Raw genomic sequence first — 57671 nt, forward strand, 5'->3', positions numbered from 1 at the left:
CATCATCCCACGGAGGTAGGACAACCACAGCAACCATTCAAAAAATGGCATCAAACAAACTTGGCACACTATTGAGTTCTCAAACAACCACACCCACCAACCAACACACCCACACAAGACATGCCAGCCAACAGGAAACAAACGACCCACAACCAAATCATCGTGAATCAAGCCATAAAGGCGCAGAAGATAACACTAAATGATTGGTTCCAATCAAGTCAAATCAGCCCACCGTGACTTCTTTCATAGTCCAATGCAATGGCTATTGAACCATTATCACTGTAAAATGCTTGTGAAGTTCAGTACGATACTGTATTCGATCTGATGTTTTCAGGACCGACATCCGAGCGTAACATGAATGTTTATCGCTTCGTCAAATCGGGGCTGCCTAGAATTTTCCGGGCAGTTTCTCACTATATAGCGTGTTAATATGCATTTCAACATATGTTCACGAGCACTTGGTATCAGCGAGTTAGAGATAGTCCTGACTTGGATCGTTTTATAAATTTTCTAAAAGAACTTCTGTGTCTCAGCGCTTCCCGTCTCCGGTCCGCCCTGGGCACGAGAGATAACTATACACAGATAAATTTCGAATGCAAAATCGGCGGATTCGATGCGGACCTGGAGTTCAGTTCCGCATGAATCAGCCCACTTTTAGACGACTACCGACCCTGTTCCTTCTAAACGAGGTTCTAGTCGAGATGTAGATCTCACACATTATTTGACGTCATGTCCACGAACCCCAAATTCCTGCGGCCACGACGTACCACGAAGTATTTTTGGTGAATCGCATCTTCCGTCGAGAATAGTTGCTCCGGATCCTCGACTTTGGTGTTATTCAGATAAGCTCCCCCGTCTTTGACGGTGCGTCGAGCTGCTGACTTCGATTCTTCAAGTCCTGTGGCTACTAAGAGGTCTACTATGCTCATTTCTTTATTGAGATCTTGAGGTTGTGCGGTTGGCAACTCAGCACCGGCAGCCTTCAGGGTTGCGGGATCAATCTGCTGGAGTTCTCCCCTACCGAATAATGCGGCTGAGGCATCAATGACACGTTGAGTTTGACTTTCTCCGTGAACCAGTGATGTCACTTCCCAAGCAAGACGTCGTTGTGCTTCACGTCGAAAAGGTTCATCCGCCACTTTTTTTGCGTAGTCTTCAAGCTCATCACGAGTGAGGAACGTAAACACCTTCAGACGATCGATAACATCTGCATCTGCGGTATTGATCCAGAACTGGTAGAAGGCATACGGAGAACACATCTCAGGATTTAGCCAGATGGCGTTGCCTTCGGATTTACCAAATTTGGTGCCGTCAGCATTGGTAATCAGCGGGGTACCCATTGCGTGAACGTGTTCACCTTCAACCTTGCGGACCAGTTCGGTACCGGAGGTGAGGTTGCCCCACTGATCAGAGCCACCAGTTTGAAGCGTCACATTGTGGCGACGGTAAAGCTCCATGAAGTCCATACCCTGCAGGACTTGGTATGAAAATTCCGTGTAAGAAATGCCTTCATCGGATTCCAAACGTGAAGCCACAATTTCTTTTCGGATCATTGTGCCTACACGGAAATGTTTGCCAATATCTCGCAAGAAATCGAGGGCAGACAATTCACCTGTCCAGTCAAGGTTATTGACCATGACCGCACCATTGTCGCCTTCAAAGGAAAGATAGTGTTGAATTTGATTGCGCAGCGATCCGACCCAGCCTTCAACGGTTTCACGGGTGTTAAGTGTTCGTTCGGAAGTCTGACGCGGGTCGCCAATCAGCCCGGTCGCCCCTCCAACGAGTGCAACCGGATGATGCCCTGCGAGTTGAAGACGACGCAACAGCAATAATTGGACCAAGTGTCCAAGGTGTAACGATGCCGCGGTGGGATCGAAGCCGCAATAATACCGGATAGGGTCCCCTGCGAGAGCTTCTTCCAATTTGGCTTCATCCGTAGAAACGTGTATAAGTCCACGCCACTTCAGTTCCTGCCAAATGTTTTCAAAAGAAGGATCATTGGCTTGTCGACTCAAAAACTCTTCATTACTCACGGTCATCAAACTACCAGCTTCTGCTAAACGTTCTAAAAATTCTTGGCTTGTATGTCTCGCAGCCCACTAGGCAACTCATTAGCAAGTGCAGTGGTAATCATCGTTAAAGCCTGCGTTGCGCGTGTCATTGCCACGTAGAGGTTGCCGACTGATCCCCCGTTGTGTTGCACCACGTGTTGGGGTTCGACGATTATCACGGCGTCGTATTCTAGTCCTTTGGATTCTTGTGCGGTCACCAGAGCAATATTGCGATCACGTCGCCGTCCGATACCAGTCCACACTTGTCCCGAATAGGTTTTCTCCAGCACGCGATGAATCTTGGCATGGTCATCCCCTACTGCGATGACTCCGATAAGTCCATCCGGGAAGCGTTGAAGCTGTTGATCTACGGAAGTAACCAGTGCTTTATCTAGCTCCTCCACAGTGGTGCGTATTAACTCCGGATCGTGGTTACCTTCGCGTAAGGCGGTGGGCGTCGTGACGCGGCGTCCGGCAGCAGCCGCTACCTTTGCAGCAGTCTGCGTGATGCGTTCCGGGGTCCGGTAATTGACGGTCAGCTCAGCTAACCGCCAGTGGTTTGGTGCAAACGGTTCTAGAATTGAGCCCCAGTCCGTGCTGGGATCGGCACCTGATGCTTGCGCTAAATCGCCGACGATTGTGAACGAACGCAACGGTGATCTGCGGAACAGCATGCGCCATTGCATGTGGCTCAGTTCTTGCGCCTCGTCGACAATGACGTGGGCGTATGTCCAGGTTCTGTCCCGCTGCGCACGATCAGCCACCGAAGTCCACGGAGTTTCCGGTTCCTGAGCAGCCGCCAGCATTTCGGGGGTCACCACCCCGTCGACGCCAATATCTTCGAGGGTATAGTGCATATTTTCCAGGGCAGCTTCGGCGGTATCAAGGTTGCGCTGCTGCGCCTTTTTCGAGCCTTGACCTGCTGCAGATACCAGATCGCCTATTGCCACTGCGGCCTCATCGATCAGTGGCACATCGGCTTCCGTGAACGGTGTACCCGGCGCCCGCAGCAGTGTTTTGATTTCCGTTGCAGACAACATTGGAGCAGCATCGACCAGATACTTGGGCCTGGACAACAACTCATCTACCAGTCCCGTAGGTGTCAACGGCATCCAGCACAGGTTGAGCAATTTTCGAACCTCGCGAGACTGACGAATCTCTTGGCGCAAGTATGATCGGTCGGCTTTATTGACCAGACCGTCTTCGCGTTTGGGACTGACGATATCGCGCATTTGGTCATACAGGGTACGCACCATGTGGTCGACGAACACTTCGCGCGCTTGGTTGTGCGGTTTACCCGACTCCCGAGCATGTCCGATAGCGCGCCGTATTTGAACGGGTCGTACCCGAAGGCGAATACCGTCCACAGTGACCCAAGTGGTTTCTGGAATATTACGTTGCCGTAACATCACCGCATTGGCGATGATTTCTTGCATCACGGCACGGCCTTTAATCTCAACGGCAGCGTGGTCCGTTTCAGGGCGTGCTGCAATTCCTGGGTAGAGGTTCCCAAGCGACCGCATTACCACTCCGGTTTCCCCCAACGAGGGAAGCACCTGATCAATGTAATTCATAAAGGCTTCAGAAGGCCCCACGAGCAGCACACCGGATTTAGCCAACCGGTCACGATAGGTATAGAGCAAATACGCAGCCCGGTGGAGTGCCACCGCCGTCTTGCCGGTACCGGGGCCACCTTGGACGACCAGTACCCCACGCATTTCGTCGCGAATAATTTCATCTTGTTCACGTTGAATGGTCCCAACGATGTCACCCATTGCCCCGGTACGTGACGCACTGACGGCAGACAACAGTGCTTGGGAAGCCTGGCCCGATTCCGTTGAAGTCAAAACATCATCTTCAAATGATTCAACGGTTCGGCCGCTCATCATAATATGACGACGACGTGCTACCCCCTGCCGATTGGCAGCCGTTGCCTGGTAGAAAGGGGCGGCTTCGGGCGCCCGCCAATCCACCAGAATCCGGGTGTGCTGGTCATCGGATAACCCGATGCGACCAATATGACGTGCTACGGCGTCGTCGGTATCAAGACGCCCGAATACGAGTCTGTCGTCTACCGCGTCTAACTGGTTGATGCGATCTTGATACAGGCTGGCAAATGAATCGCGCTCCGATTGGTTTTGATAGGAACCTTGCAGGCCTCGGGCCTGGATGCGAACTAACTGCTGTTTCTTTTTGTCCCGCAACGTATCGAGACGTTCATAGAGTCTCGCCACATAGTTACGCTCTTCATCCAACTGCTGCTGGTACCACGATGTGGTGTCGGTGGACGCATATTGGTCGGTCACCAAGGCTCCTTAACTGCTAGCCCTTGGGCTAGCACTCGGCTCATTCGACCCTCTAGTCTACTGGTTACCTAGCGCAGCCCGGTAGGATTTGTGGCGGCAAACTCACGGATTTCAGCTAGCTGCCGCTTAAACTCAACCAGTTGGTCGGCGACGGCGTTCGGGCCGGTACCGCCCTGAGAGGAACGCGAGTTTAATGAACCTTCGGTTGATAACACGCTCCGTACTGCTGGGGTCAGGTGTTCAGAGATGTTGGCGTATTCTTCGTCGGTGAGATCCCAGAGTTCCACACCGCGGGCTTCGGCCAGCTGAACGGCTTCACCAGCAAGTTCGTGGGCAACACGGAATGGGACGCCTTGACGTACCAACCACTCGGCTATATCGGTTGCTAAAGCGAAGCCTTCAGGCGCTAATTCTGCCATGCGCTCGGTGTTGAATGTCAGCGTTGCGATTTGACCGGCGAATGCGGGCAAGAGCAATTCCAAGGTGTCGGCAGCATCAAAAACCGGTTCTTTATCTTCTTGTAAGTCGCGGTTATAAGCTAGCGGGAGGGCCTTTAATGTCGTCATCAAGCCGGTGAAGTTCCCGAGGAGTCGACCAGACTTTCCGCGCGCCAATTCGGCAATATCTGGGTTCTTCTTTTGGGGCATGATAGATGATCCAGTGGAATACGCATCATGTAAGGTAACGAAGTTCACCTCTTTGGTCGCCCAGAAGATGATTTCTTCAGAGAGGCGCGAGAGGTTAATGCCAATCATTGAGGCGATCCAAGCAAATTCGGCAAAAACATCCCGTGCAGCAGTACCGTCAATCGAGTTCCAGACCGCTGATTCGAACCCGAGGTCATGGGCAACTGCTTCCGGGTCGAGACCAAGCGAGGATCCAGCCAGAGCTCCGGAACCATATGGGCTGACCGCTGCACGACGATCCCAGTCGACAAATCGCTGCAGGTCACGAGACAAGGCCCATGCGTGAGCAAGTAAATGATGTGAAAGCAAAACCGGCTGGGCGTGTTGCAGGTGTGTGCGTCCGGGCATGGGCGCATAAGGATGCGCTTCAGCCTGAGTGATCAGAGCATCGATGACGTCGAGTAATAAGAAAGAAATCTCGCGGACATGATCGCGCAGAAACATCCGTCCCATGGTGGCGATCTGGTCATTTCGTGACCGGCCCGCGCGCAGTTTGCCACCGAGTTCTAATCCAGCCCGTTCTAACAAACCGCGTTCAAGCGATCCGTGCACGTCTTCGTCGGAAGCAGCGGCAACATATGTGCCGTTCGCGACGTCGGTCTCCAATTGGTCCAAAGCGGCCAACATCTTCGGCAGTTCTTCATCGCTAAGAAGCCCTGCATGGTGCAACACGCGAGCGTGGGCACGGGAGCCTGCAATATCGTATTTGGCGAGTCGCCAGTCAAAATGCGTTGATTTGCTCAACGCTGCCAACGCGTCGGCGGGCCCATCTGAAAATCGACCACCCCACAGCGATCCTTCATTTGTACCGTGTGATGCTGTGTCAGCCATCGTGTTGTAACCTCTTTTCGTGCAGGAATCCTCTGGTTCAAAACTACCAATAAATACGCCTGGTGAAAGTCCTACTACTAACGTGCGACCGTGACACTCCATCACCCAGCCATCCCAAGACATTGCATGATGCACCGATGTGTATCCTGCTGATCTGGATGCCTCGTCGTCGTGTACCTTCGATGCTCGGAGGCTCAGGCCGGTGCAAAATTGTCTAAACTACCAATATGACCGATAACCAACCTCAGGACCAGCCAGAATTAACCGACGACCAACTAGAATTTCTGAACACATTATTTGATTATGCGCGAAATGGTCAGGTGCAGGCGCTATCATCGGCAATCGATCAGGGTATCCCGGTCGATTTGCGTAATCACAACGGCGACACGTTCCTCATTTTGGCAGCCTATCGAGAACAGGCAGAGATAGTGAACGCTCTGCTGGCTAGGGATGCTGATGTCAACGCGCTCAATAATCGGGGGCAATCGGCTCTTACGAGTGCAATATTTATGCAGAATACCGATATAGCCAAGGCTTTATTGGATGCCGGGGCAGATCCAGATTTGGGTCCTCAATCAGCTCGTGCCGCGATTAGTGCCATGGGCCTCGATACCATGGGACAGTTTTTGTCCGACTATGAAAAGCAGTCACCAAAAGACTAGAACGAACACCAAAAACTCGGTACCTCGATGCAGCCTGGGCAACAGCAGACGTACCAATATGAGGAGTTATTTTGAATCACACGATGACCAAATCAAAACGCTGGCTGTCAGCGACAGGACTGGGCGTTCTCGCGGCCTGGACCCTTGCTGCATGCGGTGGTGGACCACCTAGCTTGACGGAGATTTCAGAAACCGCAAAGCAGTCCATGAGCGAAGCGAGCTCCTTTACCTACACCAGAACCGATCCCGAGGGTGTTCACGACGAAGACATCTCGCTGATTGAATGGTCCGGTCAAACAGCGCAAGATAACCATCATGTCACGATCGATGCCGAACAAGGATCACTGGAATTTCTGGTAATCGACGAGTCGACTGCATTCTTAAAACTCGATCCGCAAGAAGGCGCAGAAGACGAACTGTTTACCTTGCCCGGTGCTGAGGGGCAATGGATTCAGGCACCAGAGTCCGGTCTACAGGACACATTGGGCCTTGAAGACGAGTTCGCTTCGACAACAGAAACGGCGTTCTCGCTCATCGATGAGCTATCTGACGAAGAACTCGAAACCCTTGACGCCGAAGAAACTGAGTTAGATGGTCAAGAAGTCTATAAATACACGGTGCCGGCGACGACAGGTAATAATTCGGATCTGTATACCGGTTCTGAAACGGTTGCATTTTACTTCTTGAAGGAGACTTCTGACCTGATCCAGGTCGATGCGACCTCCGGCGAGAAGACAGCAACACATGCCTTTACGAATCTCAACGAAGTCGAGCTCTTCGAGGCTCCCCCGGAAGAGGAAATCTCCGATCTGCAGTGGACGTTCTAACGCTGTGAACATACCCTAGAACTGCGTAGTAAGGCTCGGATCCAAAAGGAACCGAGCCTTACGCATTTAATAACCTATAGTTTAGGTTCTTGTTCAGCGTAGCCAATAAATGTTTGAGCAACGTGTTGTCCACCATTCGGGTCGCGGGTGACGACCATGATAGCGTCGTCACCCGCGATGGTTCCCAACACGAAGTTCAAGCGTGCTTGGTCAATAGCTGATGCCAGAAACTGTGCCGCTCCCGGTGGTGTGCGCAGCACCGCAATATTTGCTGATCCATCTGCAGCCAGCAACAATTCTCTGCACAGACTAAATAAGCGTGCGTCGGTGGCTTCTGGGCTCTGGGTAACCGTTCCCGTTTTCGTGTCAGTTGGCACGTGGTAGATCATTTGGCCAGTTTCGTCACGAATTCTGGTTGCCCCAATATCCACCAGATCACGAGATAGCGTACCCTGTGTGACGGTAACTCCGCGTTGGGCTAGCGCATCGGCTAGTTCAGCCTGAGAACGGATTGACTGGGTTTCCAGTACCGTTCGAATCTCATGCTGCCGGGCCGCTTTGGTCATCGGAGTCATCATGGCTAACGTACTTTGGTTCGTGAAGCCACCGCGTGTGGAAGGGATAGCTCAGCTGGCATATCCGCCAGGCCAGATGCATAAAGCAGCCAGGCGATAAGAGCCTTTTGTGCGTGTAAACGGTTTTCAGCTTCGTCAAAAACCCTCGATTGCGGTCCGTCGATCACCTCTTCAGCAACCTCATACCCGCGGTAGGCAGGTAGGCAGTGCAAGAAGATCGCATCATCGGCGGCTTGTGCCATCGCGTCGGGGTCAACGGAATACTCTTTGAACAGTTTCAAGCGTAGTTCGGTTTCATCTTCCTGGCCCATTGAAATCCAGGTGTCAGTCACTACGACGTCAGCGTCCGCCAAGGCTTCTGCGGCGTTGGTCGTGACCAGAATCGAACCACCGGCTGCTTCAGCACGCTGGGTGGCTGCGGCAACGACGGCGTCATCAGGAAGATAGCCTTCGGGACCAGCGATGCGGACATGCATGCCAGCTGTGGCACCGCCAAGCAGATAGGAGTTGGCCATATTATTGGCCGCGTCCCCAAGGTAGGTCATGGTCAGCCCCTGGGTCGAACCCTTGGCTTCACGCACGGTTTGCAGGTCGGCGAGCACCTGACACGGATGGTAATCATCGGTCAGGGCATTGATGACCGGAATAGCAGAGTTTTCGGCGAGTTCTTCTATGCCAGCTTGGGAATAGGTGCGCCAGATGACAACCGAAACCATGCGTTCAAAGACTTTTGCCGAGTCGTAAATGGATTCTTTGTGCCCCATTTGCGATTCGCCCGGGTTGATGATCAGTGGGCTTCCACCAAGCTCGCTCAGGCCTGCGGCAAACGAAATGCGGGTCCGGGTGGAGGTTTTGTCAAACATGACAATCCCGGTTTGAGGTCCAGCTAGTGGTTTGAAGTCAAAGCGTCGTTGCTTCATGATCGCGGCCAGATCGAGGACTTCTGCCTGTTCTGCTGGGCTTAAATCGGTGTCGATAAGAAAGTGTCGTGGGGTTTTGGGCATGATGCCGCTCCTTCAAGCTCGCTCAGCTAGTTGGCTTCCGCAACCGCTTCAGCAACGATATTGGGCAGGTCTTGGATGAGGGGGTCGACCTGTTCGGTCGTGATGATCAGCGGTGGTGCTAGGCGCAGGGTGGTCTCATCGGTGGCGTTGATAATGTACCCGTAGTCCAGAGCTTTGGCAACGACTTTTGGCGCCAGACCGCCGTCTGGCATTTTCTGGGCGGTGATGGCTGCAGTGTCGAGTTCGACGCCTTGCCATAGGCCGTAAGCGCGGACGGTTTTGACTATCGGCAAAGCTTGGAGCTGTTGTTCCAGGTAGGTGCCAACCGTGCGAACATTGTCGAGGAGGTTATTGGATTCGATGGTCTCTAAGACTGCCAGTGCCGTGGCGGTGGCCAGCGGGTTGCCGCCGAAGGTGGTGCCGTGTTGGCCTGCCGTAAAGAGTTCAGAGACGTCTTTGCCGAAGGTCACCAGCGCACCGATTGGCATGCCACCGCCTAGTCCTTTGGCCAGGGTCATGGCATCGGGGAACACCGGGTCTGCCGTGCCGGTGACTTGCGGGTTCTGGAAAGCAAACCAGGTACCGGTTCGGCCGATGCCCGATTGGATCTCGTCAAAAATCAGCAGTGCCCCGTGTTCATTACAGGACTGGCGGACCTGCCGGAGGTAACCGGGCGGGAAATCTCGTACGCCGGCTTCACCCTGCACGGGTTCAACAATCACGGCTGCCACGGTGTCGTCCATCTCAGCTTTCAGCGCTTCGATATCGCCGCCAGGCACGAACACCACGCCCCCGGGTAGCGGCTCAAATGGTTCCCGATACTGTGGTTTCCAGGTCAGGGCAAGGGCGCCCATGGTGCGACCGTGAAACGCGTTTTGCAGTGCAATGATCTTCGGTCGGCTACCACCTTGGGCGTGGCTATGGCGGCGCGCCAGTTTAAAGGCCGCCTCATTGGCTTCGGTACCGGAGTTGGCAAAGAAGGCAGCGCCTTCGGAGATACCAGCCATGGCTAATAGGCGTTCTGCGAGACCGACCTGTGGCGGTGAGGTGAATAAGTTGGAAATATGGCCCAGCGTTTTGGCTTGTTCGGTGAGTGCTTCGACGATCGCTGGGTGCGCGTGACCTAGCGCATTTACTGCGATGCCGGCCAAAAAGTCGGTGTATCGTTTACCGTCGGCATCCCAGACGTATACTCCTTCGCCTTTGACGAGCGCTTGGGCTGGGGTGCCGAATATGTTGGTCATGGAATGTTGATAGCGTTCCAGCAGATTTTCTGTCATGAAGTTCCTATGGTGTGACTTGGGTGCCGACGCCGGCGGTGGTAAAGATTTCCAGCAACATCGAATGCGGTTGTCGGCCATCGACAATGTGCGCCTGTGGCACACCCGATTCGACAGCGCTCAGGCAGGCCCGCATTTTCGGGATCATCCCGGATTCCAAACGATCGAGCATGCTGCGTAGCTCATCTGCGGTGATCGAGGTGATTAACGAAGAAGGATCCGGCCAGTTACCGTAAAGGCCTTCGACATCGGTCAACACCACGAGCTTGGCCGCACCAAGTGCTGCGGCCAATTCGGCGGCGGCGGTATCAGCGTTGACGTTGAGTACTTGTCCAGTGGGCTGATTCGTGTTCGGGTCCACTTCCGGGGCAACCGATGAGACCACTGGGATACGCCCGTTGGCGATCAGGTCGGTAATCGGATCGGTGTTGACCTTAACTACGTCGCCAACCAAACCGAGATCAACGTGTTTGCCGTCGATCACGTGCTGGGTACGGTGAGCGATAAACAGGTCGGCGTCTTCTCCGGACATTCCCACCGCATAAGTACCATGGGCGTTAATGAGGCCGACCAGCTGCCGGCCGACTTTGCCGGTGAGCACCATGCGGACGACTTCCATAGTTTCTTGGGTTGTGACCCGAAGCCCGCCGCGAAATTCCGATTCGATATCGAGCTTGTCAAGCATCTCACTGATCTGTGGACCGCCGCCGTGGACAACCACCGGGTGGATGCCGCAGTGATGGAGAAAAACCATGTCCTGGACGAAAGCTTCGCGCAGTTCATCAGACACCATGGCGTTCCCACCGTATTTGATGACCATGGTGGTACCAGCAAATTTCTGGATCCAGGGCAGCGCCTCGATCAGCACGGCCGCTTTTTCGGCAGCCTTGGACATATCGCGTGGAGTTATTGTCATGAAAGGTGCTCTTCTAGGAGGAGTATTCGGCGTTTTCGCGCACGTAATCATAGGACAGGTCATTGGTCCACACGGTAACCGCGTGATCGCCGGCCTTCAGGTAAATATCGACGGTGACTTCACGGTCGTCGAATTTCACCAAGCTGCGATCTTCGCCAATCCCGGCATTGCGGCACACCATGACGTCGTTCACCGCAACATCCAGGGTGGTCGGGTTGAATTGGGCGTGCGTGGTGCCAACGGCAGAGATGATTCGGCCCCAGTTGGGATCTTGACCGAACATCGCGGTCTTAAACAGATTCGAGCGAGTCACCGCACGGGCAACCTCTTCGCCTTCGGCTTCGGTGGCTGCGCCATGAACCGTCACAGCGATGTCGCGGGTAGACCCTTCGGCATCCCCGATGATCTGGCGGGCCAGTGAACCACACACCGAACGCAGCAGTTCTTGTAACTCGTCGCGATCGGGCGTGACCTCGGAGGCGCCCGAGGCCATGAGCAGAACGGTATCATTAGTTGACATACAACCATCGGAATCTGCCCGATTGAACGTCGTCCGAACGGCTTCTGTCAACAGCTCGTGAGCCAGTGCTGAATCCACAACGGCGTCGGTGGTCACCACGGCAAGCATTGTGGCCATGCCCGGTGCGATCATCCCTGCACCCTTGGTCAGGCCGGACACCGTGTAGCCAGTTCCCTGTGCTTGAGCGGTTTTGTGGACTGTATCGGTGGTCATAATCGCTTTGGCAGCGGTCACGAATCCATCGTCAGTCAGCGACTCAACGGCGGTTGTGATCCCGGTGATCACCTTGTCCATGGGTAAGCGTTCGCCAATCAGCCCGGTGGAACACACCAGCACGTCGTCGGCGGCAATGTCTAACTCTTGAGCGGTGTGGTCAGCCATGGCGGCAGCATCCTGGTCACCTTGGACACCCGTGCAGGCATTCGCACCGCCGGAGTTCAATATTACGGCGCGGGCTTGCCCATTTTGGATCGCGCTCTGGGACCAGCGCACCGGGGCGGCAGAGATACGATTGGTGGTGAATACTCCGGCAGCGTCATAGCGTGGTCCGTTATTGACGATCAGTGCAAGGTCAAGATCGCCGGATGCTTTGATGCCTGCGGCGATGCCGGAAGCGGTAAATCCGGCCGGTTGGGTGATACTCACGGCGCGACTCCTTGAACGGTCAAACCTGTTTCTTCGGGATATCCCAAGGCGATATTCATCGACTGGATTGCTCCCCCGGCGGTACCTTTGGTGAGGTTATCGACGGCGACCACCACAATGACGCGACCGGCGGCTTCATCAACGGCCAGCTGCATTACGACGTGGTTGGAGCCGAGTACAGATTTCGTGGAAGGCCACTGGCCCTCGGGCAGCAGGTGTACGAATTGTTCGTTGCTATAAGCTTTTTCCCATGCGGCACGAATTGCTTCGGCGGAGGTGCCGGGCACATATTTGGCGGTGGCCGTGGTCAAAATCCCGCGTGGCATCGGGGCCAGGGTTGGAGTAAATGATAGCGAGACGTCTTGTCCGGCAGCCTGCGACAGGCCCTGAATGATTTCAGGGGTGTGACGGTGTAGGCCACCTACACCGTAGGGGCTCATACCGCCCATAACTTCGGAACCCAGCAGGTGCGGTTTCAGTGATTTTCCAGCCCCCGAAGTCCCCGATGCCGCAACAATGACGACGTCGTCAGTTTGCAATACCCCACCGGTAAATCCAGGTGCCAATCCCAGAATCGAGCCGGTCGGGTAACATCCAGGCACCGCAATCCGTTGAGCATTGGCAAGCTTTTCCCGGTTACCGGGCAATTCAGGCAGACCATAGGGCCAGGTACCGGCATGTGGTGAACCATAGAATTTCTCCCACATTGCACTATCGGTCAGACGGTGGTCGGCACCAGCGTCAATCACCAGGGTATCTTGAGGCAGTTGAGCCGCGATTTCGGCGGATGCGCCGTGCGGCAGCGCTAAGAAAACGACATCATGGCCGCGCAGTACGTCAACATCGGTTGACTCCAGCACGCGGTCTGCCAGAGCATGCAGATGTGGTTGCAGGCCGCCAAGTTTCTGGCCGGCGTTGGAATGGGCGGTGATTGAGCCAATTTCGACGTGCGGGTGTGAGGTCAACAACCGTAGAACCTCTCCACCGGCATAGCCACTGGCTCCAGATACAGCTACACGAAGAGTCATGCGTCCACCCTAGCATCAAAATATGCAGCATGTGTAATAATTATGCAGCACAGCATTTCTAGCGATGCTCCCCACGGAAATGTAACCTAGCAACTATGACTCAAATTCCCGTAGAACTTCCAGAAAATATGCGTGCAGCTGTGGTCACACAAGCGGGCGGTCCAGAGAATTTTGATTGGCGTGAAGTCCCCGTCCCTACTCCCGATGCAGGCCAAGTGTTGGTCGAAACGGCGGCGGCAGGTTTGAACTTTATTGAAACGTATCAGCGTTCTGGACTGTACGATGTCCCCTACCCGTTTATTCCCGGGTCCGAGGGTTCCGGAACGGTCATCGCTGTTGGCGACGACGTCACGAATATTGCCGTGGGCGATCGTGTGGCCACTGCATCGGCCGAAGCCACTTATGCGGAGTTTTTTGTTGCTCCGGCCGATAAATTATTGCCGGTACCCGACACGATTGACCTCATCGAGGCCGCAGCTATCCCGCTGCAGGGTATGACGGCCCATTATCTATGCCGTTCCACATTTGAAGTCAAACCTGGCCACAACGTGTTTGTGACCGCCGGTGCCGGCGGCGTCGGACAGTTGCTGATTCAGATGTGCAAACACCTGGGCGCTAATGTCTACACGGTGGTCTCCACTGAAGAAAAACGCAAGATTGCTTTGAACGCCGGGGCCGACGAGGTGTTCGATTACGACAATTTTGGTGACAAATTACGTGAAGTCACCAACGGCGTCGGCGTGGATGTGGTCTATGACGGCGTCGGGGCAAATACTTTTGATGCCTCGTTGGCCTCGCTGCGGATCCGCGGGATGATGGTGCTCTTCGGGGCTGCTTCCGGTCCGGTACCACCATTTGATTTGCAACGGCTTAATTCCGGCGGTTCATTATTCGCTACGCGGCCGAGCTTGGCGTTTTACACGCTTACCGGCGATGAGGTGTCGTGGCGGGCTGGCGAGATTTTTGGTTGGCTTGCTGAGGGCGTCCTGAGTCTCAGCGTGGATGAACGATTCGATCTGAAAAATGCTGGTGATGCTCATCGTGCGCTCGAATCGAGATCCACAACCGGTAAGACGGTACTCATTCCGTAAGCACTTTGCGAGGTTAAATCACAAGGGGCAGACGTGGTGTTGGCTTAGCACACCACGCCTGCCCCTTGTTTTGTCTGGGTTTAGAGCAGGGACATGACCGTGGTTCCGATCATGCCGATGACAACGAGTAGTGCTATGAACGAGACACCAAATTGTCGGCGGCGACGTTTGGCGCGCTCGCGATCGGATTCTGGGACGGGATCATGGAGTTCCCAGGGTTGACTCATCGTAGAACTGCTCCGTGTTCGGTTTCTGCTGCTGCGATCGCGGCGAGACGGGCTTGGGATGCTTCATCAGCCGTCAGTGTGCGATCGGTGGCTCGGAAGCGCAGGTTGAAGGCCAGGGACTTTTTACCTTCCGCAATACCAGCGCCGGTGTACACATCAAATAAACCGATGTGTTCTAATAGGTCACCGGCTGCTTGTTGTAGGGTTTGCTGCACGTCTGCAGCGACAACCTGGTGATCCACGACCAGCGCGACGTCTTGATAGGTGGCCGGGAAAGTGACCACCGGTTGCGCTTCTACCACGTTGGGGGCTGCGGAAACCAGCGCATCCAGGTCCAATTCCATCGCGGCGGTGCGAGCGGGCAGATCCCAGTCTTCCAAGAGTTTCGGCAGCAGTTCACCAGCATAACCAATAACTGTACCGTCGACCACAAGTTCCGCGACACGGCCAGGGTGGAAACCGTGGTGTGCACCCTGTCGAATCGTCAGGTCGACGCCGGCGACATCGGCGATATCGAGGGCAGTACCGATTGGATCCTGCCAGTCGTAGACGCGCGGTGTATGACCTGGTCCCGGAGCTGAATCGTGGCCGGTGAAGACCGCGGCAAGCCGATGCGGTTGTGCCGGGATGCCGGCTTCAAGTCCAGCCAGTACCTCATCGGAGGGACGAACTCCCAGCGGCGGGATCTCCGGCGAGCCGATAGTGGCACCCGGCAGGAAGACTTTGCCTGACTCATACACGGCGATGTCACGGAATCCGCGCGAAACGTTACGACGTGCGGTTTCCAGCAGGCCGGGCAAAATGGTGGTGCGCAGCCAGCCGAACTCCGCAGAGATTGGGTTGGCAAGTTTCACCATGCGCTGGGCTGCAGCCGTTTCCTCATTCGGGGAACCAAAGGTTTTATTCTGGGCTTCCGATACAAACGGGTAGGACAGGGTTTCAATCAGTCCAGCTCCTGCCAGAGCATCAGCGATCTGGCGACGCATCCGCTGGGCCTTGGTCAGGCCGCGACCAGGAGGTGGCACGGGCAGCGTGGCAGGAATATGTGAATAACCCACGAGTCGGGCCACTTCTTCGACGAGGTCTTCCGGAATATTCAAATCGGTACGCCAGGATGGCGGCGTGACCACAAAGATCGTGGTGCCATCGGTGTCATCGCGCTGTTGCGAAACGTGGCCGCCCAGATCGACTAGCACCTGGTTGACTTGTTCTTCGGTATAGTCATAGCCCACCAATTGCGATGGGTAATCAGCGCGCAGTCGAACGGTTGGAACCATCGGTGGTTCACCCACGTCTGTGACACCATCGTTTATCGCGCCTCCGGCGAGCTCCACGAGTAATTCGGCGGCACGCTGGGCTGCTTTGTCGGCTACATGCCAGTCCACACCGCGGGTATTGCGTTTGGACGCTTCGGATGGCAGACGATGACGACGCTGGGTGCGCGACACCGAAACGGGATCGAAATTCGCCGATTCAATCAGAATTGAGGTGGTGGTGTCGCTGACTTCGGTCGATAAACCACCCATGACGCCGGCGATACCGATCGGGCCCGAATCGTCGGTGATCAGCAGGTCCTCGACGTGCAGTTTGCGGGTCTTGCCGTCCAGGGTTTCTAAGGTTTCGCCCTCGTGTGCGCGCCGAACAACTATCTGACCACGCAGTTTCTCGGCGTCGTAGAAATGCAACGGCTGCCCCAGCTCGAGCATGACGTAGTTGGAAATATCAACCGGCAGGCTCAGCGGACGAATTCCTGCCAAGCGCAGGCGCGCAGCCATCCATGACGGCGTGGTGGCCTTGGGATCAATGGCATCAACACGCCGGGCAACAAATCGAGTGGCCCCGGGCTGCCCGTGGATCGGTGCGTTGTCATCAATGCGTACCGACCAGCCGGTGTCGTGAGCTGCTGGCACCTGAATCGCGCACGCCGGATCCGTAAATTCGGTTCCAGTAGCATGGGCGTATTCGCGGGCAGCGCCACGAATTGATAGCACGTAGCCGCGATCGGGAGTGACGTTAATTTCGGCTGCTTCATCATTCAGATGCAAAAGTTCCAGCACATCAGTACCGATTTCTGGATCAAGGCCCCACTCTGACAATACAACGATGCCGTCATGCCCCTCCCCCAGACCAAGCTCGGATTCTGAAGCGATCATCCCGGCCGAGATATGACCATAGGTTTTACGTGCAGAAATCTTGAAATTGCCGGGTAACACCGCGCCGGGCAGCGTCACGATCACCTTATCGCCAACTTCAAAGTTGTGGGCACCACACACCACGCCCTGGACACCAGAAGGGTCAATACCTTGACCTTCAAGGGTCTGAGGTTGGCCATCTGGGACCACCTGCACGCGGCACCAGTTGATGGTCTTGCCGTTGGAATGTTCTTCGGGGGTTTTTTCTAAAACCTTGCCAACAACGATCGGACCGGTGAGTTCAAAACCATGAACATCCTCTTCTTCTAAACCGACCTTGACCAGATCTGCCAGAAGGTCTTGTGCTGTAGCGTCTGCTGGAAGCTGCGTGTACTCACGCAACCATGACAATGGGATACGCATTATGTGACTAAATCTCCATTCCGAATTGCGTTGAGAAGCGCACGTCGCCTTCGATCATGTCGTGCATGTCGGTAACCCCGTTGCGGAACATTAAGGTGCGTTCCACACCCATCCCGAACGCGAAACCGGAATACACATCCGGGTCAATACCAGCGGCACGCAGCACCTGCGGGTGAATCATACCGCAACCGCCCCACTCAACCCACTGGGGCCCACCTTTGGCATCCGGGTGCCAAACATCGAGTTCCGCAGACGGCTCGGTAAAGGGGAAAAAGTTTGGGCGCAACCGAATGCGGGCATCCGCCCCGAACATTGATGTTGCAAAGTATTCCAGAGTCCCGCGTAGATCAGCCATCGTCAGACCTTTGTCAACGGCGAGACCTTCGAACTGGTGGAACACCGGCGTGTGGGTGGCATCCAGCTCGTCGGTGCGGAACGTTTTACCAGGCACCAGAATATAGGTCGGTGCTCCGCGTTCCAGCATGGCGCGAATCTGCACCGGGGAGGTATGCGTGCGCAGCACGAGATGACGATCAGTGGGCTCAACAAAGAAAGTGTCTTGCATTTCTCGAGCCGGATGGTCCGGTTCAAAGTTCAATGCGTCGAAATTGTACCATTCGGATTCCAGCTCAGGACCCTCGGCAATTTCCCATCCCATGCCCACGAAAATATCCGAGACCCGCTCTTGCAGTAATTCCAGCGGGTGACGAGCCCCTTGGCGACGGCGACGCACCGCTGTGGTCACGTCAACGGTTTCTTCCACGAGCATCCGGGCCTCGTGCTCAGCTTGCAGCCGGGCTTCGCGGTCTGCGAGCGCCTTGCCCACCTTGCCGCGTGCTTGGCCCATACGTTTGCCGGCCTCAGCTTTTTGGGATTTATCGAGCTTGCCGATCAAGCGGTTGGCCAGTGTTAGCGGAGCATTGTCACCGGTGTGTGCGATACGGGCCGCTTTGAGTTCGTCAAGATTCGTTGCAGCCTCGAATGCTGCGATAGCAGCTTGAATGGCTTGCTCGACGGCCTGCTCATCGGCCGGTGAAACCTCCGGTGGGAGATTCGAAGTATCCGTCATATTGGGGTACACGCCTTTAGTTCTAAAACTCTGTGTTCACAACAGTGGGGTCAAAACCGGGCGGTTTCGACCCCATCTAGTCTAAGACGTGAAGTCAACGTGACCGAACTGTTGCCATTCTGCTACGTATCAGAGGACCAGAAGTCATCGATGGTATCACCTTGGGCTAAAAGGTCGATGGCTACCGAGCGCATCTCAACTTTACGCACTTTTCCCGTTACGGTGGTTGGGAATTCGTCAACTATATGGACATACCGCGGGATCTTATACTTCGCCAGGGAACTCAGGGAGAACTCACGCAGTGCTTCGGCAGTAAGTTTTGGTGCGCCTTTGCGTAGCCGGATCCAGGCCATGAGTTCTTCACCGTAGCGTTCATCCGGTACGCCGATAACTTGAGCATCAATGATGTCTGGGTGAGTATAGAGAAACTCTTCGATCTCGCGCGGATAAATGTTCTCACCGCCGCGAATGACCATGTCTTTAATTCGGCCGGTGACTTGTACATACCCATTTTCGTCCATGCGTGCGACGTCGCCGGTACGCAACCAGCCATCGTCGCCAAGCACCTCAGCGGTCCTTTCTGGTTGATTCCAGTACCCTTTCATCACAAGATAGCCACGCGTGCACAACTCACCGTCAGCGTTTACGGGCAGAGTTTCTCCTGTCTCAGGGTCAATAATCTTGATTTCAGCATGCGGGCTTGGTCGTCCTACCGTCGAGGTACGCAGATGTAGCTCATCATCTGGACGGGTTTGCATCGATACCGGTGAAGTTTCTGTCATGCCGTAGCAAATGGTGACCTCATCCATGTGCATCGTATTGATGACCTGTCGCATGACCTCATCTGGGCAGGGGGAACCGGCCATGATACCGGTGCGCAGGGAGGACAGATCAAAGTCAGTCAGGTTTTCTAGGGCTAATTCTGCGATGAACATGGTTGGAACACCATATAGCGATGTACACCGATATTTTTCTACAGTCGCCAAGGTTTGTTCTGGTTTGAATGAGGATCCGGGGATTACCATCGTCGCCCCGTGCGTTGTGGCCGCAAGATTTCCCATGACCATACCAAAGCAGTGATAGTAAGGCACCGGAATGCAAATACGATCTTGGTCGGTATAGCGGTTGGTCTCCCCTACGAAAAACCCGTTATTGAGAATATTGCGGTGCGATAAGGTGGCACCCTTGGGGAATCCCGTAGTACCAGAAGTGTACTGAATATTGATGGCGTCGGTATTGCTCAAAGTTGCCGCGATCTTGTCAAGGGTTTCATCATCAACAGCAACATCGAATACCTCGTCCCAGGATTCAGAGTTCATAATGACGATGCGCTCAAGTGTCCCAAGCTCTTGCTGAGCCCGTTTGATCATGCGCGGATAATTCGTAGCGGGCACCTCTTCAGAGGAAATCAGTGTGGTAATTTCCGCCTGCTTCAGCACGTAGTTCAGTTCGTGCTGCCGGTAGGCCGGGTTGATATTGACCAAGATGGCGCCCAGTTGTGCGGTGGCATATTGCACGATGACCCATTCCCACCGGTTCAGCGCCCAGATACCAACTCGCTCGCCAGTGGTCACCCCGGCGTGGTGTAACCCGGTGGCTAACTTCCGCACATCGTTAGAGAACTGCTCATAGGTCCACTGGCGGTCCGCTGTGGCATCAATCAGGGCAATGTTTTGAGGAAATCTAGCCGTGGTCTTGGCTAAATTCTGCGGGATCGTTTCCTCGATGAGCGGGACGTCGGTGGGACCGACAGCATAGGAATGGTTGAGTTGCCCTGCCATAACTATCTTCCTGAGAAATCTTAAGGTCGTCTCATAATGTAACAAATCGTGAAGTATCTCACCATACTAAGCCTCTTCGTTGGTCTCTCCCGGTGCAGCGTAGAGGGCTTGCATCGCCATTTCGGGTAGCATGTACCGCAAATATGACAAGAAATTGTCAGTCTGTTTCCGTTTGGCTAAGCTCCGGAATGAATGGCCCGTGGAGTTGATGAGACCAAATACTGCGTGTGCTCGCACTACCAGCTGGTCGGTGGTTTCTTGCGGGTGAATCTGTTGCATCGCGCGGATCCAGATATCAATAAACTCACGCTGCATTCGACGGATATCTCGCTGCATGGCCTCCTCAACCGATGAAAGGTCACGATCTTGGACGCGGATAATATCCGAAGAGCTCAGGGCAAACTCGGTCTGTAAGTCCACCAACAGCCGCAAACGCTCAAAGGTATCACCATTTGCAGCTTCAATCTCGCCACCACGAGTCAGAAGGAAATGGCTGGCTTGGCCAATCAGCACCCCCAGCATGTCCTGCTTTGATTCAAAATGCCGGTATATTGCCTGACCAGTGACTCCTACTTCGGCACCGATTTCATCCAACGAAACTGCCGCAAAACCGCGCGCGGCAAACAGCCGTGCGGCGGCAGTCAGAAGCTGCTCACGACGCCTTTCTTTTTCCATCTGACGTTGGGTCTTGACTGCCCCGTCAGAGGTATTCATCTGAATACTAGACAAATGCAATCTCCATCACTAATCTGAACTTCAGTTAGTCAGCATAAACTGAAATTTTTGCCAGGTCCACATCCGTCAGGAGAAGAATGCAACAGCTGATCACACAGGTTGATGCCAACTCCGAGCAATATCGAACAAACTTTACCTATCACTCTCAACTGCACCAACAGCTGCGCGACCGTATCGCGCAGGTAGCTCAAGGCGGGTCGGAACGATCACGTCAACGCCATCTCGACCGTGGACGCCTACTCCCCCGCGAACGAGTGCGCCGTCTGCTGGACCCAGGCTCGCCTTTCCTTGAAATCGGTTCACTAGCTGCCTTTGAAATGTACGACGGCGATGCACCGGCTGCAGGTCTGATCGCTGGGATCGGGATCGTCGAGGGCCGCTATGTGATGGTTGTGTGCAATGATTCGACGGTCAAAGGTGGAACCTATTACCCCATCACGGTCAAAAAACACTTGCGCGCCCAAGAGATTGCTTTTGAAAACCGCCTCCCATGCTTGTATCTAGTGGATTCCGGTGGCGCATTCTTGCCTCGGCAAGATGAAGTTTTTCCCGATCGAGACCATTTCGGGCGAATCTTCTATAATCAGTCACAATTATCCTCCCGAGGAATTCCGCAAATTTCAGCTGTCCTAGGCTCATCTACCGCTGGTGGCGCCTATGTGCCGGCCATGAGTGACGAATCTGTTATTGTGCGCAATCAGGGAACCATCTTCTTGGGCGGTCCACCGCTGGTTAAGGCAGCAACCGGTGAAATCGTCACCTCTGAAGAGCTGGGTGGGGCGGAAGTACATACAACGACCTCCGGTGTGGCGGATCATATAGCGGAAAATGACGACCACGCCCTGCAGATCGTGCGCAATATCGTGGCCACGCTGCCGCCAACACCGCAACGAATCTGGAAAAAAATTGACGCGCTAGATCCTAGCAATGACCCGGAAGATATTGCGGGCATCTTACCGGTTGACGTACATACGCCCTACGACGTTCGAGAAATTATTTCCCGAATCATCGACGCAGGCAGTTTTCATGAATTCAAAGAAAACTACGGCACAACCCTGGTCACAGGCTTTGCACGCGTTGATGGGCATCCGGTAGGCATCATTGCCAATAACGGCATCCTCTTCTCCGAGTCCTCACTCAAAGGAGCGCACTTCATCGAGCTGGCCGATCAGCGCGGCATCCCGCTATTGTTCTTGCAGAATATTTCTGGGTTTATGGTGGGCAAGGACTACGAGGCCGGGGGCATCGCCAAAAATGGTGCCAAGATGGTCACTGCCGTGTCTACAACCCGTGTCCCGAAAATCACCATCATTATCGGGGGATCTTTCGGTGCGGGCAATTACTCGATGTGTGGACGGGCGTATTCACCGCGCTTTTTATTCATGTGGCCCAACGCCCGAATCTCCGTTATGGGCCCCGATCAGGCGGCCAGCGTGTTAGCTACGGTCAAACGGGACCAGTACGAAGCCACAGGCCAACAATGGTCTGTAGACGAAGAATCCGAGTTCAAACAACCAATCTTGGATCGCTACAATGAGCAGGGCTCCGCGTATTACTCCACAGCTCGGTTGTGGGATGACGGCATTATCGAGCCTCAAGATACGCGTCGAGTCATCGCTATGGCCTTGGATGTGTGTGCCCGTACCCCGCTTCCCGAACCTCGATTTGGTCTTTTCCGGATGTGACTGCTGTGCAACAATTTTCCAAAGTACTGATTGCCAACCGCGGGGAAATTGCCATCCGCATTACCAAGACCTTGCGTCGGTTAGGCATCCGTTCTGTCGCTATCTACTCGGATGCCGATCAGGAAGCAGCCCATGTCCGATCCGCTGATGAAGCGATACGGTTAGGCGCAACCGCAGCCGAGTCGTATCTTAACCCACAGGCCGTTGTGCAAGCGGCACTCGACGTCGGTGCTGAGGCAATCCACCCGGGATATGGTTTTATCTCCGAAAATGTTGACCTAGCGCATGCTTGTCATCAGGCAGGTGTGACTTTCATCGGTCCTCGTGAACATGCTTTGGAAGTCATGGGTGACAAGATCCGCTCGAAGAATCACGTTGCGAAAGCTGGCGTTCCGATGGTCGACGGGGTCGCTGAAGCAGGCCTGAGCAATAAACAACTCATTGCTGCTACCAAAGACATGACCTTTCCAATGCTGATCAAACCCTCCGCCGGTGGTGGCGGCAAGGGCATGCACGTGGTCGCATCCCATGATGAGCTTGCCGCTCAGCTCGAGACTGCTCGCCGTGTTGCAAAAACCGCATTCGGTGACGACACCCTCCTAGTCGAACAACTCATCCGCTCGCCGCGTCACATCGAGGTGCAGATCCTGGCAGATCAACACGGCAATGTCATTCACCTCGGCGAGCGCGAGTGTTCACTGCAGCGTCGTCATCAAAAGATTATTGAAGAAGCCCCTTCGGTGCTGCTCAGTGATGAAACACGAGCGCGCATCGGCCAGGCAGCGGTCGATACCGCCAAATCCGTTGACTATGTGGGCGCAGGAACCGTCGAATTTCTTGTCTCGGACGAAGAGCCAGACAAGTTCTACTTCATGGAGATGAATACTCGCCTGCAGGTGGAACATCCGGTCACCGAACAGATCACCGGCATCGATCTTGTCGAAGAACAGATTCGGATTGCAGCTGGCGAACCACTATCGCTGTCCCAAGATGAAGTCGCATTGACCGGGCACTCAATCGAAGCGCGTGTCTATGCCGAAACTCCCCAGGCAGGCTTTATGCCTTCTACCGGTACAATCCTTCACGTTTCTGAGCCCACTGGCCCCGGCATCCGGGTGGACTCGGGGTTGCGCACAGGTGCTGTCATCGGTACAGAGTTTGACCCCATGATCGCTAAGATCATTGCTACCGGCACCGACCGCGACCAAGCGTTAGCGCGCTTAGATCAAGCGTTGGCTGAAATGGTCGTCCTGGGGATTAACACCAACCTGGAATATCTTCAGCATCTAATCAGGGACGCTGATGTTGCAGCCGGCAACATTGACACCACGCTGGTTGAAGCGCGTTTACCAGACATGGTCTTTGATGCTCCAACCAGACGGCATGCTCAAATTGCAGCGCATTTTGTACACAGCCAGGCTCGTGCTCCGTCAGATGCTTGGCTTCCTGACGGATTCCGACTTGGTGGTGCCGCAGAGGTGAAGTACCGAGTGGACTATCCTGCTGACGACGATCCCAGCAGTTTCGAGATAGCCCTTGATATAAGTGCTCAGCTGTTACCGGCCGTCCGGGTCAATGAGTATGTCTACCAAGATGCCCACGGTGTCGAAACAGTCACGATTGCGGCTGAAGCACCTACGCCTCAGGGAACGTGGGTCTGGATGGCCACCAATACTTTCACTGGCTCTGTCGTTGTTTTGGATCATCAGGCGCAAGTGCTCGACACACTAGCCTCTCTGGATGCCGAGGAACGCGGCGTAGACCCGCAAGTTCGTGCCCCACTGCCGGGCACTGTCACGGTCATCCATCTACCGGATGGTAGCCAAGTATCGGCTGGTGATCTCGTAGTGACCATCGAGGCAATGAAAATGGAACACCAACTCAAAGCACCGCTGGATGGTACGGTCACCATTCATGTCAGTGACGGCCAACAGGTCGCACTGGATCAGCGCATTCTGACAGTTGTCGGATGCGTCTCCAGCGATGACCACTAGTACTTGCTTCGGCAATGAAAGGTACTGAGCAATGTCGATTGACCATTATTTAGACGAAGAACAACTCGCGCTTATTGACGGGGTCCGTGAATTCGCACAACAAGTGATCGCGCCGGTATCGGCCCAACACGACCGAGAGAAAACATTTCCATATGAAATCATCTCGCAAATGGGCGACATGGGCTTGTTTGGGCTGCCCATCCCGGAGGAATACGGAGGCCAAGGCGGCGACTACTTCACTTTGTGCCTGGCACTAGAGGAAATTGCCAAGGTCGATCAATCCGTGGCTATTACCCTTGAAGCAGGGGTATCGCTTGGCATGATGCCATTACTAAAATTTGGCACCGAAGAACAAAAGCACCGTTGGCTCCCTGATTTGGCCGACGCGAAACGTCTAGCTGCCTTTGGCCTCACCGAACCCGGTGCAGGTTCAGATGCTGGCAGCACTCAGACCCGCGCTACGTTAGATAACAACATCTGGACTATCAACGGTAATAAGGAATTTATCACCAACTCAGGCACGGACATTACCTCAATTGTCACCGTCACGGCGGTCACCGGCGATGGGGAAATATCCACAATCATTGTCCCGACGGACACGCCTGGGTTTACGGTGGAACCCGCTTATAACAAAGTTGGGTGGAACGCTTCCGACACCCACCCGTTGACACTACATGATGTCAAAGTTCCCCAAGAGAACCTGTTGGGTGAACGAGGCCGTGGTTTTGCGAACTTTATGGACATTCTCGATGAAGGTCGTGTCGCTATCGCAGCCCTTGCAACTGGGGCAGCACAAGGTTGTGTCGATGCCTCTGTCGAATATGCGAAGACTCGTAAGACGTTTGGTCGCGCCATCGGCGAAAACCAAGGTGTCTCCTTTAAGATTGCTCGGATGCAAGCCCGGGCGTATGCTGCACGGACAGCTTACTATTCGGCAGCCAAGAAGTTGGTTTCTGGAAAGCCGTTCAAGACCGAAGCTTCAATCGCCAAGATGATCGGGTCTGAAGCAGCCATGGATAACGCTCGCGATGCCACACAAATATTCGGTGGATACGGTTTTATGAACGAAAGCTTAGTCGCGCGCCACTACCGTGACTCTAAGATTCTGGAGATCGGGGAAGGCACCACAGAAGTCCAACTCATGCTGATTGCTCGTTCACTAGGCCTGTAGGGGAACATAATGTCTGATGAACCAAAAATTATCAAACAACGCGGTCTGTACTATGACGAAATTGAAGTTGGCAACATCTATCAACACGCTCCAGGTCGCACCGTAACTGAGGCAGATAACGTTATATTCACGACCCTCACGATGAACACGCAATCGCTTCATCTGGATGCACACTGGTCTTCCCAACAAGAATTTGGCCAACCCTTAGTCAATTCGATGTTTACGTTATCGACCATCGTGGGCGCTTCGGTTGCTCAACTTACCCAAGGCACCATTGTCGCCAACCTGGGTTTTGAAAGCGTGAATTTCCCGAAACCGTTGTACCACGGTGACACTTTGTATGCCGAGACTGAGATCTTAGCTAAACGGCTATCCTCGTCACGACCAGGCCAAGGCATCCTCACGCTCCGCCATATGGGAAGAAATCAGCATGGCGATCTGGTTGCCGAATGTACCCGTTCCACGATGCTGTGGGAGTCTGAAGAACATCATCGAAAGGCCACCACGTGACGACCTTCGACCTTGGACCAGCCCTATTGTTTGTGCCTGCTGATCGTCCCGAACGGTATGCCAAAGCATATGATCGATCCGATGCCATCATCATTGACCTAGAAGATGCCGTTGCTCCTGACAACCGGCCAGCAGCACGCGAAGCGTTAGGCAAGCACCTGGCGCAATTGGATTCTAGAGTTGCACAGCGCACCGTGGTGCGGGTCAACCCCGTAGATGCACCAGATTTTAGCCACGACGTTGACGTCATAGCCGGTAGTGGCCTCCCGTATATCATGGTGCCAAAAGCTGAGAGCATTGACGGTATCGCTCAGGTTGCTGATGCTCTTCCAGGGATCGGCCTTATTGCACTCTGTGAAACCGCCGCAGGCGTCACGGCCGCCATCGAGATAGCCCAGCACCCAGCAGTGATGGCGTTGATGTGGGGTGCTGAGGATCTGATGGTGTCGACCGGAGGATCGTCGTCCCGTTTTGCCAACGGAACGTATCGTGATATTCCCCGTTTTGCACGGGCTCAGGTGCTCTTGGCTGCAGCGGCAGCTGGGAAAGCCAGCATCGATACGATTCATACCGACTTATCCCCCACCGATCAGTTCATTGCCGAAGCCGAGGATGCCGTTGCATGCGGTTTCAATGCCAAAGCTTGCATCCATCCCGCTCAGGTAACAGTCGTGCGCAATGCATATCGACCATCAGAACACGATTTGGAGTATGCACAGGCGCTGCTAAAAGAAGTAGACCAACACCGCGGAGTATTTGAATTTCGAGGTTCAATGGTTGACGGCCCGCTCATTGCACATGCACGAACCGTTGTACAGCGCGCTGCGAGGCTGACCAATTAGTCTGCAATAGCCAAAGCGCACCGGCAGAGTTCAACGAGTTGCCTTCGATTCACCCAATTGAGCTAAGATCGCATCTATGATCGGACGGTCCGCTGGGATCCATTCAAGATCATGAACTTCCGAGGCATTGAGTCCGGCCCATTCTAAACGGTCGTGCTCGATGAGTGGTTCTGGTGTTCCTGAACGGATGATGGCTGTGAAAACATGCATATTCATCCCGTTGTCGAGTTGCCAGCCGGCTTCGCTGGGTGCAGCAATATGATCCAGGATTTCAATCTCGACCCCGAGTTCTTCTCGAATTTCCCGAACCAACGCATCAGTCGACGTCTCGCCTGGCTCGACTTTGCCTCCAGGAAATTCCCAATAACCTGCTAAGGATTTTGGTGCCTTGCGTCGCGCGGCGAGCATGCGTGTTGGTCGGATCGCCTCATTAAGAATGGCGGCACCAACAACAACGGGTTTCGAAACGGTGTGTTGCATGACAGCCATCTTAGCTGCAACTATCGCGCAACCCTTTGTCGACGTCTCACAGCGATTCATAGAATCATCTGGCCACTTACTACACCACCGCCATTTATTTCAGATTTGAAATATACTTCCTCAAGCATTAGACTCGACTTAGTTCAGTTTTGAAACATAATGTAGGAGAGGCCAGAAGCCATGCAGTTTGGCGTATTCAGCATTGGGGACGTCACCCCAGATCCTCACACCGGCCAAGCCCCCTCTGAGCAGCAGCGCATTAAAGACACGGTTAAAATCGCGAAACACGCAGAACAGGCGGGCTTCGAAGTTTTTGCTACCGGGCAACATCACAACCCGCCTTTCGTAGCACCGGGCAACCCTCCCGTCTTGCTGGCATATCTAGCTGCCGCCACCGACAAACTGATCTTGTCCACCGCGACAACCCTGATCACTACGATGGATCCGGTTCGTCTTGCGGAGGATTATGCGTATTTGCAACATCTAGCCGACGGGCGCATGGACCTCACGATGGGGCGGGGTAACACCGGGCCGGTCTACCCATGGTTTGGCAAAGATATTCGCCAAGGTATCCCATTGGCTGTAGAAAATTACAACCTGTTGTATCGGCTCTGGCGTGAAACCAAGATGGACTGGGAAGGTCGATTCCGCACACCACTGCAACAGTTCACCGCGACTCCGCGACCACTGGATGACGTTCCGCCGTTTGTATGGCACGGTTCGATTCGTTCACCAGAGATTGCAGAACAGGCAGCTTACTACGGTGATGGCTTCTTCCACAACAACATTTTCTGGAACAAGGAACACATCATCCAGATGGTCCAACTCTACCGTCAACGGTACGAATACTACGGGCATGGCAAAGCTCACCAAGCATATGTCGCACTAGGTGGCCAAGCGTTTATGCGTGAAAAATCCCAGGATGCCTGGAATGAGTTTCGCCCTTACTTCGATAATGCGCCCGTCTACGGGCACGGACCTTCGATGGAAGACTTCACAAAGATGACTCCGCTCACCGTTGGGTCACCAGCACGGGTCATTGACCGAACCTTAGAATTCCGCGATTGGGTCGGAGATTACCAACGCCAAATGTTTCTGATTGATCACGCAGGCTTACCAACCAAGACAGTATTAGAACAAATCGATCTTTTCGGTGAAAAAGTCCTGCCAGCTCTACGCAAGGAGTTTGCCAAGGGTCGTTTAGAAGATGTCCCAGAAGCACCGACTCACGAATTCTTGAAAGCACGCAAGGCTGCAGGCAACGCTCCGATTGCCGGTGGCGGAGAAAGTTCCCAAGCATTCCATGACCGTCAGAAAGCGCAGAACGAAGCGTCGAAAGAATAATCCTTGACCGAGAACGATATTTTACCGGAACGTAAGAAGACCATGAACACAGCATTCGATTCGACAGATCCATTTACGCCACAAACACGGCACATTGCGGTCATCGCAGCCGGACTCAGTGATCCAAGTTCGACCTCGTTGTTGGCAAAACAACTAGGCCAAGCAACAGCTGACGCACTATCAGAGCGCGGCTACCGTCCCGAACTCCATCACTTCGAATTGCGCACTGTTGCAACAGATATTGCCGAAGCCATGGTAACCTCCACACGTTCTGAACAGCTAACGGGAATCATCAATGAAGTTGAACAGGCCGATGGGATTATTGCGGTTTCTCCGGTATTCAAAGCGTCATACTCGGGTCTGTTTAAATCGTTTTGGGACCTCGTAGAGTACGATACATTGACTGGTGTACCGGTCCAATTAGGATCAACTGGCGGCAGTCCGCGGCATTCATTGGTGATCGATATTGCGATGCGTCCCTTGTTTTCCTATCTACGCATGCACGTCATGCCAACCGGCGTATATGCTGCAACTGAGGATTGGGGATCGGCGGAAGGCTTTGAAAATGCACGAAATCATGAATCCTCCGCGGGTTATTTGAGCAAGCGAATCGCTCACGCCGGTAAAGATTTCGCTGAGGTGGTTGCGCGTGTTGATCCACGTCCGCGGCGCGCGCCCTCACATCCTAAAGAATTAGAGGTGATTCCCTTTGACCAGCTCCTTAACAACCCTGACAACACATGAGCTGCAGCAGCCCCTGGGGCCAGCGTTTCGCATGTATTTTGAAACGACCGCTCGACTGTTGGACCGTCTAGAGAAACGACTCAAGCAACAAGTTGGGCTCACCTTAAGTGAATACAACATGCTATTGTTACTCTCCGAGGCACCTGAAGGTCATATGCGCATGGGACAACTGGCGGATGCCATTGTTTTTTCTCCATCACGATTGACCTACCAAGTCAAAGTGCTGTCTGATCGCGGGCTCGTAAAACGAGTCAAGTGTGCTGACGATGGACGTGCGTGGCAAGCAGAACTGACAGCCGAAGGACGCACGATGTTCCGCAAAGCATCGGTCATCCATGCAAAAGGTGTCAAAGCACTGTTTACCGATGTAGTTTCCGAAGACGAACTCGCCACGATTTACCGTACGTTCGCCAAGGTCTGCGCTCAACTGAACGAAATACCTGAGGACTAAGACTTAGTGCGAACTGCCGAGGACAATCTCCACAGTATCGGCACGTTCTGCAAGTATCGGAACATCGGCAATCAACGATTGCAGCGTGGACAGCATCAGTTTACTGCCTACAGTGTCTGAGGGATCTGTTGGGGTCGCAACTAACGCCAGCTCTGGGCCGGCTCCCCCGCCAGCGACCACGTTACCGTTGTCAGTTTGTGTTCCAACACCTCGTCCCGGAGCCATGGCGAGCTGGCTGAGCCCAGGGACAAGATCTGTTAGTTCTGACAAAGCTTGCGCAATCTCAACATCTTCGTAGGAAGGTGTCCAGGCCCGTTGTTGTGCTAGAGCATACACTTCTGGTCGCCGCACAACATACGTCAAGTGTGCTCCAGGATCTATGACAACCAGCTCGTTGCCTTCATCCACAGCACTCAAACATGCCCGTGGCATCCAAACAGCTACCGGACGGGCTTTTTTGTGCCAGGCGGTAAGTTTGGGGATTGAGGTGAAGACTGGGAGCGCACCGCGACCATCAGCGGCCTTCAATGAAATCAGCGCAACATCTGCTTCTTTATCGGATTCCACAGTAAATTCTTTACCATGTTGATCCGCTCGCTTTTCATGAGTGGCCTCCGCCACCGTTGGGACGACTGCAGCGAATACCCGGATATTTTGGAGGACGTTAAAGACGTCCTTTTCGTCCGCGTTTCCGTCTAGAAGGTCTTGGCTGACTTTCGTCCAGGCCTCATCCTCTAGTCCATCATCGGTATCGAATGCATGCAGCGGGTTTGCTGAACCTTCGATTCCCGTCCCAGAGAGATCTCGACCAGTCCAAGTGATTCCGGCCGAGTCTGCTGGACGTCCAAACGCATCACGGTTCTGGCGTGCTAAATTCCGGTCGATTGCAGCTTGAATATGTCCAGGGAGTTGAGGTGTATCTGCCATGAATCCCTTTATACGTCTTGCACTGCTGAGCCGCTAGCGACTTGTAACGCTTGCGGTAGCGTGAATTGGCCGGCATACAGGGCTTTGCCGATGATCGCACCTTCAATTCCTTGGTCAACCATCTGAGCAAGCTGTTCAATATCCTCGAGAACAGAAATGCCGCCTGAAGCAATCACTGGTTTGCCAGTTTTCTGAGCAATCTGGCCCAGCAGCTCAGTATTCGGCCCGGTCAACGTACCATCTTTCGTAATGTCGGTGACCACATACCGAGCGCAGCCTGCTGCCTCAAGCCGGTCAAGGACATCCCACAGGTTGCCACCTTCTTCGACCCAACCACGAGTCGCTAATTGCTCACCCCGAACGTCAAGTCCGACAGCGATTTTGTCACCGAATTGGTCGATGACTTTTGCTGTCCAGTCTGGATTTTCTAGTGCGGCGGTCCCCAAATTTACTCGGGTAGCGCCCATCGCTAAGGCTTCTTCCAATGAAGCATCGTCGCGCAAGCCACCAGAGAGCTCGATTTTGATACCCAGATCGGCGGTAATCCGACGAATGATTTCACGGTTGTTGCCGTGCCCGAAGGCTGCGTCAAGGTCGACCAGGTGGAGCCATTCAGCGCCAGCTTCCTGCCAACCAAGGGCCGCGTCAAACGGGTCACCGTAGTTTGTGGCAGTGCCGTATTCCCCTTGAACAAGGCGCACGGCTTGGCCATTCTGAACATCAACGGCCGGTAGAAGTTGTAGTGGGGTGGTCATAGATTCTCCAAAGTTAGTTAGCCCAAGGGACGGTGAGGAATGCTGCAAGAATGGCTAAAGCGCCAAGGATGATAAACGAAACACGAACCCATATTGGCGCCTTTTGACGATGCAGGGACCAGGCGCCACCGATGAGGATGCCGCCCAGTGCCAGTAATAATGTGGACCACCATGGCATCAGAAACTACCCATCCAATTCTGTAATACGGTCAGGCCAGCGCGACCCGACAACTCTGGATGGAATTGGACACCGACAAGCGGCCCATTTTCCACCGCAGCAATAAAATCGCCGTCATGGTAACCCCACGAAACCTGCGGTGGCACCATGGATTCAATGCTCTGGTCAAATTCCCATTCAAGAACGGCATATGAATGTGAGAAGTAGTATCGTTCTTCACCGAGACCAGCAAATAGGACGGTGTCGGCAGCAGGGTGGACTTCACTCCAGCCAATATGTGGCACTGCCTCCGTTGCCAGCTTTTTAACTGTGCCTGGCCATTCCCCCATGCCGTCATATTTGCCAAATTCTTCGGAAGCGTCGAACAGGTACTGGTGCCCCACACATATGCCAAGCACGGGGCGACCACCAGCCACGCGTTGTCCCACCCAGCGGGGAATGCTGAGTCGTTCCATGGCTTTCTTGGAGGCACCGAAGGCTCCGTTGCCAGGCAGGATCATTCCCTCAGCGGCCAGCAAGGTTTGACCTTCAGAGGTCACAACGACGTCAGCACCTAGATGTTCCAAAGCGTTCACTAAAGATCCCAGATTGCCAATGCCATAGTCTGCCACGGCAATGGTTGGTTTGGTCTGCGACACTACAGAGCACCCTTAGTGGATGGGATGCCCTCAACGCGTGGATCATCCTCTATTGCTTGACGTAAAGCCCGAGCTAATGCTTTGAATTGCACTTCCACGATATGGTGCGGATCTCTACCGCGCAGTAAATCGATGTGGACGTTAATGGCAGCGTGGAATGTAAATGATTCAAAGACATGGCGTGTCATCGCGCCCGTAAAGTGTCCCCCAATCAGGTGATACACCTGGGCCTCTGATTCGCCTTCGTGCACGAAGTAGGGGCGTCCTGAAAGATCCACAGTGGCTCTGGCAAGAGCCTCATCCATCGGGATCGTGGCTTCGCCATAACGGCGGATACCTCGTTTGTCGCCCAGGGCTACTTTGAAAACTTCCCCGAGAGTAATCGCCACATCTTCTACGGTGTGATGGACATCGATATGCGTGTCGCCAGTCGCTTGCACCGTGAGGTCCAGGAGCGAGTGACGGCTAAGCGCATCGAGCATATGATCATAAAACGGTACACCGGTGGAGATATTTGACGTCCCGGTACCATCGAGGTCGAGTTCAACGTAAACATCGGACTCAGATGTTGTGCGTTTCATCGATGCTTTACGACCGGAGATCAGTTCAGCTGCCATTGAGGTCAGGAAACTCCTTATTCGACAATTAATTTGGTGCGATCCCTAAGTGTAGTCGTCACCAGGTCTGACAAACTATCTTAGGCACCAATTACTTCCCGTAGCGCAACAAGAAATGCCGTGGTTTCTTCCTCGGTACCGGCGGTCACTCGAAGATGATGTGGGATGCCCACATCACGAATAAGCACACCGCGATCCAGCAGCCCCTGCCAGACCGCGTGAGCATCTTCGAGCCAGCCGAAGAATACAAAGTTGGAATCTGACACTGCAGGTTTCAGACCCATCTGCCGAAGTTCCTCAACGATTCGGTTTCGTTGAGCCTTAATCTCACCGACAGTCGCTAAGAGAACGTCAACATGTTGGAGGGCAGCATTTGCTGCTGCCTGGGTGATGGCTGACAAGTGATAAGGCAATCTGACAAGCCGAAGAGCGTCAGTGACTTGTGGCGATGTAGCCAAGTAGCCAACTCTGGCGCCGGCCAAAGCAAAGGCTTTAGACATTGTGCGTGAGATAATTAATCGCTCTCGCCCATCAAGGAGAGTCAGAGCTGATTTAGTAGTGTCCAGGGAAAATTCTTCATAAGCTTCATCGACAACCACTATGGCGTTGAACGCTTGACTGGCCTCATAGACCGCTTCTACGACGTCGAGTCCGAGTGCCGTGCCGGTGGGGTTATTGGGCGAGCACAAGAACACAATATCTGGTTGTGAGTCTTTGACCTGTTGAGCAGCAGATTCTGGGCTGAGGGTAAAATCGTCCGCACGAATTCCAGCGATGTATTCAGTGTTCGTACCGGATGCGAGCAGCGGATACATCGAATAGGTCGGCGGAAAGCTCAAAATTTTCCGTTCAGGTCCGCCAAATGCCTGCAGAATTTGCTGCAACACTTCATTGGACCCATTCGCAGCCCAAATATTATCTTCGGTAAGGCCATGGCCAAGATAGCGTGCCAGGCGTTGACGTAGCTCTGTGAATTCACGATCGGGATAACGATTCAGCGAAGACGCAGCGTCAAGCACCGCAGCACCAATGGCATCCACGACAACTTGTGGTACCGGATGCGTATTCTCATTGGTGTTAAGGAGATGCTGGACCTCCAGCTGCGGGGCACCATATGGCGACTGCCCGCGTAAATTATCGCGAAGCGGTAATGCTTCCAATGCAGTAGTGCTGGCCTGTTCTTGCTGATTAGTCACGGCAATAAGCATAGCCTGGGTCGAACTCACAAAACTAAGAGTGACGCCACGGGCTGATCGCTAGTCCTGTTCAACGGGAACAAACAGTCTCTGACCGACTTTCAAGTCAGACGTTTTTAGATCGTTATACGTCATGATTTGTTCCAAAACGGCGGCACGATCATTGTTTTGTGCCAAGCGAGACGAAATTTCCCATAGTGTGTCGCCTGGCTGCACCACGATCATCTGGTAAACATCAGCAGATTGCTGATCAGCGGCAATAGCCGGAGCAATAGGTTGCTGGAACCACACGGTTGCCAGCAGAATTGCCAGCCCGGCCAACACCACGCACACTACGCACAAACGGATGACAAGGACGCCCCGAGATGTCACTCTAAGGTTTTTGGGCAATGACGGGAGGTTGCTCATCGAAACCCACCTTCTGTTGTTTGAATCATCATGGTCATGACTCATTGAAACAACTAGGTAGGACACTGTAAGCAGTTCAGGCCAAACGACGTGCGATGCCACCGGCGACGTGAACTGTCATTAGCCGAGGACCGTGGATGAGATTTAGTTTCCCTTTTGGAGTCCGGCGGAAAGACTCTCGAGGCTTGTGAGGACTTGTTTGAGTGACCCGGTAGACCAAAAATTTGGCATCGAGGCTCGCAGGAATCCACTGTACCCGGCGCTTGCTAGACGCGAGTCGAGAACAGCAACAACTCCACGATCCGACGTTGATCGGATCAGACGCCCAGCACCTTGGGCTAGCCGAACGGCGGCATGGCTAGCCGAAACCGCCATAAATCCGTTACCGCCGCGTTGGCTGATATATCGGGCACGCGCTGCGGCAAGTGGATCATCTGGTCGAGGAAATGGAAGCCGGTCAATAGTTACCAGACGGAGAGTCTCTCCGGGGACGTCAACCCCCTGCCACAAGGTCAGTGTCCCAAAAAGACAGGCTCGTGGGTCTTCGGTGAACTCATCGATGAGTCCCGACAGTGTTGATTCCCCTTGCACCAGAATGTTGAGTTTGTCCCCAAAACGCAGGCGCATCTCATCGGCGGCAGCCTTGGCAGCACTACGCGAAGAAAACAGGCACAAGGCTCCCCCATCTGAGGCAGCTAACAGCTGCTCAAGCCGCTCATGCGATTGGGCAGAAGGTTGCGGACCTGGTTTGGGCAAATCATCGGCGACATACAGGATTCCCTGTCTGGGATAGTCAAAAGGGCTGCCCACATCCAGGGTCTTATATTTGGCACCACCATTAAGGGTGAACCCTAAATCATTGGTTATAGTATCAAACTTGCCACCAACGGTCAGCGTCGCCGACGTCAAGATCGTGGTGGATTCGTTGAGTAATTTATCGCGGAATTTCCCAGCAATCGATAGTGGCGCCGCATAGAGTAACGGTGCTGCATGCGGATCAGCTTCCACCCATCCTTGGCCGGGTTCAAAATGTGAAGGACGAGTCGCCCAAACAACCGTATCCCCCTTGGGCTGTGAGCCCGCGGAGAGGAGTTGTTCGGTGGTCTCTAAAATTTCGGTGAGACGATTTTTGACCAACTGGCGATTCGACTCTTCAGTTTCGGTGCCACCGTTACCTTTGAGATCGCTGAGCATTTGTCGCGTCTCGTCTCGAACGCTTTCTAAAGCTGTTAATTGGTGTTCATTGAGGCCCTGAGCAAACCACCCGGTCGGCGCCGAAGCAAAAGCAGCTTCCATCGAGGCGGCCGCATCAGTCAGATCCGTGGCAACCACTGCTGCTTCTTGCCTTGCTTGTTTCGCGGCACTTCGAATCATAGACGCAGACAGATGCAGCGTCACTGCCGACGTCACGCGGTCCATGAGTTCGTGAGCCTCGTCGATGATAATCGCATCAGCCTCGGGCATGATGTTGAGGTCTTCGAAGGCAGCGATGGCCAGCATCGCATGGTTGGTCACGATGATGTCGGATTCGGCTGCAGCCTGACGGGCCAGTTCCGAAAAGCATTCTTCAGCGAATGGACATTTGCTAGCACCGATACACTCGCGGGCCGATACCGATACTTGACGCCAAGCTTCATCGGTAACCCCGGGTTTCAGATCATCACGATCTCCGGTATCGGTTTCTTCTGCCCACGAACGCAATCGAATGACTTCTTCGCCAAGTTGGGACAGCGGTTGGCCCACGACATCTGTGGTCGTTAGCAAACTGTCATCTTCGGTTTCGATCACGGCGCCGTGCAGTTTGTGTTTGCACACGTAGTTAGCACGGCCTTTCAACAGTGCCACATCGATGCTGCGCGGTAAGGCCGGTTCCAAGGTGTCCAGTAGTCGCGGAATGTCACGACTAATAATCTGGCTTTGCAGCGCAAGGGTCGCGGTAGCGATGACCACGGGTGACTCACTGGCCAGTGTGTAATCGATGGCGGGGACCAAATAGGCCAGGGACTTACCAGTACCAGTGCCAGCCTGCACGACCAGATGGGTCCCGGTCTGCAGGGCGCTGGCAACTTCAGTTGCCATGAGTTGTTGACCTGGACGGGTCTGCCCACCGAGTTCGGCAACGGCATCAGCCAGCCATTCGCTAACTTGCGTTTGGCTGGCTGTGTTGGTTACCGGTTGATTACCGGACATAGCTTAAGTAGTGGTCCTTATCCTCTGGATACACCAGCACGGTCAAGGCGGTGCCTTCCGGCTCATAGGTTTCGGCCAGAATTTCGGTGTCATCCGAGTGTAGTCGGTTCACGACGTCGCCGTCGGTATATGGCACCAGTAGATCCATGTGAACGCTAGGTCGTGGCAATCCCTCGGCGATGGCCGCTTCGAGTTCTGGGAACCCTTCCCCGGTCGCCGCTGAGACGACAAGCGCACTGGGGTATCGGCGTCGTAGTCGCGCTAAAACCATAGGATCTGAAGCATCGGCTTTGTTGAAGACGATGAGCTCTTGGATATCAGCAATATTGGTGTCGAGAAACACCTGATGGACTGCTTCGATCTGAGCTTCAGGTTCAGGATGTGATGCGTCCACGACGTGTAAGATCAGGTCCGCTTCATCGACTTCTTCCAGCGTGGAGCGAAAGGCTTCAACCAATTGTGTTGGCAGCTGGCGTACAAACCCGACAGTGTCTGACAAGGTATATGCAATGCCATCGTCGGTTTGGGCTGCACGGACAGTTGGGTCCAGGGTTGCGAACAAGGCGTTTTCGACCAGGACGCCTGCTTTGGTCAGCCTGTTGAGGATGGATGATTTTCCTGCGTTGGTATACCCAGCAATTGCCACCGATGGGATTTGGTTGCGACGACGACGAGCGCGCTTTGTCCGGCGAGCGCTTTCCATGTGCTTGATGTCGCGACGCAATTTCGCCATCCGGTCACGAATGCGACGTCGGTCGAGTTCGATTTTCGTTTCACCAGGACCGCGCGACCCAATACCGGCACCGCCGGCGGCCTGTCCACCGGCCTGCCTTGACATGGATTCGCCCCAACCACGCAGGCGCGGCAATAGGTATTCCAGCTGGGCTAGTTCAACTTGGGCTTTACCTTCTTTGGATTGTGCGTGTTGCGCAAAAATATCCAGGATCAGCGCCGTGCGGTCGATGACTTTCACACCGACAACATCTTCTAGTCCACGGCGTTGTGATGGGGCCAGTTCGGTATCGACGATGACGGTATCAGCGGCTTGTTCTTGGACGATATCTCGCAGTTGTTGTGCTTTTCCGCGGCCCAGAAACGTTGCGGGGTCAGGTGCGTGCCGACGCTGAATGATGCCGTCGAGCACTGTCGACCCGGCTGTATGGGCTAGGGCAGCCAGCTCTTGGAGTGAGTGCTCTGCTTCAGTTACGGAACCGTCAGTCCATAGGCCTGCCAGGACGACTTTTTCCAAACGAAGTTTACGATATTCTACTTCTGTAATGTCATCGAGTTCAGTTGATAAACCCTCTACACGCCGCAGCGCATGGCGCTTTTCGAGATCAAACTGATCACCATCAAATACAGTATGGTTCGACCCTCCTTCGTCCAGCGCTTGAGCACCCGCAGAACGAGAGTCCTCAACCGCACTTATCTGCGAAGCTTTCGCATCGTCGGCGGACAAGATTCGGTTGATCAGCGCTTTGACTTGCTCGTCAACTTGAGGATCAGAGGGTTCGTATGGTGTGACCATTTTCTCCTTGTTCAGAGGCTTTTCCTTACGTTGTAGTATGTCACATTTACTGTCATTAAGCCCATGATCTCGGGCTTTTCGTGGGGAACGCGTGGTGATTTTTCTATCAAATACATCTGTCTATAACAACAGCGTGCAGAGAGGAAATATTCCAGTTGACACACCGTGCCAACATGGTGCTGTGCCGCAGCGAATGTCCGGAACGTACTACACTACAAAGACCATGAATGAGCATTATTTCTCCTCCAGTCCGTCTGGCCAAGATCGTCGGCGTGTAGTCGATGTCGAGCTTGCCGAACAAGATGTTCAAGTTGAGACCTCTGGCAGCATTTTTTCTCCCGATGGGGTGGATCGCGGGACACGTGTCCTCTTGGAGGTCGTAGCTGATCCCCCTGCCGCGGGAGAATTCCTCGATATTGGGTCCGGATGGGGGCCCATTGCACTGACGATGGGGTTACTTTCGCCGGGTGCGGACATCACGGCCGTAGAGGTCAATGAACGCGCAGCGATGCTGACCCAGACAAACGCTGCACGTCTCGGGATCGACAACATCAGGGTCCAACACCCGGACGATGTTTCTACAGGTGCTACTTTCGATCTGATCTGGTCAAATCCCCCGATTCGAATTGGTAAGACTGCCTTACATGACATCTTGACCCGGTGGCTACCTACGCTGAAACCTGGCGGCCAAGCGTGGCTCGTAGTGGCTAAGAAACTCGGCGCTGATTCATTATTGCCTTGGATCCAATCCATGCTCGATGCGAAGGCACCTGGCGAATTTTCTGTTCGTCGGGCCGCTACAGATAAAGGCTTTCGAGTACTCCTTGTGGAACGCGTCTTATAACCGACCAATAAAAGCCGTTGAGAGCGCTGCGAAGGTAGATATTCGTTGACCCTCGTGAAGTTGCACCACGATGTCACCACATGGTGTTGACACATTCCACAAGCTCAGTTGGGTCAGTCCCGTCCACAGTTGGAAAGCAATTGTCGCAGTTGCTGCCGCCGTGCCCAGGTCAGAGACGCCATGAACTGCGGGGTGGTGCCGCAGTGCTAATTGGCCGATGCCCTCCACCATAAGCGGGTCGTGTGGCACAACGAAATTTACTCCGGTCGGTTCCGAAGCTTCTGGATCAATCGATGGGGCTTGTGCCAAGTCTATGCCCGCTAATTCTCCTAAAGACTCTACTGCTACCGTGACGTGTAGGTTTTGAGCTCGGATACTCAAGCCTGGTCGTGGATCTGTTAGTCCTGCTGCCATGACTAAAGTGTCAGAGCCTGCTGCACTTGCAGTTTCGGGCATCTCGTATGACCATTGGCCAATATCAACACCTACATAGGCAGGGGTGTAAACCGTGGTAATTAGGCCTGACGAAGAGCTGAAGACGTGGTGCGACGTGTCTGCATTTGCTATCTTCTTCAGGGCTACCAATGCATAAGTTGCAACACGGGCTGCTTCTGTCAGGTGCTGCATCGGTGTTCCATCAGCCATCCAGGCTTCTAGACTAAGCGCTGGGCGCCCGTGTAGTGGTGGAGCCTCAGTAATCAGCACCACCCCAACAGCACCGACGCCAGTGGAACGATTGCACAGCCAAATAATATGTTCTGAGGTCAGTTCGAAGCGCTGGGTTGGTTCGTCAATGACAATCCAGTCGCCGGTCGGACCTGTGATTTTTATAAATTGCTCACCGACTAAGTCTTCTCGCATGCCCTGTCGACGAACTTGCGGTGTGGACTGTGAAACGTTCATGTCGTCAGCTTAGCTGGATTCTACGAGACGGATGATATCGGCCAGCGCATGGTCAGCTTGTGGATCGATCCAATGCACACGGGGGTCGGCCTTAAACCAGGTTTCTTGGCGGCGGGCGAACCGACGGGTAGAGACGATGGTCGAGTCGATAGCTTCTCGCAAACTGATTGCGCCACTGAGATGTTCCATCATTTGGCGATAGCCAATGGCGCGGGACGCTGTTGGCGCTAGTCCTAAGCCGTGGGCTTGTAAATTTTCTACTTCCTCGAGCCAACCGCTTTCTATCATGTTGTACACGCGTTGTTCTATGCGTTCGTGTAAGTGGGCACGGTCAATGCTCAGGCCAATTTGTACCACGGGAGGTAGCTCGGGGTGGTATTGGCGTTTGGGCATGAACGAGCTAAATGTTCGTCCAGTGAGTCGGTATACCTCTATGGCGCGAATTATCCGACGGTTGTCCTGAAGACGCTGTGCTGATGCCTGGTCGACTCGCTGAAGCTCATCGAGGAGCGGTCCGATGCCTTCTTTTTCAACTTGTGTAGTGAGGTCTTGCCGCAGAGCGCGGTCAGTCGGTGGAAACTCAAGTGTGTCGAGGGCCGCCCGGACATACAGGCCTGAGCCTCCTGTCAAGATTGGCACCTGAGACCGTGCCCTAATCTCCTCAATGGTTGTTCGTGCCAACGTTTGAAAGGTAGCAACGCTGGCCTCAACCTGAAGGTCATAGATGTCCAACAGGTGGTGAGCAATCCCTTGGCGTTCTTCGACGGTAGCTTTGGCCGTGCCGATGTCCATACCTCGATAAAACTGCATGGCATCAGCATTGATGATCTCACCGCCAAGAACCTTGGCCAAAGCAATCGCTAAGGCAGTCTTTCCTGTGGCGGTAGCCCCAACGAACGCTACAACGGGCTGCTTATCCAATGCGCAAGCTTGGCAGTCCGAGGTTCACACCACCTGCTGGAGTACCGGTACCGGTACCGCAAGAGTCAGCCTGAGCTCGATCCCATGCATCCCCAGCACGTGAGGGTCGTAGATGGTACTGTTTGGCAGCTGTTGGATCAGCGATGAGGTGGTATGGATGTGATTCAGTAATGGGTACTGTTACGAAATCTCCAGGGCGCGGTGTTTGAGCACTTGCTGGGATGCTGAAGTGAACCAGGCGGTTGTCAGGCGCCCGGCCGGTGAGGCGTCCGGTCTGTTCACCTCGACTACCGGCATCGTTTGTTACAAGCAGTTCTTGAGATGTACCAACGAGTTTTGCAGATTCTTCTGCCGCGATGCGGTCTTGCAGTGCCACGAGCCGTTCAAAACGTTCTTGCACAACATCTTTTGGAATTTGATCTTCCATGTCCGCCGCGGGTGTTCCAGCTCGTGGGGAATATTGAAAGGTGTATGCCATCGAGAAACGTGAAGCTTCGACCACTTCGAGGGTTTGCTGAAAATCAGCTTCAGTCTCGCCAGGAAAGCCAACGATAATATCTGTAGTCACCGCAGCGTGTGGGATGCGTTCGCGAACTTTCTCCAGGATCCCAAGGAAGCGCTTGGAACGATAGGATCTGCGCATGGCTTTTAAAATGGTGTCGGATCCCGATTGCAACGGCATATGCAATTGTGGCATCACGTTCGGTGTTTCGGCCATAGCATCGATGACATCATCGGTAAATGAGGCTGGGTGCGGGCTAGTAAACCTGACTCGTTCCAGTCCCTCGATTTCACCGGTAGCGCGCAGGAGCTTAGAAAATGCTTGACGATCTCGAAACTCTACCCCGTATGTGTTGACGTTCTGTCCCAGAAGGGTAACTTCAACAGCGCCGTCGTCAACCAGCGCTTGAACTTCGGCCAGAATGTCTCCCGGTCGACGATCTTTTTCTTTTCCACGTAGCGACGGGACGATACAGAACGTACAAGTGTTGTTGCAGCCTACTGAAATAGACACCCAGCCTGAGTAACTAGACTCGCGCTTTGTAGGCAAAGTCGACGGGAACGTTTCTAGAGCCTCCAGGAGTTCGACCTGGGCCTCATTATTATGGCGTGACCGGTTCAAAAGAACTGGCAACGATCCGATATTATGTGTCCCAAACACGACATCAACCCAAGGTGCACGTTCGACAATCGTATCCTGGTCTTTTTGTGCAAGACACCCTCCAACGGCGATTTGCATGCTGGGGTGTTCGTCCTTTGTGACCTTGAGATTTCCCAGGTGACCGTAAAGCCGGTTTGCGGCATTTTCTCGAACTGCGCACGTGTTAAATACAACGAGATCAGGAGTCGAATCGTCACTTGCAGGAACGTACCCGTTGGTTTCCAACAGTCCAGAAATGCGTTCTGAATCATGCACATTCATTTGGCAACCGAACGTGCGGATTTCATACGAGCGTGGCGTTGCGATGTCGGCTACGGTTTCAGTCACGATATTCATTTCATTCGTCTAGGGGGTCAAGGTCAACGGCATCCAAAGCACTAGTGACTACGTTGAATGCCACGCCTGGCACATACCCTTTTCTGGAGAGCATGCCAACCAGGCGTCGCACTATTCTATCGCGTTGCTGACGCGATTCTGGATCTGTTGAAGCAGGCACCTTTGTCCGAGACAATTTCCGCATAACCAAATCATAAGCAGCTGTCCATTCGTCCTCGTCCGAGACCTGCTCGAGCGCTACGGCAGCCAGATCATCAGCAATGCCACGCTGACGCAATTCCATGCTTAAGGCCCTGCGCGCCAGGCCCTTCGAACGGTGCCGTGAACGGACCCAGCTTTCGGCAAATGCCGCATCATCTATGAGTTCGACTTCTTCGAAACGGTCGAGCACCTCTTCAACCACGTTGTCAGCGATTTCTCGGCTCCGAAGTTTTTCGGCAAGTTGATGCCGAGTTTTCGGTGCAGCTGACAGTTGGCGCAACGCAATATTGCGCGCAGCTTGGTGCTGGTCCGTTTCGAGATCGTCTTGATCATTCATAGAATTTAGGCATCCTCAACGGCTTTCAATGCAACTTCTTCGTCTTCCTCTTCCACATTGGTTCCAATGCCCAGAGCGGCCTTAATGCGATCTTCAATCTCAACTGCTAAATCTGGATTGTCTTTGAGGAATCGGCGAGAATTCTCTTTACCTTGACCGAGCTGATCACCATCGTAGGTGTACCACGCACCGGACTTGCGAACGATGTTGTGTTCCACGCCCATATCCAGCAGACCACCTTCGCGGGAGATTCCTTCACCGTAAAGAATGTCGAATTCAGCCTGCTTAAATGGTGGAGCCATCTTGTTCTTGACGATCTTGGCTCGCGTACGGTTGCCAACAGGCTCGCCGGCTTGTTTCAGTGTCTCAATGCGGCGAATGTCAATACGAACGGAAGCATAGAATTTCAATGCTTTACCGCCAGTGGTAGTTTCCGGCGAACCAAAAAATACACCAATTTTTTCACGTAACTGGTTGATAAAGATGGCAGTAGTCTTGGACTGTGCAAGGCGGCCAGTGATCTTTCGTAGCGCCTGGGACATAAGTCGCGCTTGAAGACCTACGTGACTATCCCCCATTTCCCCTTCGATTTCGGCTCGTGGAACGAGTGCGGCCACCGAGTCGATAACAACGATGTCAAGTGCGCCGGATCCGACGAGCATATCCATAATTTCAAGTGCTTGTTCACCGGTGTCAGGCTGTGAGACAAGCAGCGCGTCAGTGTCGACACCAAGCTTCTTGGCATATTCAGGATCAAGTGCGTGTTCAGCATCGATGAATGCAGCAATACCACCCTGGCGCTGAGCCGCTGCTACAGCGTGCAACGCAATAGTCGTCTTACCCGACGACTCTGGGCCATAGACTTCTACCACACGACCGCGTGGTAAGCCACCAATCCCTAAAGCAACATCGAGGGCAACCGAACCGGTCGGAATGACTTCAATGGGCGTCCGAACTTCGTCCCCCAGACGCATGATTGAACCTTTGCCGTAGCTCTTGTCAATTTGCGCAAGGGCTGCCTCAAGGGCTTTTTCGCGATTTGAATCTGAAGACATTCGTCTACTCCTTGAATTGTTAATGACAAGTCTCACGACCTGCTGTCATGCTCCAAAGTCTATGATGTCGCACGGACACGATAAGCCGCACAAAACACCTTGTGGAAAACTGCGTGAAACAAGAGCATTTAACGGCAACCTGTGGATAAATTTTACCGCCTTTGGGCAAAGCATTCGAGCCCAGCGTGATGTGTGTCGGACTCTCACCAAGCCCCGGCTAAAACGTATCAGTATCTCGAGGGGCTTTATCTTTCCCTAAGCGACGTTCCGTCGGAATGTCGTGTAAGTCGCATACGGCCTGCCAGATAACCCTTGCGTCTATACCTGCTGATAAAGCCTCTTGGGCGGTTGCTTTCAGGCCTGGCAATTCTAATGATGATGCGATGACACCAGCATTGGCTGAACCGAATTCATCTTCTAGCAGGGCCCAGAATTGGGAATGTCGCACGAATGTCCTCAGTTAGGGATAAGGAAAGTAAAAGCCGTAAGCCTCATACAATCGTACGAGGCCTACGGCCTGGTTCAAAGCTTATGAACGCCGACAGGTTAACTAGCGTTTTGCTAAATGGTCGCCACGGTTATATCCGTGACCCTGCTGTTGCTGCTTGGCGTAACGGTGGGCAAGTTCAGCCGGAATAGTATCTGGAATCTGAACCGCCTCCTCTACTGCAATACGATCTGACACTTCACGAAGCATAACCGACAGTGGAATATCCAGTGCTGCGGTGATGGCACTGAGGAGTTCGGAAGAAGCTTCCTTTTGGCCACGTTCAACTTCGGAGAGATAGCCCAATGAAACGCGTGCATCGTGTGAGACCTCGCGAAGGGTTCGACCCTGGCGCTGGCGAACGTCACGAAGGACATACCCAATCTCTTCACGCAGCACGGGCATGGTGGGCTCCTTGGCTTCGTTCTGCTGGTTCATTGTTTCGCCAGCCTTCAGCCAGCGAGTCACGCCATTTACAACAACGGGTTCTCTCATCATCATTAACCACCATCTCTTGTATAAATTCTGAATCCCTACTGAGAAGCGGAACTCAAAGACCTTCCACCATTAGACAACGCTCCTGTTGTCGAATTTGTTCCCGGATGGATCAATTTTTTATAAATTTTTCCCAAAATACCCGTTTTTGTGATATAAAGCACGTTTTTTGTAATAAATTTCGGCGACTTTTCTCACAGACGTTCTTGACGCCACCAGTTTTTAGTTGTTCTGTGCTAACCATTCTCCCACGAGCCGTAAGCTCGCTGCCACTGCAGCTCGTCGTATTTGGTCGCGATTGCCCTCCAAACGCAGTAATCGCGCAGTCAACTGTTCGGCTGTCGATAGTGCGATGAAAACGATACCGACAGCTTTTCCTTCAGACGGTTCAGGTCCGGCCACCCCGGTGGTGGAAATTCCGATATCTGCTCGAAAGCGGCCCCGGGCACCCTTGGCCATCTGTTTTGCCGTTTCGGCGTCCACGGCGCCACGTGCAGCTAAGGTGTCGGCCGACACCCCGAGTAAGCGGTGCTTGATGCCATTGTTATACGCAATAACACCACCTTGCAGTACTGCAGAAGCCCCAGGCACGTCGGCCAATGTTGAACTCAACATCCCGGCGGTTAATGACTCAGCCGTGGCGATAGTCAAATCTCTTTGTTTCAACTGTGCAACAATGTCGTGTGCGCTGACGTTTGAAGGACTAGAAGCGTTCATACAGATGGGTTCTATTCGTCGAGGGTCGGTTCTTCTTTCGGGGCACGGATGGCTTTTATCACATAATCTACACCTGTGACTAGTGTCACCGCCATGGCTGCTAGGACCAGCACCCAGCCCAACCAAAGCCACCAGGTGCCGACAAACGTCGACAATGGCAGCAGTAGTATCAGGATGGCTGCGGTTTGCAGCACGGTTTTGATCTTTCCGCCACGGCTAGCGGGCATGACACGTGTGCGAAGCATGGCGATTCGCATCAAGGTGATGCCCCATTCGCGCAGCAGAATGACGATAGTGATCCACCACCAGATTTCACCAAGCAGGGACATGGTGATCCATGCTGCACCGGTCAGGAACTTATCGGCAATCGGGTCAGCGATCTTGCCGAAGTTGGTGACGATACCTCGTGACCGTGCAATATCGCCGTCGAGTTTGTCGGTGTACATTGCAACAGCGAAGATGGCCACTGCGACCCAACGAGCCGGCATGGAGTCTCCACCGAAGGTACCAGAATCCCACAGCATCCAGATGAAAAATGGAACCAGCAGAATCCGAAGCGTGGTCAACGCATTGGGAAGATTCCAAGAACTTATCTGCCCGTTAGTTGCCATGCGTCCTCTGATTCATTGTCATCCATTGGGTCATAGTAGTCGGCGCCATCGGTTTCGATCGGAGTTTCAAAGGCCTCCGTGGTCCCTTCCGTTGGCGATGCCCCGGTGGGCGTCGGCACGTCTTTGCCCTTAATATTGGCGATGACGGCAGCCAGGTCATCAGGTTTCACAAGGACATCACGTGCTTTAGATCCTTCGGAAGGTCCTACGACTCCACGGGATTCCATCAGGTCCATGAGTCGGCCTGCCCGTGCAAAACCAACCCGCAATTTGCGTTGCAGCATCGACGTGGATCCGAACTGTGACGTAACCACCAGCTCTACCGCCTGCAACAAGTCTTCCAAATCATCGCCGATGTCCTCATCGATGACCTTTGCTTGTTTTTCTGGAATTACATCTTCGCGGTATTGGACCTGCATCTGAGATTTAACGTGATCGACCACGTCCCGGATCTCCGATTCATTGACCCAGGCACCCTGAACACGCATGGGTTTGGATTTGCCCATCGGCAGGAACAACGCATCACCTTGGCCTAGGAGCTTTTCGGCCCCTGGCTGGTCAAGCACGACCCGGGAGTCGGTGACCGAGGAGGTCGCAAAGGCCATGCGCGATGGCACATTGGCTTTGATCAGGCCGGTGACGACGTCCACCGATGGACGTTGCGTTGCCAACACGAGGTGAATACCCGCGGCACGCGCGAGCTGAGTAATGCGCACGACAGCGTCTTCGACGTCGCGTGGAGCAACCATCATCAAGTCAGCTAACTCGTCAATGATGACCAGTAAGTACGGGTACGGCTTAAGTTGGCGTTTGGAGTCCGGTGGTAGGGTCACCTTGCCGGCACGTACCGCCTTGTTAAAGTCGTCAATGTGCTTATATCCAAAGGCTGCCAGGTCGTCGTAGCGCGTGTCCATTTCTTGGACAACCCATTGCAGTGCTTCTGAGGCTTTCTTGGGATCAGTGATGATCGGGGTGACCAGGTGAGGCACACCTTCATAGATGGTGAGTTCCACGCGCTTGGGATCGACCAGAACCATTCGGACATCATCGGGGGTAGCTCGGGTGAGCACCGAGGTGATCATCGAGTTGATAAATGCAGATTTTCCGGCACCGGTGGCACCGGCCACCAGCATGTGCGGCATCTTGGCAAGGTTAGCCATGATGTAGCCGCCCTCAACGTCTTTTCCGACACCCATCACCATTGGATGATCAGTTTTTCGTGCCGCATTGGAGCGCAAGACATCGCCCAGGGAAACGATCTCTTTGTCCGTGTTCGGGATTTCCACACCGATGGCTGATTTGCCCGGAATCGGTGACAAGACCCGGACATCTGTGGAGGCGACTGCGTAGGCAATGTTGCGTTCCAAGTTCGTGACCTTTTCGACCTTGGTGCCCGGAGCCACTTCAACTTCATAGCGAGTAACCGTTGGCCCCCGGGAGAACCCGGTGACTTCGGCATCAACCTTGAACTGTGTAAATACGGTGTCGAGAGCATGAACCACTCGATCATTGGCCTCAGACCGTTGCTTCGGTGGCGGTCCAGCTGGCAGCATTTCCAGGCTTGGCAACGTGTAGGTAACGTCACCGTCCAGTTCAAGTTGTTCGGTACGTGCCGGGATCGGAGGCAGGTCCACTGGTTTAGCAACCTCGGTGGCGGGCACGTGTTTCGTGCTCTCCCCCAGGCCGGCTTTTTCGCGCGCTTCTTGCAGGGCTAGTTCATCGGCGGTTGGACGACGCACGCCCGGTGGAATCACCGGTTCGGTTGCGTCCGGCGCAGCTTCAGCGCTGAGGGCCGCCGCCTCCTGGGTAGCTGCATCTGCCGAGGATTCTTCGTCATCGAATAAGGAACCGAAGTCCATGACCTGGGTGTGCTTCGTCGCTTTTGGCCGAGGGACTGCAGCGGGTGCTTCGTTTTCATCGGTCAGAATTTCAACGGCCGGTTTTTCGTCATCAATAACGGCAGTGGCATATGCTTCATCGCCAACCAGTGGCTGGTCGGTCGCATCCGCATCGTCGGTGCCTTTGCTTCCAAAGAGTCTGGCGAAGAACCCTGGACGCTTTTGAGCTGGCGCAGCTCGACGCTCATGTTCATACAGATACGACTGGTCATGGTCGGCATGGGTGCGTTCTGGTACATCGTATTGCTGTGCTTCGTCCGAGGCTTCAGCTTCCTGTCCGGTCAGCCAGCGATATGTTCCGGCAAGCCGGGAAGGTATCTTGCCGACCGGTGTGGCGGTAATAACTAAGATGGAAAAGAATGCGACAACGACCATCAGAATCCATACCGGGATGGTGGTCACCAGCGCGGCTAATGGATCCACGACCAGATAGCCTAAGACTCCCCCAGAATTGAGCTTGTCTTCCATCGTGGCTCCCATGGATGGGTTATCGAAGACTAACTGGCTGATACCGGAGCCCGAGATCGTGGCAAACAAAAGGCCAAAGAAGATCCGCCCGTTGGCGCTGTGTTGTTGTGGGAAACGGAAGAACCGGACCGCAATGATGAATAACACCATTGGCAGCAGAATCGAGAACCAACCAAATGTGCCTGCCACGATATGGAAAATGATCGAGCCGACAATAGGCTCACTAGCGGGCGCCCACCAGAACGTCGAGGCGACGACCAATGCCAGGACCAGCACGAAGAAGCCAGTGCCGTCGCGGCGCTGCTCAACGGGGATATACACATCTGGCCCCATTTTTCGCACTGCGCCACCAAATGGTGTGGCCAGCCCTGACCAGAAGCGAATAATCGCCCGCACGAGCCAGGGCTGGGTGGTTTCAGTTACGTTATACGGTGTATCTTCCGTTGTCGCAGAAGTCTTCTTCGCTTTCGAAGTTGAGGTCTTCTTCGACGAACGGTCGGGGGAAGTACGTTTCGCCATACCACCTAGGCTACCGCTTTTGAACGGTTATGGTCGCATTCAGGTACCCTCGCCAATAATTCCTAGGATTCAATAATGATTGGAACGATCATAGAACGACGACGCAGTTTCCGTGCAACCCAAGACCCCAGGGTTCGACGCATCATCTGTTGCAATTGGTGTTTGCTGTGTGCTTTATCGGATGCTGCAGCCTCGTTCAAGACTTTGACGAGCTTGGGTTTGATCGCATCAAATACACCAGCATCTTCTGCCACACCACGGGAATGAATTTCTGGTCCGGACAAAATGGTGCGAGTGTCCCGGTCGATAACAGCAATGACCGAGATGAAACCTTCTTCACCGAGAACTTGGCGATCTTTGAGGTCGTCTTCAGTCACATCACCGATTGAGCGACCATCCACATAGACATATTCAGACTGGACTTCGCCGACCTGGCGGGCCACCCCGTCGACAAGATCAATCACCCCGCCGTCATTGGTGATGATGACGTTGTCTTTGGCAACTCCAGTTGCCTCGGCAATCCGCCCATTGGCGATTAAATGGCGCATTTCGCCGTGGATGGGCATCACATTTTTCGGCCGGACGATATTGTAGCAGTACAGCAGTTCACCTTCGGATGCGTGGCCGGAAACGTGAACGTGCGCATTGCCCTTGTGAATGACATGCGCGCCAAGTTTCATCAGGCCGTTGATCACACGAGTGACGGCGTTTTCATTCCCGGGAATAAGTGAGGAAGCCAAGATGACTAGATCATCTTCTTGGATGGTAATTTGCCGGTGTTCATCATTGGCCATACGCGATAAGGCGGCCATCGGCTCACCCTGAGAACCCGTGGACATCAGCACGACCTCGTCGTCGGCATAGTCATTGACGTGTTTGAGGTCAATCAGGGTGTTCTCTGGAATATTTAGGTACCCCAATTGGGCTGCAATGCCCATGTTGTTGACCATTGACCGGCCAACGAAGGCAACTTTGCGGCCGTGTCGCACTGCGGCATCCAGGACTTGTTGGACCCGGTGCACGTGTGAGGCAAACGATGCCACAATGACGCGTCGTTGTGCTTTGCCAATGTAGTTTTCTAGTACCGGACCGATATCTTTTTCGGTCGGCGTGAATCCTGGAACCTCCGCGTTGGTCGAGTCAGTCATGAACAGATCCACGCCTTCTTCGCCGAGGCGAGCAAAAGCACGAAGATCGGTGATGCGTCCATCAAGCGGCAGCTGGTCCATTTTGAAGTCACCGGTGTGCAGAATGGTGCCGGCTTCAGTACGAATGGCAATCGCCAGCGAGTCCGGAATCGAGTGGTTGACGGCAATGAATTCCAGATCGAACGGACCAAGTTGTTCGCGGCCACCGTCCTGGGCTTCTAGCGTGAACGGTTTGATCCGATGCTGCTGCAATTTGGATTCCACCAGCGCCAGGGTGAGCTGGGAACCGATCAACGGGATCTCTGGGTTCAGACGCAGCAAATAGGGCACCGCGCCAATGTGGTCCTCATGACCGTGGGTCAAGACGATTGCGACAACATCGTCGAGCCGGTCTTTGATGTATTCGAAGTCCGGCAGAATCAGGTCCACCCCTGGCTGGACTTCTTCGGGGAATAGGACCCCGGCGTCAACGACGAGTAATTTACCGTTGAGTTCGAAGACCGTCATGTTGCGCCCGACATCCCCCAACCCGCCGAGTGGCACAATGCGGCAGGTGCCGCGATGAAGCTTGGGTGGGTAGGACAAAACGGGTGTTTCTTCGGTCATGGTCGGGTATTTCCTCCGATGAAGTATCAGGTCGTAAAGTGTGAGTGTGAATTAAAAGGTGATGCCGCCTGCGGCAAGGTCCGCCTTGATAGAGGCGGCTTCCTGGTCGGTGACGGCGACCAGTGGCAGTCGGACACGTGGGGACGGAATGATGCCCTGCCAGTGCAGCACTGTTTTTGCTGCTACGGCACCCTGCACGTGGGTCATGATTGCGCGCTGGATGTGATCAAGTTCAAAGTGTTTGGCGCGTGCTGTCGCAAAGTCACCGGCATTGGCGGCGTCGACGAGCTCACGGTAGGTGCGCGGGGCCACGTGTCCGGTGACGGATACTACGCCGACGGCGCCTGCGGCCATCAGAGGTAAGGTCAGACCGTCGTCGCCAGAATATACCAGCAGGTCGGTATTGGCCAGCACAATCGTGGTGGATTGGTAGTCGGCCTTGGCATCTTTGAGGGCGATAATATTGGGGTGCTCGGCCAAGGCAATGATGGTTTCAGGTTCGATGGGCATAACCGAACGGCCCGGAATATCATAAAGCATAACGGGTAGGTCTGTGGATGACGCAATGTGTTCAAAGTGCGCTTTGATCCCGGCCTGGTTCGGTTTGTTGTAATACGGGGTGACCAACAGCAGACCATCGACGCCGGCGGCTGCGGCGCGCTGGGAAAGATGTGCTGAGTGTGCGGTATCGTTCATGCCGGTTCCAGCGATGACCTTGGCACGTCCACCCACGGCTTCTACAACGGCTTCAAAGACCTTGATGTTCTCATCGTCAGTCAGGGTTGAGGTTTCACCGGTCGTACCGGTCACCACGAGACCATCGGCACCATTATCAACTAGATGAGTTGCCAAGGACTGTGCGGCGTCTACATCAAGTTCGCCGTCGTCGGTAAATGGTGTGACCATAGCTGGGATCATGGTGCCAAAGAAGGGTTCGGTCATAGAAGCGTCACCAATCCGTGTCGTTGAGGGTGTCTGACTCATAGCTTCAAGCCTACCTGTGAGAAAGTAAGAAAACACCATAGGTCATACAAAGACACTGTGTGTGGTCCACTGCCTAGCAGAAAGTGCTGTACTGATGTCTCGACTGACGAAACCCGGTACGTCGCGAAAGACGACATCCGGTCGAATCACCGGCTTGGACACGGCCCGTGGGGTCGCCATCTTGGGGATGATCGCCACTCATATTTTTCCACTCATCTATCTTGACGCATCCGAGATGAACGCCTCCCCAACCTGGGCAGGCTGGGCTTTTACCGGGGTGTCGTCGGCACTGTTCGTCGTCCTGGCTGGGGTGGGGTTGAGTATTTTGACAGCTCACACCACATATGTCGGGGCTACCCGGCTGCAATTGACCGTTCGGGCGCTGGTATTGATGTTGATCGGGTTACTGTTGGGCCTGGTGGAGTCCTATGTTGCCATCATTTTGGTCCATTACGGCGTCATGTTCCTGTTGGCGATGTGGTTCATTACGTTATCGCGTAAGGCTTTGACGATCACCGCGGTGACGTGGTTAGTGGTCTCACCCCTCATCCACGGGGTATTTACCCGTTTCATGCAACTCCAAGCGGGTGGAACCGTAACCTATGCCGAACAATGGCGGCTCTGGACCTCGCCGACACCTGTTGATGTGGTTACCCAACCTTTTCTAACGTTATGGGACCTGTTATTCACCGGGTACTATCCGGTGATTTCATTCTTTGGTTACGTCTTAGTGGGTATGGCAATTGGTCGTTATGATCTGGCCAAAAAATTCACGGCATTATTGCTTTTCATTGTAGGCGCCGTCACCTATGTGGTGTGTCGGGGTGTCTCTGCCTGGTTGCTCACCGATGACGCTTACGTTGCTCAGATTGCTCACGCCACGGGGGTGGCTACCGATGAGGTCAGCGTGTATGCGGCAACCGGTTCCGTGATGGATACCTCGTTGCTGATGGGTGCCCCGGAGTGGTTCGGGCTAGCAGTCCCCCACTCTGGAGCCCCGTTGGATATGTATTCCACGGCCGGTGCAGCAGTAGCGGCCATCGGGTTTTTCGTGTTACTCTCGCGCAGCAGGATCATCTCCAAGATCCTATTTCCACTCACGGCAACCGGTACGATCGCGCTGACGGCCTATTCTTTGCACATTATCTTGCGCGGACTGTGGCCTTCGAACTGGGCTGAGCCGCTGGCGGTGGGTGATCCGGCTTGGGCCGATGTGTGGGTGATGCTATTGGTCCACTGGGGTATCGTCATCGCCTTGGGCGTCGTCCTCAAGCTGTTCGGCGTGCGCGGACCGTTAGAAAGTTTGTTGCGCCGGGTATCGAATTCGGTTGGCCGGTCGTCGTCCTAGTCTTGCTGGTACATGGTGATTGCATCCCGGAGGGCGGCTCGAGCACGTTTGCGGTCACCGGCGGCATCGTAGGCTAAGCCCAGCCGGTACCAGCTGCGCCAGTTGTCCGGGTCTGCTTGCGTTTCAGCGCGATAGGTTTCAAACTCTTGGTCTGCGGCGGCACGGTCTATACGCCCTCGGGTGCGGGGTAGATTGTCTTCGGGCAGGAGTCCTTCGTCGTGGAGGATGCGCGCGAGTTTTTCGGTGTTCATACCAAAGCGCAGTTCACGCACCAGCGACCAGATTCCGAGGACCACGATGCCAACGACGCACCAGCCGATAACGTTGGCGATCCAATTATCGGCAAGGATGAAAGCCAGCGCCGACCATAGTGCCAGAACGACGAATAGCAGGGTCAGTGCGGTCAAGAGACCAACGGCAATTTTAGTTTTCACGAAAAGTTAGTCCAAATCTAAGTAAGCGTCGAGTCCATAGGCCAGACCGGGACGAGAGGCAACGGTGCGCAGGCCCAGTAGGACGCCGGGCATATACGATGCGCGGTCGAAGGCATCGTGGCGTAATACGAGTTGTTGTCCGGGTGTGCCCATGAGGACTTCTTGGTGGGCTTCCAGCCCGGCCAACCGGACAGCGTGGACGTTGATGCCATCAATCTGTGCCCCGCGCGCGTGATCGGGATCGTGTTGCGTTGCATCCGGGGACGGGCCGACGTCGGCGCGCTGGCGTGCTGCAGCGATCATCTCGGCGGTGCGCACGGCGGTACCCGATGGTGCATCGACTTTATTGGGGTGGTGCATTTCAATGATCTCCACCGAATCGAAATACGGTGCGGCTTGGGCCGCAAACCGGGTGGCCAACACAGAACCAATTGAAAAATTCGGTGCGATGAGCACGCCGATTTCTGGACGTTCAGCAAGCTGTGATTCAAGGACTGCGCGTTTTTCTTCAGTCCACCCAGAAGTGCCGATCACGGCGTGTAGGCCGTGGTTGACGGCGTACTGGGCAACCTGTGGTGAGACGTCGGGGACAGTCAGATCCAGGACGTGACTGGCGTTGGCGTCGGTGATTTCGGTGAGCTCGCTTTTCGACGACAGGGTGGCAACCAGTTCCATGTCGGTGGCAGCGTTGACGGCGTCGATCGCGTGCTTGCCCATTTTGCCGGTGGCTCCGACGATGGCAACGCGGAGAGGTTCCTGTGGTGTAACGGTTTGTGATGACATGGGTTCTACTTTAGTCTGCAGGGTCGCGTGGAATGAAAATGCCGGGTCGAACATGACGTTCGGCCCGGCATTCCTATGCATTATTAGCGCAGGTTAGTTGTCATCGCCTTCTTCGATGACGGGGACAAGCGACAGCTTGCCACGGTCGTCAACTTTGGCGATTTCAACCTGGATCTTCGAACCGACAGAGACGACGTCGTCGACTTCGTCAACGCGTTTACCGTCATTGAGTTTGCGCAGTTCGGAGATGTGCAACAGACCGTCTTTTCCAGGGGTCAGGGAGATGAATGCACCAAAGCTGGTGGTCTTGACCACGGTGCCGAGGTAGCGTTCGCCGGCTTCTGGTACCTGTGGGTTGGCGATGGCATTGATGGTGTCGCGTGCTTCTTCAGCAGCGGAACCTTCGGTTGCGCCAATTAGTACGGTACCGTCGTCTTCGATGCTGATGTCAGCGCCGGTGTCTTCCTGGATCTGGTTGATCATCTTGCCCTTAGGCCCAATGACTTCACCGATCTTATCGACTGGAATTTTGACCGACAGGATGCGTGGCGCAGTTGGGCTCATCTCGTCGGCTTCATCGATAACCGATTCCATGACCGACAGAATGTGCAGACGGGCTTCACGGGCCTGAGTCAGTGCGGCTGCCAGAACATCTGCGGGGATGCCGTCGAGTTTGGTGTCCAACTGGATGGCGGTGATGAAGTCCTTGGTACCGGCGACTTTGAAGTCCATGTCACCCATGGCGTCTTCAGCACCCAGGATGTCAGTGAGTGCGGCGTAGCGGGTTTCGCCGTCCACGGTGTCTGAGACCAGACCCATGGCGATACCGGCTACCGAGGCGCGCAGTGGCACACCGGCATTGTACAGCGACAGTGTTGAGGCACAGACCGAACCCATGGAGGTCGAACCGTTGGAGCCCAGCGCTTCGGAGACTTGTCGGATGGCGTATGGGAATTCTTCGCGCGACGGCAACACAGGTACCAGGGCGCGTTCTGCCAGTGCACCGTGACCGATTTCGCGGCGTTTTGGTGAGCCGACACGGCCGGTCTCCCCTACCGAGTATGGCGGGAAGTTGTAGTGGTGCATGTAGCGTTTGGAGGTTTCTGGGTGCAACGAGTCCAGCGGCTGTTCCATCTTGAGCATGTTGAGTGTGGTGACACCCATGATTTGGGTTTCGCCACGTTCAAAGATCGAGGAACCGTGAACGCGAGGCAGTACTTCGACCTCTGCGGTCAGTTGACGGATATCGGTCAGACCGCGACCGTCGATGCGGATCTGGTCGGTCAGGATGCGCTGGCGCACAATGTGCTTGGTGACAGCACCGTAGGCTTTGACGATTTCGTCGGCGCGTCCTTCAAACGGTTTGCCTTCGCCGGCGAGTGCTTCGATGACTTCTTGGTGGTAGGCATCCGAGGTCGATTCGCGTTCTTGTTTGTCACCGATGGAGAAGATCTCGGTCAAGCGCTCGCTGGCGTAGTCCTGTACGGCGTCGAATGCATCTTGTTGGTAGGCGATAAACAGCGGAACTTCGACTGGTTCTTTCGCAACCCGTGCAGCAAGGTCAGCCTGAGTTTCGCACAGCACCTTAATGAATGGTTTGGCGGCTTCTAGGCCGTCGGCAACGATTTGTTCGGTTGGAGCAGTGACGCCCTTATCGTGCACCAGGCCCCAGACGTCGTCGGTGGCTTCGGCTTCGACCATCATCACAGCAATATCGTCGTCGGCAATGCGACCTGCGATGACCATGTTGAAGACGGCGTTTTTTAGTTGTGAGTGCTTCGGGAATGCCACCCACTGGGTGTCTCCGTTGTCATCAGCAATCAGGGCGATGCGTACCGCACCGATGGGGCCGGTGAAGTCCAAGCCGGTCAGGGTCGTGGACATCGAGGCGGCATTCATGGCGACCACATCGTAGAGCTCATCTGGGGCAATCGACGTGACGGTCACAACAACCTGGACTTCATTACGGATGCCATCAGCAAAGGCCGGGCGCAGTGGGCGGTCAATTAGACGACAAGCCAGCACGGCCTCGGTGGATGGGCGACCTTCACGGCGGAAGAACGAGCCTGGGATCTTACCGGCTGCGTACTGACGTTCTTCAACGTCAACGGTCAGCGGGAAGAAGTCAAAACCTTCGCGCGGGCTTTTGCCCACGGTGGTGGTTGACAGCATGGAGGACTCTTCGTCGAGCATGACGAAGGCTGAGCCGGTGGCTTGTTTGGCCAACCGACCGGTTTCGAAGCGTACGATACGAGTACCGTAGGCGCCGTTGTCGATAACGGCTTCTGCAAATTGAATTTCTGGACCTTCCACAGGTCTCCTTTCGGATAATTTGCATCAAACCCACAAGGTCGGTCTTCGATCGAAGCCTCCGCAACTTTTGCTCCGGAGACCACTGTCGAGGACCGTATATCTCACGTGGGTCTCATGCGTTATTTGATGGTGTGCCATTACCGGCACGATTTATATTCTAGTTAAACTTCAAGGCGGCGTCCGGTTTTCCCCCGGAGCGCCGCCCCAAAAGACGTCTCACCTTATTTGCGCAGACCCAAACGCTCAATCAACGCACGGTAGCGTTCAATGTTTTCGGATTCGAGGTACTGCAGCATCCGACGACGACGACCGACCAAAGCCATCAGGCCACGGCGGGTGTGGTGGTCGTGTGGGTGACCTTTGAGGTGCTCAGTCAGGTTCGAGATACGCTTAGACAGCACAGCAACCTGTACTTCTGGCGAACCGGTGTCGCCTTCGTGGGTTGCGTATTCAGCGATAACCTGCTGTTTCACTTCACGGGAAATTGACATTAAAACTCCTTGAGAGTTGTACCGCGATCAAAGAAAACCGATGTTTCGGTGGGTGCCGCCACCGCGGACCGCAGCGAGCACCAACGATCAATGCTACCATCTTGTGAATCAAACACCCAACCGAGCAGGTTGAGTACGCCAAGCGGCTGTGACGTACGGT

Annotated in this window: 55 protein-coding genes (1 of these 55 running past the window's edge); 14 read left to right on the forward strand and 41 right to left on the reverse strand. The window is 54.2% G+C overall.

The genetic code is table 11. The features are described 5' to 3' along the window. A partial coding sequence (locus K8V32_RS12060; protein WP_303907775.1) for a hypothetical protein occupies nucleotides 1-203 on the forward strand: 203 nt, incomplete at its 5' end. 507 nt (nucleotides 204-710) lie between these two features. On the opposite strand, the gene tyrS is transcribed toward K8V32_RS12060, so the two are convergent. From tyrS to argH, 3 genes are all read right to left on the reverse strand, one after another. After that, the gene (tyrS, locus tag K8V32_RS12065; RefSeq protein ID WP_303907778.1) at nucleotides 711-2042 is read right to left on the reverse strand and encodes a tyrosine--tRNA ligase; all 1332 of its coding nucleotides are present in this window, start codon (nucleotides 2040-2042) and stop codon (nucleotides 711-713) included. 26 nt (nucleotides 2043-2068) lie between these two features. Further along, entirely contained in the window at nucleotides 2069-4360 is a 2292-nt protein-coding gene (locus K8V32_RS12070; protein WP_303907780.1) for a HelD family protein, read from the reverse strand. 68 nt (nucleotides 4361-4428) lie between these two features. Continuing rightward, nucleotides 4429-5877, reverse strand: coding sequence for an argininosuccinate lyase (argH, locus tag K8V32_RS12075; protein WP_303907783.1), 1449 nt, complete (start codon nucleotides 5875-5877; stop codon nucleotides 4429-4431). Nucleotides 5878-6104: 227 nt separating this feature from the next. Here argH and K8V32_RS12080 point away from each other — a divergent pair, with 227 nt between their 5' ends. Beyond that, a complete protein-coding gene (locus tag K8V32_RS12080; protein ID WP_303907786.1) occupies nucleotides 6105-6539 on the forward strand; it encodes an ankyrin repeat domain-containing protein in 435 nt (144 codons plus the stop codon). A gap of 83 nt (nucleotides 6540-6622) precedes the next feature. Continuing rightward, the gene (locus K8V32_RS12085) at nucleotides 6623-7366 is read left to right on the forward strand and encodes a hypothetical protein (RefSeq protein WP_303907787.1); all 744 of its coding nucleotides are present in this window, start codon (nucleotides 6623-6625) and stop codon (nucleotides 7364-7366) included. 74 nt (nucleotides 7367-7440) lie between these two features. Here the strand turns inward: K8V32_RS12085 and K8V32_RS12090 are convergent, their stop codons facing one another. The 6 genes from K8V32_RS12090 to argC are packed head-to-tail and all read right to left on the reverse strand — an operon-like array spanning nucleotide 7441 to nucleotide 13334. Further along, a complete protein-coding gene (locus K8V32_RS12090; protein WP_303907789.1) occupies nucleotides 7441-7932 on the reverse strand; it encodes an arginine repressor in 492 nt (163 codons plus the stop codon). A 14-nt stretch (nucleotides 7933-7946) separates the two neighbouring features. Further along, nucleotides 7947-8945: an ornithine carbamoyltransferase gene (gene argF / locus K8V32_RS12095; RefSeq protein ID WP_303907792.1), complete on the reverse strand. Its 999-nt coding sequence runs from the start codon at nucleotides 8943-8945 to the stop codon at nucleotides 7947-7949. Nucleotides 8946-8971: 26 nt separating this feature from the next. Beyond that, on the reverse strand, nucleotides 8972-10225 hold the full coding sequence (locus tag K8V32_RS12100; RefSeq protein WP_303907795.1) for an acetylornithine transaminase: 1254 nt from the start codon (nucleotides 10223-10225) through the stop codon (nucleotides 8972-8974). A gap of 7 nt (nucleotides 10226-10232) precedes the next feature. Continuing rightward, the gene (gene argB, locus K8V32_RS12105) at nucleotides 10233-11141 is read right to left on the reverse strand and encodes an acetylglutamate kinase (protein WP_303907798.1); all 909 of its coding nucleotides are present in this window, start codon (nucleotides 11139-11141) and stop codon (nucleotides 10233-10235) included. Nucleotides 11142-11154: 13 nt separating this feature from the next. Continuing rightward, entirely contained in the window at nucleotides 11155-12306 is a 1152-nt protein-coding gene (gene argJ / locus K8V32_RS12110) for a bifunctional glutamate N-acetyltransferase/amino-acid acetyltransferase ArgJ (protein ID WP_303907801.1), read from the reverse strand. Beyond that, entirely contained in the window at nucleotides 12303-13334 is a 1032-nt protein-coding gene (gene argC / locus K8V32_RS12115; RefSeq protein ID WP_303907804.1) for an N-acetyl-gamma-glutamyl-phosphate reductase, read from the reverse strand. The genes argJ and argC overlap by 4 nt, the downstream gene beginning before the upstream one ends. Before the next feature lie 95 nt (nucleotides 13335-13429). On the opposite strand from argC, the gene K8V32_RS12120 reads away from it, so the two are divergent. Continuing rightward, a complete protein-coding gene (locus K8V32_RS12120) occupies nucleotides 13430-14425 on the forward strand; it encodes a quinone oxidoreductase family protein (protein WP_303907807.1) in 996 nt (331 codons plus the stop codon). 80 nt (nucleotides 14426-14505) lie between these two features. Here K8V32_RS12120 and K8V32_RS12125 read toward each other — a convergent pair whose 3' ends face one another. The 5 genes from K8V32_RS12125 to K8V32_RS12145 all read right to left on the reverse strand — a co-directional run bounded on the left by K8V32_RS12125 (nucleotide 14506) and on the right by K8V32_RS12145 (nucleotide 20771). Then, nucleotides 14506-14652: a hypothetical protein gene (locus K8V32_RS12125; RefSeq protein WP_303907810.1), complete on the reverse strand. Its 147-nt coding sequence runs from the start codon at nucleotides 14650-14652 to the stop codon at nucleotides 14506-14508. Further along, complete coding sequence (gene pheT, locus K8V32_RS12130; protein WP_303907812.1) at nucleotides 14649-17207, reverse strand: phenylalanine--tRNA ligase subunit beta; 2559 nt, start codon at nucleotides 17205-17207, stop codon at nucleotides 14649-14651. The genes K8V32_RS12125 and pheT overlap by 4 nt, the downstream gene beginning before the upstream one ends. 7 nt (nucleotides 17208-17214) lie before the next feature. Continuing rightward, on the reverse strand, nucleotides 17215-18276 hold the full coding sequence (gene pheS, locus K8V32_RS12135) for a phenylalanine--tRNA ligase subunit alpha (RefSeq protein WP_303907814.1): 1062 nt from the start codon (nucleotides 18274-18276) through the stop codon (nucleotides 17215-17217). Between the two features lie 122 nt (nucleotides 18277-18398). After that, nucleotides 18399-20057 carry an AMP-binding protein gene (locus tag K8V32_RS12140; protein ID WP_303907817.1) on the reverse strand — a complete coding sequence of 553 codons (1659 nt, stop codon included), beginning with the start codon at nucleotides 20055-20057 and terminating at the stop codon, nucleotides 18399-18401. Between the two features lie 66 nt (nucleotides 20058-20123). Further along, nucleotides 20124-20771 (reverse strand): TetR/AcrR family transcriptional regulator, encoded by a 648-nt coding sequence (locus tag K8V32_RS12145; protein WP_303907820.1) that lies wholly within the window; start codon nucleotides 20769-20771, stop codon nucleotides 20124-20126. 98 nt (nucleotides 20772-20869) lie between these two features. On the opposite strand from K8V32_RS12145, the gene K8V32_RS12150 reads away from it, so the two are divergent. From K8V32_RS12150 to K8V32_RS12170, 5 genes are read left to right on the forward strand one after another with little or no spacing between them, the layout of a single operon-like run. Then, on the forward strand, nucleotides 20870-22477 hold the full coding sequence (locus tag K8V32_RS12150) for a carboxyl transferase domain-containing protein (RefSeq protein WP_303907823.1): 1608 nt from the start codon (nucleotides 20870-20872) through the stop codon (nucleotides 22475-22477). A 5-nt stretch (nucleotides 22478-22482) separates the two neighbouring features. Continuing rightward, nucleotides 22483-24471, forward strand: coding sequence for an acetyl/propionyl/methylcrotonyl-CoA carboxylase subunit alpha (locus tag K8V32_RS12155; RefSeq protein ID WP_303907826.1), 1989 nt, complete (start codon nucleotides 22483-22485; stop codon nucleotides 24469-24471). A gap of 31 nt (nucleotides 24472-24502) precedes the next feature. Then, nucleotides 24503-25642, forward strand: coding sequence for an acyl-CoA dehydrogenase family protein (locus K8V32_RS12160; protein WP_303907829.1), 1140 nt, complete (start codon nucleotides 24503-24505; stop codon nucleotides 25640-25642). A gap of 9 nt (nucleotides 25643-25651) precedes the next feature. After that, nucleotides 25652-26152: a MaoC family dehydratase gene (locus tag K8V32_RS12165; protein ID WP_303907832.1), complete on the forward strand. Its 501-nt coding sequence runs from the start codon at nucleotides 25652-25654 to the stop codon at nucleotides 26150-26152. After that, nucleotides 26149-26994: an HpcH/HpaI aldolase/citrate lyase family protein gene (locus tag K8V32_RS12170; protein ID WP_303907835.1), complete on the forward strand. Its 846-nt coding sequence runs from the start codon at nucleotides 26149-26151 to the stop codon at nucleotides 26992-26994. Before K8V32_RS12165 ends, K8V32_RS12170 begins: the two co-directional genes overlap by 4 nt. Before the next feature lie 30 nt (nucleotides 26995-27024). On the opposite strand, the gene K8V32_RS12175 is transcribed toward K8V32_RS12170, so the two are convergent. Further along, complete coding sequence (locus K8V32_RS12175; RefSeq protein WP_303907838.1) at nucleotides 27025-27474, reverse strand: (deoxy)nucleoside triphosphate pyrophosphohydrolase; 450 nt, start codon at nucleotides 27472-27474, stop codon at nucleotides 27025-27027. Nucleotides 27475-27654: 180 nt separating this feature from the next. On the opposite strand from K8V32_RS12175, the gene K8V32_RS12180 reads away from it, so the two are divergent. From K8V32_RS12180 to K8V32_RS12190, 3 genes are read left to right on the forward strand one after another with little or no spacing between them, the layout of a single operon-like run. Beyond that, a complete protein-coding gene (locus K8V32_RS12180) occupies nucleotides 27655-28818 on the forward strand; it encodes an LLM class flavin-dependent oxidoreductase (protein ID WP_303907842.1) in 1164 nt (387 codons plus the stop codon). Between the two features lie 3 nt (nucleotides 28819-28821). Next, entirely contained in the window at nucleotides 28822-29562 is a 741-nt protein-coding gene (locus K8V32_RS12185; protein WP_303907844.1) for an FMN reductase, read from the forward strand. After that, a complete protein-coding gene (locus K8V32_RS12190) occupies nucleotides 29528-30013 on the forward strand; it encodes a MarR family winged helix-turn-helix transcriptional regulator (protein ID WP_303907847.1) in 486 nt (161 codons plus the stop codon). Before K8V32_RS12185 ends, K8V32_RS12190 begins: the two co-directional genes overlap by 35 nt. Nucleotides 30014-30016: 3 nt before the next feature. Here the strand turns inward: K8V32_RS12190 and K8V32_RS12195 are convergent, their stop codons facing one another. The 9 genes from K8V32_RS12195 to hflX form a co-directional block, all read right to left on the reverse strand. After that, nucleotides 30017-30940 carry an SseB family protein gene (locus tag K8V32_RS12195; protein WP_303907850.1) on the reverse strand — a complete coding sequence of 308 codons (924 nt, stop codon included), beginning with the start codon at nucleotides 30938-30940 and terminating at the stop codon, nucleotides 30017-30019. Nucleotides 30941-30948: 8 nt separating this feature from the next. Then, nucleotides 30949-31695, reverse strand: coding sequence for a bifunctional 1-(5-phosphoribosyl)-5-((5-phosphoribosylamino)methylideneamino)imidazole-4-carboxamide isomerase/phosphoribosylanthranilate isomerase PriA (priA, locus tag K8V32_RS12200; RefSeq protein WP_303907853.1), 747 nt, complete (start codon nucleotides 31693-31695; stop codon nucleotides 30949-30951). Nucleotides 31696-31708: 13 nt separating this feature from the next. Beyond that, on the reverse strand, nucleotides 31709-31873 hold the full coding sequence (locus K8V32_RS12205; RefSeq protein WP_303907856.1) for a CG2302 family histidine operon protein: 165 nt from the start codon (nucleotides 31871-31873) through the stop codon (nucleotides 31709-31711). Beyond that, nucleotides 31873-32511, reverse strand: coding sequence for an imidazole glycerol phosphate synthase subunit HisH (gene hisH, locus K8V32_RS12210; protein WP_303907859.1), 639 nt, complete (start codon nucleotides 32509-32511; stop codon nucleotides 31873-31875). The genes K8V32_RS12205 and hisH overlap by 1 nt, the downstream gene beginning before the upstream one ends. Continuing rightward, a complete protein-coding gene (gene hisB / locus K8V32_RS12215; RefSeq protein ID WP_303907862.1) occupies nucleotides 32511-33128 on the reverse strand; it encodes an imidazoleglycerol-phosphate dehydratase HisB in 618 nt (205 codons plus the stop codon). The genes hisH and hisB overlap by 1 nt, the downstream gene beginning before the upstream one ends. Nucleotides 33129-33208: 80 nt before the next feature. Then, nucleotides 33209-34324, reverse strand: coding sequence for a histidinol-phosphate transaminase (locus K8V32_RS12220; RefSeq protein WP_303907865.1), 1116 nt, complete (start codon nucleotides 34322-34324; stop codon nucleotides 33209-33211). Between the two features lie 60 nt (nucleotides 34325-34384). Next, nucleotides 34385-34732 (reverse strand): LysM peptidoglycan-binding domain-containing protein, encoded by a 348-nt coding sequence (locus K8V32_RS12225; RefSeq protein WP_303907868.1) that lies wholly within the window; start codon nucleotides 34730-34732, stop codon nucleotides 34385-34387. Nucleotides 34733-34876: 144 nt separating this feature from the next. After that, nucleotides 34877-36922 carry an ATP-dependent DNA helicase gene (locus K8V32_RS12230; protein ID WP_303907870.1) on the reverse strand — a complete coding sequence of 682 codons (2046 nt, stop codon included), beginning with the start codon at nucleotides 36920-36922 and terminating at the stop codon, nucleotides 34877-34879. After that, on the reverse strand, nucleotides 36912-38450 hold the full coding sequence (gene hflX / locus K8V32_RS12235; RefSeq protein ID WP_303907873.1) for a GTPase HflX: 1539 nt from the start codon (nucleotides 38448-38450) through the stop codon (nucleotides 36912-36914). Before hflX ends, K8V32_RS12230 begins: the two co-directional genes overlap by 11 nt. A 223-nt stretch (nucleotides 38451-38673) precedes the next feature. On the opposite strand from hflX, the gene K8V32_RS12240 reads away from it, so the two are divergent. Further along, nucleotides 38674-39294 (forward strand): class I SAM-dependent methyltransferase, encoded by a 621-nt coding sequence (locus K8V32_RS12240; RefSeq protein ID WP_303907876.1) that lies wholly within the window; start codon nucleotides 38674-38676, stop codon nucleotides 39292-39294. Here K8V32_RS12240 and K8V32_RS12245 read toward each other — a convergent pair. The 12 genes from K8V32_RS12245 to dapA all read right to left on the reverse strand — a co-directional run bounded on the left by K8V32_RS12245 (nucleotide 39289) and on the right by dapA (nucleotide 52115). Further along, entirely contained in the window at nucleotides 39289-40197 is a 909-nt protein-coding gene (locus K8V32_RS12245; protein WP_303907878.1) for a diaminopimelate epimerase, read from the reverse strand. The genes K8V32_RS12240 and K8V32_RS12245 overlap by 6 nt on opposite strands. Before the next feature lie 9 nt (nucleotides 40198-40206). Continuing rightward, on the reverse strand, nucleotides 40207-41118 hold the full coding sequence (gene miaA / locus K8V32_RS12250) for a tRNA (adenosine(37)-N6)-dimethylallyltransferase MiaA (protein ID WP_303907880.1): 912 nt from the start codon (nucleotides 41116-41118) through the stop codon (nucleotides 40207-40209). Then, nucleotides 41111-42607 carry a tRNA (N6-isopentenyl adenosine(37)-C2)-methylthiotransferase MiaB gene (miaB, locus tag K8V32_RS12255; protein WP_524536739.1) on the reverse strand — a complete coding sequence of 499 codons (1497 nt, stop codon included), beginning with the start codon at nucleotides 42605-42607 and terminating at the stop codon, nucleotides 41111-41113. The genes miaA and miaB overlap by 8 nt, the downstream gene beginning before the upstream one ends. Before the next feature lie 10 nt (nucleotides 42608-42617). Continuing rightward, entirely contained in the window at nucleotides 42618-43154 is a 537-nt protein-coding gene (locus tag K8V32_RS12260) for a regulatory protein RecX (RefSeq protein ID WP_303907885.1), read from the reverse strand. 5 nt (nucleotides 43155-43159) lie between these two features. Then, the gene (recA, locus tag K8V32_RS12265; RefSeq protein WP_303907887.1) at nucleotides 43160-44209 is read right to left on the reverse strand and encodes a recombinase RecA; all 1050 of its coding nucleotides are present in this window, start codon (nucleotides 44207-44209) and stop codon (nucleotides 43160-43162) included. 217 nt (nucleotides 44210-44426) lie between these two features. Beyond that, a complete protein-coding gene (locus K8V32_RS12270) occupies nucleotides 44427-44657 on the reverse strand; it encodes a DUF3046 domain-containing protein (protein ID WP_303907890.1) in 231 nt (76 codons plus the stop codon). 102 nt (nucleotides 44658-44759) lie between these two features. Further along, nucleotides 44760-45194: a helix-turn-helix domain-containing protein gene (locus tag K8V32_RS12275; protein WP_303908009.1), complete on the reverse strand. Its 435-nt coding sequence runs from the start codon at nucleotides 45192-45194 to the stop codon at nucleotides 44760-44762. 219 nt (nucleotides 45195-45413) lie between these two features. Then, nucleotides 45414-45908: a CinA family protein gene (locus tag K8V32_RS12280; protein ID WP_303907892.1), complete on the reverse strand. Its 495-nt coding sequence runs from the start codon at nucleotides 45906-45908 to the stop codon at nucleotides 45414-45416. Between the two features lie 11 nt (nucleotides 45909-45919). Then, the gene (pgsA, locus tag K8V32_RS12285; protein ID WP_303907895.1) at nucleotides 45920-46519 is read right to left on the reverse strand and encodes a CDP-diacylglycerol--glycerol-3-phosphate 3-phosphatidyltransferase; all 600 of its coding nucleotides are present in this window, start codon (nucleotides 46517-46519) and stop codon (nucleotides 45920-45922) included. Continuing rightward, on the reverse strand, nucleotides 46498-49404 hold the full coding sequence (locus K8V32_RS12290; protein WP_303907897.1) for an FtsK/SpoIIIE family DNA translocase: 2907 nt from the start codon (nucleotides 49402-49404) through the stop codon (nucleotides 46498-46500). Before K8V32_RS12290 ends, pgsA begins: the two co-directional genes overlap by 22 nt. Nucleotides 49405-49466: 62 nt before the next feature. Continuing rightward, entirely contained in the window at nucleotides 49467-51158 is a 1692-nt protein-coding gene (locus K8V32_RS12295; RefSeq protein WP_303907900.1) for a ribonuclease J, read from the reverse strand. Nucleotides 51159-51209: 51 nt separating this feature from the next. Next, a complete protein-coding gene (dapA, locus tag K8V32_RS12300) occupies nucleotides 51210-52115 on the reverse strand; it encodes a 4-hydroxy-tetrahydrodipicolinate synthase (RefSeq protein WP_524536741.1) in 906 nt (301 codons plus the stop codon). Between the two features lie 121 nt (nucleotides 52116-52236). On the opposite strand from dapA, the gene K8V32_RS12305 reads away from it, so the two are divergent. Then, complete coding sequence (locus K8V32_RS12305; protein ID WP_303907905.1) at nucleotides 52237-53490, forward strand: heparan-alpha-glucosaminide N-acetyltransferase domain-containing protein; 1254 nt, start codon at nucleotides 52237-52239, stop codon at nucleotides 53488-53490. On the opposite strand, the gene K8V32_RS12310 is transcribed toward K8V32_RS12305, so the two are convergent. From K8V32_RS12310 to K8V32_RS12330, 5 genes are all read right to left on the reverse strand, one after another. Continuing rightward, nucleotides 53487-53924 carry a hypothetical protein gene (locus K8V32_RS12310; protein ID WP_303907908.1) on the reverse strand — a complete coding sequence of 146 codons (438 nt, stop codon included), beginning with the start codon at nucleotides 53922-53924 and terminating at the stop codon, nucleotides 53487-53489. The genes K8V32_RS12305 and K8V32_RS12310 overlap by 4 nt on opposite strands. Nucleotides 53925-53930: 6 nt before the next feature. Beyond that, on the reverse strand, nucleotides 53931-54707 hold the full coding sequence (dapB, locus tag K8V32_RS12315; RefSeq protein ID WP_303907910.1) for a 4-hydroxy-tetrahydrodipicolinate reductase: 777 nt from the start codon (nucleotides 54705-54707) through the stop codon (nucleotides 53931-53933). Between the two features lie 93 nt (nucleotides 54708-54800). Next, nucleotides 54801-57020 carry a polyribonucleotide nucleotidyltransferase gene (locus tag K8V32_RS12320; protein ID WP_303907913.1) on the reverse strand — a complete coding sequence of 740 codons (2220 nt, stop codon included), beginning with the start codon at nucleotides 57018-57020 and terminating at the stop codon, nucleotides 54801-54803. Between the two features lie 221 nt (nucleotides 57021-57241). Further along, on the reverse strand, nucleotides 57242-57511 hold the full coding sequence (gene rpsO / locus K8V32_RS12325; protein ID WP_043055652.1) for a 30S ribosomal protein S15: 270 nt from the start codon (nucleotides 57509-57511) through the stop codon (nucleotides 57242-57244). Nucleotides 57512-57619: 108 nt separating this feature from the next. After that, on the reverse strand, nucleotides 57620-57671 hold the end of the coding sequence (locus K8V32_RS12330) for a class I SAM-dependent methyltransferase (RefSeq protein WP_303907918.1). It continues 737 nt past the right edge of the window; only the last 52 of its 789 coding nucleotides appear in the window; the start codon falls outside the window, past its right edge — the gene reads right to left on this strand; the stop codon is at nucleotides 57620-57622.

It is taken from the genome of Enteractinococcus helveticum, assembly GCF_020742345.1.
Lineage (GTDB): Bacteria > Actinomycetota > Actinomycetes > Actinomycetales > Micrococcaceae > Yaniella > Yaniella helvetica_A.

What these genes read in the sequence shown, in the direction of transcription:
- K8V32_RS12080 (WP_303907786.1), top strand. Translation starts at nt 6,105, where the DNA reads ATGACCGATAACCAACCTCAGGACCAGCCAGAATTAACCGACGACCAA.
- K8V32_RS12230 (WP_303907870.1), bottom strand. Translation starts at nt 36,922, where the DNA reads ATGTCCGGTAATCAACCGGTAACCAACACAGCCAGCCAAACGCAAGTT.
- K8V32_RS12245 (WP_303907878.1), bottom strand. Translation starts at nt 40,197, where the DNA reads ATGAACGTTTCACAGTCCACACCGCAAGTTCGTCGACAGGGCATGCGA.
- hisB (WP_303907862.1), bottom strand. Translation starts at nt 33,128, where the DNA reads ATGGCAGCTGAACTGATCTCCGGTCGTAAAGCATCGATGAAACGCACA.
- rpsO (WP_043055652.1), bottom strand. Translation starts at nt 57,511, where the DNA reads ATGTCAATTTCCCGTGAAGTGAAACAGCAGGTTATCGCTGAATACGCA.
- argH (WP_303907783.1), bottom strand. Translation starts at nt 5,877, where the DNA reads ATGGCTGACACAGCATCACACGGTACAAATGAAGGATCGCTGTGGGGT.
- K8V32_RS12140 (WP_303907817.1), bottom strand. Translation starts at nt 20,057, where the DNA reads ATGGCAGGGCAACTCAACCATTCCTATGCTGTCGGTCCCACCGACGTC.
- argF (WP_303907792.1), bottom strand. Translation starts at nt 8,945, where the DNA reads ATGCCCAAAACCCCACGACACTTTCTTATCGACACCGATTTAAGCCCA.
- K8V32_RS12205 (WP_303907856.1), bottom strand. Translation starts at nt 31,873, where the DNA reads ATGCCATGGTGGTCCACATTATTACTGGCACTGGGCGGCATCCTCATC.
- pheT (WP_303907812.1), bottom strand. Translation starts at nt 17,207, where the DNA reads ATGCGTATCCCATTGTCATGGTTGCGTGAGTACACGCAGCTTCCAGCA.
- pgsA (WP_303907895.1), bottom strand. Translation starts at nt 46,519, where the DNA reads ATGGCAACTAACGGGCAGATAAGTTCTTGGAATCTTCCCAATGCGTTG.
- K8V32_RS12195 (WP_303907850.1), bottom strand. Translation starts at nt 30,940, where the DNA reads ATGGCAGATACACCTCAACTCCCTGGACATATTCAAGCTGCAATCGAC.
- K8V32_RS12295 (WP_303907900.1), bottom strand. Translation starts at nt 51,158, where the DNA reads ATGACCGAAGAAACACCCGTTTTGTCCTACCCACCCAAGCTTCATCGC.
- K8V32_RS12260 (WP_303907885.1), bottom strand. Translation starts at nt 43,154, where the DNA reads ATGAATGATCAAGACGATCTCGAAACGGACCAGCACCAAGCTGCGCGC.
- K8V32_RS12240 (WP_303907876.1), top strand. Translation starts at nt 38,674, where the DNA reads ATGAATGAGCATTATTTCTCCTCCAGTCCGTCTGGCCAAGATCGTCGG.
- pheS (WP_303907814.1), bottom strand. Translation starts at nt 18,276, where the DNA reads ATGACGGATACTTCGAATCTCCCACCGGAGGTTTCACCGGCCGATGAG.
- K8V32_RS12280 (WP_303907892.1), bottom strand. Translation starts at nt 45,908, where the DNA reads ATGAACGCTTCTAGTCCTTCAAACGTCAGCGCACACGACATTGTTGCA.
- K8V32_RS12100 (WP_303907795.1), bottom strand. Translation starts at nt 10,225, where the DNA reads ATGACAGAAAATCTGCTGGAACGCTATCAACATTCCATGACCAACATA.
- K8V32_RS12150 (WP_303907823.1), top strand. Translation starts at nt 20,870, where the DNA reads ATGCAACAGCTGATCACACAGGTTGATGCCAACTCCGAGCAATATCGA.
- K8V32_RS12125 (WP_303907810.1), bottom strand. Translation starts at nt 14,652, where the DNA reads ATGAGTCAACCCTGGGAACTCCATGATCCCGTCCCAGAATCCGATCGC.
- K8V32_RS12085 (WP_303907787.1), top strand. Translation starts at nt 6,623, where the DNA reads ATGACCAAATCAAAACGCTGGCTGTCAGCGACAGGACTGGGCGTTCTC.
- hflX (WP_303907873.1), bottom strand. Translation starts at nt 38,450, where the DNA reads ATGGTCACACCATACGAACCCTCTGATCCTCAAGTTGACGAGCAAGTC.
- argB (WP_303907798.1), bottom strand. Translation starts at nt 11,141, where the DNA reads ATGACAATAACTCCACGCGATATGTCCAAGGCTGCCGAAAAAGCGGCC.
- K8V32_RS12305 (WP_303907905.1), top strand. Translation starts at nt 52,237, where the DNA reads ATGTCTCGACTGACGAAACCCGGTACGTCGCGAAAGACGACATCCGGT.
- argC (WP_303907804.1), bottom strand. Translation starts at nt 13,334, where the DNA reads ATGACTCTTCGTGTAGCTGTATCTGGAGCCAGTGGCTATGCCGGTGGA.
- priA (WP_303907853.1), bottom strand. Translation starts at nt 31,695, where the DNA reads ATGACCACCCCACTACAACTTCTACCGGCCGTTGATGTTCAGAATGGC.
- K8V32_RS12120 (WP_303907807.1), top strand. Translation starts at nt 13,430, where the DNA reads ATGACTCAAATTCCCGTAGAACTTCCAGAAAATATGCGTGCAGCTGTG.
- K8V32_RS12165 (WP_303907832.1), top strand. Translation starts at nt 25,652, where the DNA reads ATGTCTGATGAACCAAAAATTATCAAACAACGCGGTCTGTACTATGAC.
- K8V32_RS12275 (WP_303908009.1), bottom strand. Translation starts at nt 45,194, where the DNA reads ATGATGAGAGAACCCGTTGTTGTAAATGGCGTGACTCGCTGGCTGAAG.
- K8V32_RS12225 (WP_303907868.1), bottom strand. Translation starts at nt 34,732, where the DNA reads ATGAGCAACCTCCCGTCATTGCCCAAAAACCTTAGAGTGACATCTCGG.
- K8V32_RS12180 (WP_303907842.1), top strand. Translation starts at nt 27,655, where the DNA reads ATGCAGTTTGGCGTATTCAGCATTGGGGACGTCACCCCAGATCCTCAC.
- K8V32_RS12175 (WP_303907838.1), bottom strand. Translation starts at nt 27,474, where the DNA reads ATGCAACACACCGTTTCGAAACCCGTTGTTGTTGGTGCCGCCATTCTT.
- K8V32_RS12290 (WP_303907897.1), bottom strand. Translation starts at nt 49,404, where the DNA reads ATGGCGAAACGTACTTCCCCCGACCGTTCGTCGAAGAAGACCTCAACT.
- dapB (WP_303907910.1), bottom strand. Translation starts at nt 54,707, where the DNA reads ATGTCATCACAAACCGTTACACCACAGGAACCTCTCCGCGTTGCCATC.
- K8V32_RS12160 (WP_303907829.1), top strand. Translation starts at nt 24,503, where the DNA reads ATGTCGATTGACCATTATTTAGACGAAGAACAACTCGCGCTTATTGAC.
- K8V32_RS12145 (WP_303907820.1), bottom strand. Translation starts at nt 20,771, where the DNA reads ATGAATACCTCTGACGGGGCAGTCAAGACCCAACGTCAGATGGAAAAA.
- K8V32_RS12090 (WP_303907789.1), bottom strand. Translation starts at nt 7,932, where the DNA reads ATGACCAAAGCGGCCCGGCAGCATGAGATTCGAACGGTACTGGAAACC.
- tyrS (WP_303907778.1), bottom strand. Translation starts at nt 2,042, where the DNA reads ATGACCGTGAGTAATGAAGAGTTTTTGAGTCGACAAGCCAATGATCCT.
- recA (WP_303907887.1), bottom strand. Translation starts at nt 44,209, where the DNA reads ATGTCTTCAGATTCAAATCGCGAAAAAGCCCTTGAGGCAGCCCTTGCG.